This is a genomic window from Streptomyces sp. NBC_00876, assembly GCF_045207435.1.
Classification (GTDB): domain Bacteria; phylum Actinomycetota; class Actinomycetes; order Streptomycetales; family Streptomycetaceae; genus Streptomyces.
The window spans coordinates 6,825,857-6,883,047 of the sequence record NZ_CP108800.1 but is presented as its reverse complement, the minus strand read 5'-3'; the positions used below and the strand labels follow the sequence as shown (position 1 = coordinate 6,883,047).

Below are 57,191 nucleotides of genomic sequence, written 5' to 3'. Positions count from 1 at the left end.
CCGCCGGCCCGAGCGGACGGGACCGGCGGAGCGCACCGCCGGTCGAGCATTTGTCCGTTCCCGGGTGACACAGAAGGTCCGGATCTGGGTACGAACGCCTCCATGACGCCTTCCGCCACGTACCGGCTCCAGCTCCAGCCGGAGTTCCCGTTCTCGGCCGCCGAGGACGCCGTGCCGTATATCGCCTCGCTCGGCGTCTCCCATCTGCATCTGTCCCCGGTCCTGGAGGCCGTGCCCGGGTCCCGGCACGGCTACGACGTCGTCGACCACGGCCGGGTCCGCGCCGAGCTCGGCGGCGAGGAGGGGCTGCGCCGGCTGGCACGCACCGCCCGCGCGCACGGGCTCGGGCTGGTCCTCGACATCGTGCCGAACCACATGGCTGCCGATCCCGTGCACAACCACGCGCTGCGGGAGGTCCTGCGCGAGGGACCCGCCTCGCCGTACGCCCGCTGGTTCGACATCGACTGGGCGGCGGGCGACGGGCGGATCCTGCTGCCGGTCCTCGCCGGGCGGATCGGTGACGAGACCGGGAACCTCCGGGTCGACGGGGACGTGCTGCGCTACGGCGAACAGGAGTTCCCGCTCCGCACCGGCACCGCCCACCTCGGTCTGCCCGAACTGCTGGACGCCCAGCACTACCGGCTCGGCTGGTGGCGGCTGGCCCGCACCGAGCTGAACTACCGGCGGTTCTTCACGGTCTCGGAGCTGATCGGGGTCCGGGTGGAGGACCCCGGGGTCTTCGCCGCCTCCCACGCGAAGATCGTCGAGCTGGTGCGCGACGGGGTCGTGGACGGCCTGCGGATCGACCACCCGGACGGGCTGGCCGACCCGGACGGCTACCTGGAACAGCTCTCCGCGGCGACCGGCGGGGCGTGGACCGTGGTGGAGAAGATCCTCACCGGATCCGAACCGCTGCAGGCCGGCTGGGCCGTGGCCGGAACGACCGGGTACGACGCGCTGCACCGGATCGACGGGCTCTTCGTCGACCCGGTGGGCACCGCCGAGCTGCTCGGCCACTACCGGGAGTCCGCCGCCCCGGCCGGCGACCGGGGCGGGTACTGGGCGGCGACCGTGCGCCGGGCCGCGTACCGTGTCGTCACCCATGAACTGGCGGCGGAGACCGAGCTGCTGACCCGGCTCGCTTCACGCATCTGCGCCGGGGACCCCGCGCTGCGCGACCACGCCCCGTGGGCCCTGCGCACCGCGGTGCGTGAACTGCTGGTCCGGGTCCCGGTCTACCGTCCGTACGTGAGGGCGGGCGGGCCGTGCCCGGAGACTGCGGCGGCGACGCTCGGGGCGACGGCGGTGAGCGATGCCAAGGCGGCCTTCTCGGTGCGGGAGGAGGCGTCGGCCGTCGACGTCGTACGGGAGCTGGCCCTGGGGCGGCTCGGCGGGGGCGGCGACCGGGAGGCGTTCTGCGCCCGGTTCGCCCAGACCGCCTCCGCGCTGCGGGCCAAGTCGGTCGAGGACACGGCGTACTACCGCTACCTTCCGCTGATCTCGGCGAACGAGGTGGGCGGTGATCCGGGGCAGCCGGCGGTGGCTCCCCAGGAGTTCCACTCCTTCTGTGCGCGGCTCGCCCGCGACTGGCCGGCCACCGGCACGGCGCTGACCACACACGACACCAAGCGCAGCGCCGACGTACGGGCGGGCATCGCGGTGCTCTCGCAGTGTCCCGGGCCGTGGGCGCGGCTCGTGGCGGAGCTGACGCGGACGGCCCCCGCCGCCCCCGATCCGCAGCTGGCCTGGCAGGCGTGGCAGACCGCGTTCGGCTGCGTGGGGTTTGCGGCCGGGGAGCGGGCGGGGCGGCTGGAGCCGGCGCTGCTGAAGGCGGCGCGCGAGTCGGGGCTGTTCACCAGCTGGACCGAACCCGATCCGGTGTACGAGCGGGTGGCGTCGGACTTCGTGGCCGCCGGTCCGGCCGCCGGCACCGGGCCGGTGCGGGCGCTCCTCGAAGGGTTCGCCGGGCCGCTCGCCCCGCATGTGCGGGCCAATGTGCTGGGCGCGGCGCTGGTGCACCTGACGATGCCGGGGGTGCCGGATCTCTACCAGGGCACGGAGCGGGAGTATCTGGCGCTGGTCGACCCGGACAACCGGCGGCCGTTCACCCGGCCCGAGGCAGACGCGCCCGCCGACGAGAAGAGCGCCCTCACGGTGGCGGCGCTGCGGCTGCGGCGGGAGCGGCCCGAGGTGTTCGGCGAGTCGGGCACGTACGCCCCGCTGAGCGCTGCCGGTCCGGCGGCGGCGCACTGTGTGGCCTTCTGCCGTTCCGGCGAGGTCGTCACCGCGGTGACCCGGCTGTCGCTGCGGCTCGCGGAGTCGGGCGGCTGGCGCGATACGGAGCTGGCGCTGCCGGACGAGGGGGTGTGGCGGGATCTGCTGGCGCCCGGCCGGGAGTTCTCGGGCGGCGCGGTGCCGTTGGCCGAGCTGTTCGCGGAGCGCCCGGTGGCGCTGCTCGGCAAGGTCCCGCGGCCTTGACCCCCTCCGCTACCGGAGGTCCTGGGGCCGGACGAGGAGGGACTTCGGTCCGCGGGTGAGGAGGCCGGTGGCGGCCGGGCGGAAGCCGTCCGCCCAGCGGATTGCGGGCATCGCGTCGAGGAGTGCCCGCAGGCCCTGTTCGGCCTCCAGCCGGCCGAGCACCACGGCGGGGCAGCCCGCCGGGCCGGGTGTGCCGCGGTCCTGGTCGCGGCGGAAGGGGTCGAAGACGTCCGGTGCGGCGAACCGCTCCGGATCGCGGCCCGCCGCGCCGGTCAGACAGGCGACGGGCGCGCCTGCGGGGAGGGTGCCGCCGCTGAGGGTGACCTCGGTGACCGTGCGGCGCAGGACGACCTGGACGGGCGGGTCCCGGCGCAGCGTCTCCGTCCAGGCGCGGTTGGTCAGCGCGGGTTCGATGCGCAGGGCGTCCAGCAGGTCGGGGTCGTCCAGGAGGTTGGCCAGGAGCGAGGCGAGCGCGGTCTCGCGCAGCGCGGTGTGCCGGGTGCAGGGCCCGTCACCGGCTGCCGGGCCGGTCCCGGTGTCCGCGCCGGTCGGTGCGCCCCGGCCGGACGGGCGGCGCGGTGACCGGGCAGGCTCCGGTCCGGCCGGCAGCCAGCGGCAGAACTCGTCGACGAGGTCCGCCTGCTGACGTGCGGCGATGCGCCGGGCCAGCACATACGCGGTGCGCTCCACGCGGTCGGCCAGATGCTGGGGCACGGTGGCGGTGACCATGGTGTACCGGTCGCTGGGCAGGCACCGGGCGCTGCCGTGACAGAGGCCGAGGGGCGCGGGTCCGCCACGGGGCGCCTCGTCGTGCGGGAAGCCGGTGAACCTCGGGTCGGTGAGGGCGGTGGCCACGTCGTCGTACCGGCTGATCAGCCAGGCACCCAGCGCGGCGTCGTAGCTGAGCGGGTACTCCTCGCGCAGCACGCGGTAGAGGCGGTACGGGTCGTGGGCGGCGCCGGGAGCGAGGAGGCTGGGGCCGGTGCCCGCCCGCGTCGCCCGGCGGGGCCGCGCGGCCGGGGAGCGGACGGTGCGGCGTTCGGGCGAGGGCGTCGGGGCCGGTATGTCTCCGGGCGCGTCTGCCTGCATGGCGTACCCCCCGGGGCATTCGGTGCGCCGGTGTGCGGCGCGGTCCCCTTCAGGGGATCACCTGAACGGGCCCTTCGCAGTCGGTGTGCGGCCGTCCGGGTGACACGGCGGTCACTGTCCGCCTCCGTCCCCGCCGCCCCCGGGTGGCCAGGACGCGCGCAGCAGGCCGGTGAACGCGGCGGCGGCTCCGGTCAGCTCCACGCGGGAGAAGACCGCGAGCTCCCGGCGCCACGGCGGGTCCACGGTGAGCACCGCGCAGTCCTCGCCGACCGCTCCCCGTACGACGTGCGCGGGGGCCGTCGCGACACCCACGCCGGCCGCGGCCATCCGTACCGCGGTCGAGGTGTGTTCGGTGCGCACCGCCGTACGGGGTTCGAATCCGGCCCGCGCGCAGGCCCAGTCCAGGAAGGCGCGCCCCTCGACGACCGCCTCCATCGCGCAGCGCACCCAGGGGCGGCCGGCGAGTTCGTGGAGGCGCACGGAGGCCCGTCCGGCCAGCGGGTCGTCGAAGGGGACGACCAGGACGATGTCCTCGGCGCCGATCGGGACGACGGGTCCCGGCCAGTGCCGGGGCGGCGGCCCGACGGCGAGGTCGGCGGTTCCGCGCTCGATCTGCTCCTCCAGGGCCTCGGTGGTGGCGTACTCGTGCAGGACGAGGCCGACGCCGGGGTGTGTGGCGCGCCAGCGGGCGAAGACGTCGGGGAGGATGCCGACGGCGATCGCGTGGACAGTGGCGATGTGCAGTTCGCCGCCTTCCGCGCCGGCCGCCGCACGCGCGGCGCGGCGGGCCAGGGCGGCGCTGCGCACGGACCGTTCGGCGTGCGGCAGGAAGGCGCGGCCCATCGGGGTCAGCCGCACGCCCCGGGGCAGCCGTTCGAGCAGGGCGCCGCCGACGTCCTTCTCCAGGGCCTTGATCTGGTGGGAGAGCGCCGGCTGGGTGACATGGAGCAGCTCGGCGGCGCGGGTGAAGGAGGACTCCTCGACGACCGTGACGAAGTACTCCATCTGACGCAGACTCATCGCGCCTCTCCCCCGGCCTCAGTGATGCCTTCTGCCATGACCTCTGTGCATCGGACCCACACAAACATTGCCTTGGACTCATGGCAAGTGCCGGGCGGAGGGTGGGGACATGGCACAGACGGAGCATGTGAACGAGGCCGATGTCGTGGTCATCGGCGGAGGTACGGGCGGCTACTCGACCGCGCTGCGGGCCGCGGCGCTCGGCCTGGAGGTGGTTCTCGCCGAGCGCGACAAGGTGGGCGGGACCTGCCTGCACCGGGGCTGCATCCCCAGCAAGGCGATGCTGCACGCCGCCGAGCTCGTCGACGGCATCGTGGAGGCCCGGGAGCGGTGGGGGGTGAAGGCGACCCTGGAGGCGGTGGACTGGCCGGCGCTCGTCGCCACCCGCGACGACATCGTGGCCCGCAACCACCGGGGCGTTCAGGGGCACCTGGCGCATGCGTCGGTCGAAGTGGTGCACGGCAGCGCGGAGCTGACCGGCCCGCGCAGTGTTCGCATCGATGGGTACGGGGAGGTGACCGCCCGGCGCGGCATCGTGCTCGCGACGGGGTCCCGGCCGCGGATGCTGCCCGGACTGACGGCCGACGGGAGGCGCGTGGTCACCAGTGACGACGCGTTGTTCGCGCCGGGGCTGCCGGAGTCGGTCCTGGTGCTGGGCGGCGGAGCGATCGGGGTGGAGTACGCCTCGCTGCACCGGTCGATGGGGGCGCAGGTCACGCTGGTGGAGGCAGCCGGCCGGCTCGTGCCGCTGGAGGACGCCGAGGTGTCGCGCCATCTGGCCCGCGGTCTGAGGAAGCGCGGCATCGACGTACAGGTGGGGGCGCGGCTGCTGGAGGCGACGCCGCTGGACGAAGGGGTGCGGGCCACCGTCCGCACCGCGCGCGGTGAGACCCGCACGGTGGAGGCGGAGCGGCTGCTCGTCGCGGTGGGCCGGGTCCCGGTGACGGACGGTCTGGGGCTCGCGGCAGCGGGTCTGGTCACCGATGAACGCGGGCATGTGGCGCCCGCGGACTGGTCGCGGCTGGAGACCGCCGTGCCGGGCGTCCACGTGGTGGGGGATCTGCTGCCGCCGCCGTCCTTGGGGCTGGCCCACGCGTCCTTCGCGGAAGGGCTGTTGGTGGCCGAGACACTGGCCGGTCTGTGTCCGCCGCCGGTGGACTACGCGGCGGTGCCCCGGGTCACGTACTCCGCCCCGCAGACCGCTTCGGTCGGTCTGTCCGAGGCGCAGGCACGCGATGCGGGGCACGACGTGGTCGCCAGCACGTTGCCGCTGACGGCCGTCGCCAAGGGCATGGTGCACGGGCAGGGTGGCATGGTGAAGGTGGTGGCCGAGCGGGGCGGCCGGGTCCTCGGTGTCCATCTGGTGGGCCCGCACGTCTCGGAGATGATCGCGGAGAGCCAGCTGATCGTCGGCTGGGACGCCGAACCCGCCGATGTCGCCCACCACGTCCACCCCCATCCGACGCTGTCGGAGGCGGTCGGCGAGGCCTTCCTGACGCTGGCGGGCCGCGCACTGCACCAGCAGGCGTGAGGACGGGCGGCGCGGGGACGTTACACGGGCGGCCTGAGCGCCGGGGCGGAGAGCCGGAAGATCATCCGGCCGAAGCTCACCTGGTCCCCCTCGCGCACCGGGACCGCTCCGGTGACGCGCTGGCCGTTGACGCAGGTGCCGTTGGTCGAGCCGAGGTCGCGCAGCACCCACCGGCCGCCGTGCGCGGTGAGCTCGGCGTGCATCCGGGACACGGTCTCGTGGCTGAGGCGCAGCCCGTTGCCCGGGTCGCGGCCGATGAGCAGGGGGTGCGGACTCGGTACCGGCAGCAGCAGCTTGGGCAGCCGCTCGGCCCGCCATGCCCTGCGGATCCGCTCGGGAAAGCCGGAGACACCGCTCACGGCCCGCAGCAGCGGCCGCGACCAGCGTCCCTCGCTCCGCAAGTCGGCGGTGAGCGCCACGAGTTCCTCGGGGCGGCTCGTGGTCAGGGCCACTTCCATGCGCCGCATGAAGGTGTCCTGGGAGAGCTTGCCCTGCGCCGCGCCTTCTCTGAGCACACCGAGAACACGGTCGCGCTGGGCGTCGGACAGCCGCGCGGGATACGTGTGGAACTCGAAGGAGGACGTCACAGAGCCAATTGTCGGGCCGACCGCCCCGGAGTGTCCAGAAGAACCGCTCTTTCCGCCCTTCTGACCTGCACGGCACCGGGATATCCGGGGGCACCGCACATGGGACATTGCTAATGTCTGCGGCCGTGCCGTCCCGGCCACCGCCGGGACGCGCCCGTACATCTGGGGGATTCTGTGCTCGACGCACCACTCGACCTGACCATCCGACCGATCAGCGGCCCGGAGGAGCTCGCTCTCTTCCTCTCCCTGCCCTACGTCCTCGACCACGAACTGGCGGACGACCTGGAAAGCGGCCGCCGCCGCCCGGAGTGGATGTGGGTCGCCCTGCTCGGCGAGCGGGTGGTGGCGCGCATCGCCTGGTGGAGCCAGGACGGCAAGGAGCCGCTCGTCCTGGACTTCTTCGACCTGGACGACACGCTGCCGGAGCCCGCGCGCGGTGAGGCGGGCCTGCGGCTGCTGGAGGCGGCGACCGCGGCGGTCGTCCCGGCCGGCGCCCCGCGTCCCGAGTACGGGCGCTACGTACCGCCGGACTGGCGCGAGGACCCGGCGGTCCGTGACGCCGTCGAGGCACGCATCCGGGTCATGGAACGCACCGGCGCCCGGATGCTGGTGGAGCGGCTGCGCCTGGAGTGGCGTCCGGGGACGCCCGTGCCCGCCGACAGCGGCCGGCTGCGGTTCCGGCCGGTCAGCGGGCGGGAGGATCTGCTCGCCCTGATGACACCGGTGATGGAGGGCACCCTGGACGCCCACGGCCGGCAGGACCTGGCGTCCGGTCTCTCGGCCCGCGCGGCGGCGGAGAAGCAGTACGACGAGGAGCTGGCCAACTACTCGACCCCGCAGGAGTGGTGGCGCATCGCCGAGCTCCCGGACGGCGAACCGGTCGGCTTCGTGATCCCGGCCCGCAACAACTACAACCCGATCATCGCGTACATCGGCGTCCTGCCCTCACAGCGCGGTCACGGCTATATCGACGAAATCCTCGCCGAGGGCACCCGGGTGCTGGCGGCGCAGGACGGAGTGGAGCGGATCAGGGCCGCGACGGACCTGGGCAATGTGCCGATGGCGAAGTCCTTCGAGCGGCTGGGCTACGTCAGCTTCGAGCGCGCCTTCGACATGGTGTGGGACGGCTGACGGAGCGTCGCCTGTCGCACAGGGCCGTCCAAATCCCTTGGACGGTCCGCCGGGAGGGGGGTTAGGGTGTCCGCGAGGGCATCCGGCCCCGGTCGAGGAAGGAGGCGAGACGCATGGGTACGAGCAACGGCACCATCCCGCGTTCCACTTCGTTCCCGCGCTCCCGTCCCGTCCGCCGGGCGGTGTCCGACTCGGTCTGACCGGGAGCGCACAGCTTGCTTCCGGAGGACTTCTTCCATGACCGATCTGGTCATTCGCGCGCTCTCACAGAGCGACGCCTCTCTCTTCGACTCCCTGCAGGACGCCTCACTCGTCGGCCGTGCCGCTTTCGGGCACCGCTACACCACGGTGGGCGACGGCGGGGAGTACCGCCCCGAGTGGACCTGGATCGCCCTGCGCGACGACACCGTCGTCGCGAGGGCCGCCTGGTGGGCCGGTCCCGATGACACCGAGCCCGTGCTGCTCAACTGGTTCGACTTCGCCGACGGCGAGGACGAGGCGGGCGCGGAGCTGCTGCGCCGCTCCCCGCTGCACACCGAGTACGAACTGGGCCTGCCCGCGAACTGGCGCGAGGTCCCCGAGGTCCGGGCCGCCGCCGAGGCCCGGCTCGCCGCCGCCACGGCGGCCGGTATGAAGCCGCTCGTCGAGCGGTACCAGTACAGGTGGACGCCGGACTGCGGCCTGCCCGAACGGCCCGGCCGGCTGGCTTTCCGTCCGGAGCCCGACGACGCGGTGATCCTCGGCCTGCTCCGCCGGATCCACTCCGTCACGCTCGACGCGCACGCCCGGCGGGCGATCGAGGGGCCCGGCGGACTGGAGGCCGCGGCCCAGGAGGAGCTCGACTTCTTCCACTGGTGCCCCTCGCCGAGGGAGTGGTGGCAGGTGGCCTGCACACCGGACGGTGAGCCGGCCGGTCTCCACATACCCGCGCACAACCCGTCGGGGCCGTGCATCGGCTTCATCGGGGTCGTGCCGGAGGCCCGCGGTCACGGGTTCGGCTACGACCTGCTCGTGGAGTGCACGCACTTCCTGGCGGCCCGGGGAGCCGAGTTCATCGCGGGCGCGACCGACCGGGGGAACGTACCGATGGCGGCCGCGTTCGCGAGGGCCGGGCATCCGGTGACACAGGAACGGATCCATCTGGTCTAAGGGCTGTCCCGTAATCCCTGGCGGATCAGCGCGCGGCGTCAGATGCGGTGCATCGCAAGGCGGAGGGACGTCCGCATACTGGACGTATTCGGGCGTTCCGACAACGCGGCGAGGCGCCGTAGCTGTCGTCGTGCGCCCGTCAGGGATTACGGGACAGCACTTAGACCGTGTCCTATGTGGGCTCGGCTCGTTGGGTCGTTCATGGGGCGGGGTACGTGGAGTTGGATTGTTCCGGATGGGCTGTGGGAGATCGCGGAGCCGCTGATCCCGCCGTCGAAGGTGCGACCGCAGGGCGGCGGGACCCAGGACACGCCTGATGAGACGCTGTTCGCCGCGATCATCTATGTCCTGGTCAGCGGCTGTGCCTGGCGGGCCTTGCCGCCCTGCTTTGGGATATCGAAGTCGACGGCCCACCGCAGGTTCCTGATCTGGTCGAGAGCCGGTGTCTGGGGCCGGCTGCACGAGGAGATCCTGCACCGCCTGGACGACGCCGGGCTGCTCGACCTGTCCCGGGCAGTGCTCGACTCCGCGCACGTGAGGGCTAAAAAAGGGGCGAACTCACAGGTCCGAGCCCCGTGGACCGGGGCAAGCCGGGTTCCAAGATGCACGTCCTGTCGGACGCGAACGGACTGCCCCTCCTCGTCGGCGTCTCCGCGGCGAACACTCACGACAGCCTCGCGCTGAAGCCCATGATCGCGGGTCACCAAACGAGACACGACCCTCACCGAGGCCGCTACTTCAAGCCCCAGCGTCTCCACGCGGACAAGGCGTACGACGTCCCTCACCTGCGTAAATGGCTATGGGGCAAGCACATCGGCGTCCGCATCGCCCGCAAGGGAGTCGAGTCCAGCGAACGGTTAGGGCGCCGACGTTGGGTCATCGAACGCACCATGTCGTGGCTGACCGGCTACCGCCGCCTCAACCACCGATACGAACGCCACCCCCGTAACTACCTGGCCTTCCTCGGACTCGCCGCCACACTCTGCTGCTACAAACGACTCGCCCGTCTCACCACATAGGACACGGTCTTAGGGTCTTTCGTCCGGACGAGAGGCTCAAGAAGTACGGGGCGGGGGCCGGTGCGGGGTTGCGCATCGGCCCCCCGTTCGCGCGCTGTTCCTGATGACGTCGCGGCACCGGGCGATCCTCCACATCCGTAAGAGGAAGTGCGTAGGGCGGAACCGGTCAGGGCAATGATCAGAACCAGACCCTCATCGCCAGTAACGGGCTCGATCCAGCGTCATGGGTCGAAGATCGCGCTTCTGCCGACCATGGGCCCGTACACGGAGACCAGGGAGCGTTGCATGCTGTTCGACGTTTGGGCACCGGATGCGCATTCGGCCGTTCTGCGGCTGTCGGGTGAGCCTCGGACCATGGAGCGTGATCCGGTCCGGGCCGGCTGGTGGACCGCCGAGGCGGCGGCCTCGGACGGCGACCGCTACGGGTTCGTCCTCGACGACGGCCCGGTGCGCCCCGACCCCCGCTCGCGCCGCCAGCCGGACGGGCCGGACGGCGAGAGCGCCGTCGTCGACCACGCCGCGTACGCCTGGCGCACCGACTGGGCGGGGCGCGGGCTGCCGGGCGCCGTCCTGTACGAGCTGCACATCGGTACGTACACCGACGGGGGCACCTTCGACGCGGCGGCCGCACGGCTCGGACATCTCGTCGAGCTGGGCATCACCCATGTGTCGCTGATGCCGGTCTGCCCGTTCCCCGGCGTCCACGGCTGGGGGTACGAGGGGGTGTCGCTGTGGGCCGTGCACGAGCCGTACGGGGGCCCGGAGGGACTGAAGCGCTTTGTCGACACGGCGCACGGGCTCGGGCTCGCCGTCGTCCTGGACGTGGTCCACAACCACCTGGGCCCGTCCGGCAACCACCTCTCCGCCTTCGGTCCGTACTTCACCGAGACGCACCACACCCCGTGGGGCGCGGCGGTCAATCTGGACGCGCCCGGCTCGGACGAGGTGCGGGCCTTCCTGCTGGGCAGCGCGCTGGCCTGGCTGCGCGACTACCGGCTGGACGGGCTGCGGCTCGACGCCGTCCACGCGCTGGCCGACACCCGGGCGCTGACGTTCCTGGAGGAGCTGTCCGCCGCCACCGACGCCCTCTCGGCGGAACTGGGCCGCCCGCTCTCCCTCATCGCCGAGTCCGACCTCTGCGACCCGCGCACGACAACCCCGCGCGAGTCGGGCGGCATCGGTCTGCACGCCCAGTGGAACGACGACTTCCACCACTGTCTGCACACCGCGCTGACCGGCGAGGCCCAGGGCTACTACGCGGACTTCGCGGCCGCCCCGCTGGCCGGGCTCGCCAAGACCGTGACGAGCGCCTTCTTCCACGACGGTACGTACTCCAGTTTCCGCGGCCGTACGCACGGCCGCCCCGTCGACGTCACCCGCAGCGCCGCCCACCGCTTCGTCGGCTACGCCCAGACCCATGACCAGATCGGCAACCGGGCCCTCGGCGACCGGCTCGCCGCCTCCCTCTCCCCCGGGCTGCTGGCCTGCGCGGCGGCGCTCGTGCTGACCGGGCCGTTCACCCCGATGCTCTTCATGGGCGAGGAGTGGGGCGCCCGTACGCCGTGGCAGTTCTTCACCGACCACACGGATCCGGAGCTCGCCGAGGCCGTACGCACCGGCCGGCGCCGGGAGTTCGGGGCGCACGGATGGGCCGAGGAGGACATCCCGGACCCGCAGGACCCGGCCACCCGTGACCGTTCCTGTCTGGACTGGAGCGAACCGCGACGCGAACCGCACGCCCGCCTGCACGCCTGGTACCGCGAACTCATCGCGCTGCGCCGCACCCTGCCCGACCTCTGCGACCCGGATCTGGCCACCGTGCGGACCGCGTACGACGACGAGGCGCGCTGGCTGGCCCTGCGCCGGGGCGATCTGCGGATCGCGGTCAACCTCGACGAGAAGCCGGCCACGATCGCGATGGGCGGCGGCCGGCACCGCGGCGGCGGGGGCCGGGTACTGGCCGCCTGGCTGCCCGTCGACCCGCCCGGCGCGGACGGGACACTGCATCTGCCGCCGGAGTCCTGCGTGGTGCTGGCCGACGGCTGACGCTCCGGCGGAGCAGCAGGGCAGCAGTGAACAATTCGCTTGCGTTGAAGCGCACTTCAACTCGTAGCCTCAAGCCGGGAACGAGCGAAAGGACCCCATGAAGCAGCGATTTCTCGGCCGGTCGGGGCTGCGCGTCAGCGAACTCTGCCTGGGCGCCATGACGTTCGGCCAGGACACCGACGAGGCGGAGGCGCACCGTGTCCTCGACGCCTTCGCCGGGGCCGGCGGCACCTTCATCGACACGGCGGACGTCTACAACCAGGGCGTGTCCGAGGAGATTCTGGGCCGGTGGCTGAAGGGCCGCAGGCGTGACGACCTGGTCATCGCGACCAAGGTGTTCGGGACGACCGGTGACGCGCCCAACGCCGGCGGGCTGAGCCGTAAGCACATCACCTCCGCCGTGGAGGCGAGCCTGCGGCGGCTCGGGACGGACCACATCGACCTCTACCAGACCCATGTGTGGGACGCGACGACACCGCTCGAGGAGACCCTGTCCACGCTCGACACCCTGGTGAAGGCGGGGAAGGTGCGCTACCTCGGCGCGAGCAACGTCTCCGCCTCGCAGCTCCAGCGTGCGCAGGACCTGGCCGGGCGCAACGGCTGGGAGCGGTATGTGAGCCTCCAGCCGCTCTACAACCTCCTCGCCCGCGAGGTGGAGTGGGAGCTCGGCCCGGTGAGCGTGGCCGAGGGCGTCGGCATCATCCCGTGGAGCCCGCTCCAGGGCGGCTGGCTGACCGGCAAGTACCGGCGCGGGATGACCGCGGCCGCGCCCGGCACCCGTGAGGCCCGCTACCAGCAGGAGCTGGGGCGCGAGGCCTGGCGGGAGCGGGACAACGAGGAGACCTGGCGGGTCGTCGAGGCGGTCGTCGCCGTCGCCGAGGAGAGCGGGCACACCCCGGCGCAGGTCGCCCTGCGCTGGCTGCTCGGCCGGCCCGCCGTGGCCGCGCCGGTCATCGGGGTGCGGACGGCCGCACAGCTGGAGGACAACCTGGGCGCGGTGGGCTGGGAGCTGACCGCGGAGCAGTCGGCGCGGCTGGACGAGGCGAGCGCGCGTCCGCTGCCGTACCCGTACGACGTGCTGCACCGCTTCCGGGACCGGGAGCCGCAGGACTGATCCCGCGGCGCCCGGTCCCCGGCCGGCGCTACTCGACGATCGCCAGCTCGCGCGCGGTGGCGTTGAGGCGCCGGCCGCCGTCCTCGGTGACGGTCACGATGTCCTCGATCCGGACGCCGAACCGGCCCGGCAGATAGACACCGGGCTCCACGGAGAAGCACATGCCGGGGACGAGCGGCTGCTCCTCGCCCTCGATCATGTACGGGGGTTCATGGGTGGTGACGCCGATGCCGTGGCCGGTGCGGTGGATGAAGCGTTCGCCGTAGCCGAATTCGGTGATGACGGCGCGGGCGGCCCGGTCGATCTCCTGGCAGGCGACACCGGGCCGCACCGCGTTGCAGCCGGCCTCCTGCGCCTCCCGCACGATGTCGTGGACCCGCTGCTCCTCCGGGGTGGGTTCACCGACGTGGACCGTACGGGAGGTGTCGGAGCCGTAACCGTGCTTGAGGCCTCCGAAGTCGAGCACCACCATGTCGCCGCGCTCGATGGTCCGCTCCCCCGCCTCGTGGTGCGGATTGGCCCCGTTCGGTCCGGAGCCGACCACGGTGAAGTCGACCTGGGAGTGCCCGTGCTCCGTGAGCAGCCGGGCCAGGTCGGCGGCCACGTCGGTCTCCTTGCGGCCGGAGAAACGGACCTTGAGGATCTCCTCGTACGTGGCGTCGGCGGCGGCGCCCGCCGCGGCGAGCCGCTCCAGTTCGGGGCCGTCCTTCACGGCGCGCAGCATCGGCAGCGCCTCGGTGAGGGAGGCGTACGAGGTCCCGGGCAGCATCTGCTGGAGGCCGAGCAGATGCATCGCCCAGGCGTTGTCGCTGATCCCGAAGCGGCCCTCGGCGTCGAGCAGAGGTGCGGTGACGGCGTACGGGTCCTTGCCGTCGGTCCAGTCGCGCAGGGTCAGGGCCGGTGCGCCGACGGCCTTCTCCGCGTCCGGGGCCTCCAGGGTCGGGACGACCAGGACGGGGTCCTGGCCCGCGGTGAGGACGAGGAAGGTGAGGCGCTCGGTGATGGCGGTGGGCTGATATCCCGTCAGGTAGACCAGGTCGGGGCCGGGCGCGACCAGCACGCCCGCGAGTCCGGCGGCGGCGGCGCTCTCGGCGGCCCGCGTCATCCGGGCCCGGTAGTCCTCGGCGGTGAACGGCACGGGCTGGTTCGGGCTGGACATGCGGGACCTCCTGGCGGCACGGAACGGCTCCCTGCATCCTGCCCGCACGGACGCCGGTCCGCGAGCCGTCAGGACGGCGCGCCGGACGCCGGACGTACGACGAGATCGGCCCGGTCGCGGCCCGGGGCGACGAGCCGGGCGTTGGCCTCGTCGGACCGGGCCACCCAGCGCTCGGCGTGGCGCCGCGCCTTGCCGAACCGCACATGCCGCTCGACGAGCCTGCGGACGCGTACATCCTGGTCGAGGTCCAGGAACCACGCCTCGTCGAGCAGCCCGCGCACCGGCGCCCAGGCGCCGTCCCCGTACAGGAGATAGTTCCCCTCGGTGACGACGAGCGGCACGTCCGCAGGTACGGGGACGGATCCGGCGACCGGCTCCTCCAGTTCCCGGTCGAAGGCGGGGGCGTACACGACGGTCCCTGGTTCCGGCGCGCGCAGCCGGCGGAGCAGCGCGGTGTACCCGGCGGCGTCGAAGGTGTCGGGCGCGCCCTTGCGGTCCGCCCGGCCAAGCCGTTCCAGTTCCGCCTGGGCGAGGTGGAAGCCGTCCATCGGCACGAGGACGGCGAGCGGTCCGAGCGCGTCGACGAGCCGGCCGGCCAGGGTCGACTTCCCGGCGCCGGGCGGCCCGGCGATCCCGAGGATGCGTCGCTCACCGGCCAGGGCGAGGCCGCGGGCGCGGGCCGTGAGCCCGGAGAGGTCGCTGGTGTCCATGCCGGATAGTGTCCCGTCACGGGCCTTCGGCCCTTCACCCCCCTCTCTTTCGCCTCGCGAGGAATCCCATGCCCCACATCGCCCTGGTCACCCTGGTCGTCCGCGACTACGACGAGGCCCGCGACTTCTACACCGACGCCCTCGGCTTCGAGCTGGTGGAGGACACCGACCGGGGCGACGGCTCGCGCTGGGTGGTGGTGCGGCCTCGTGGCACGGAGGGCACGGGGCTGCTGCTGGCCCGGGCCAAGGACGAGGCGCAGACGGCGAGTGTGGGTGCGCAGACCGGCGGACGGGTCGGCTTCTTCCTGCACACCGAGGACTTCGCGGGCGACCACGCGCGGATGCTCGCGGCGGGCGTGCGCTTCCTGGAGGAGCCTCGGCACGAGGCCTACGGTTCGGTCGCGGTCTTCGAGGACCTGTACGGCAACCGCTGGGACCTGCTCCAGCCCGCGTAGGGCGCTCCGAGCCCCTTCGCCGAGCCCCTTCGCCGGGCGCACAGCCGGGTGTCCGAGCGGTGTCGTAGGGTTCGTCGACGGGACGACCCTGATCGCCTCGACCTGCGACAGCGACGAGGAATGGGGCGGGGGCCGGCACTGGCTGGTCGACACCACGGGGACGCACGGGCTCGCACTGGTCACCTACCCCGTCCCGGTGTCCGGTCCGCCGACCGCGCCGGGGGACGGCACCTGGTCGACCCGGGCGGGGGCCCGTGACGCCCTGCACGTCTGGACGCGGGAGATTCCCGAGGCCTGACCCCGGCCGCCCGCTACTGCGGTGCGACGGCCTTGAGCCAGTCCTCGACCGTGATGACGTCGCCCCAGCGCGGGAACAGTGTCCCGGTGAGGGCCCGGTGCAACTCGATCTCGGTGTCGTGGCAGGCATCCACCAGGACGGTGAGGCCGAGGTCCAGGTCGACGGCGTGGCACAGGGTGGACAGCACCACACCGCTCGTGGCGATGCCGGTGACGACGAGGCTGTCGATGTCGCGGGCCCGGAGCACCAGGTCGAAGTCGCTGCCCGAGAACGCGCTCCCCCGCCTCTTGGTGACCACGGCGTCACCGGGCCGGGGCGCGACGGCTGGATGGATTCCGGTGCCGGGCTCGCCCTCCGTGAACCAGCCGGCCCGCACGGCGTTCGTGATCACCCTGTTGCGCGGGCTGACTTCGGGATCACCCGGCGGCAACGCGATGGCCACGTAGATCACGGGGATGTCCGCCGCGCGGGCACCCTCGATCGCGCTGCTGAGACGAGCCAGGTATCCGGGTCCGGCATCGGTGATGTCCACGATGTCCCGCTGGACGTCCATCACCAGGAGCGCGCTCTTCGCCATGCCTGCTGTCCTCTCGTCACCGGGAAGCGGGAAGCAGGTGCAAGTCTGGCCGGTCGGCGGGGATCGCGGTGGGGATTTCCGGTGATCCGCGGCGGCCCCGGGACCTCAGCCCGCCCCGAGGACGTCGTCCCCCGCCGCCCCCGCCAGCGCCTCCAGCACCGGGGCGATCAGCGGATGGGCCTCGGCGCCCCGGCGTACCGCCGCGAAGACCCGGCGTGTGGGCGCGCTGCCCTGCACCGGGCGGACCACCACACCGGTCAGGGCCATCCCGCGCAGCGCGGATCGTGGCACGAGCGCCACCCCGGCGCCCGCTCCCGCCAGGGCGACCACCGCGTGGAAGTCGTCCGAGGAGTGTTCGAGGTCCGGTTCGAAGCCGGCGTACTCGCAGGCCAGGACCACCACGTCATGGCAGGGGTTGCCGGGGTAGGGGCCGATCCAGGTGTCCTTCGCCAGGTCGGCGACCGCCACCTGTTCCTGGCCGGCCAGCCGGTGGCCCACCGGGAGCACCGCGTCGAACGGCTCCGAGTACAGCGGCACCCGGGTCAGCCGCCGGTCGTCCTCCCCCGGCGCGCCCCGGTACTCGACGGCCACGGCCACATCGGCCTGCCGGTCGAGCACCATCGGGACGCTGGCGTCGCCCTCCGCGTCCTGGACCCGGACCCGGATGCCGGGCGCGCTCGTGGAGAGGGCGGCGATCGCGGGGGCGAGGACCAGGCCGATGCCGGTCGCGAACGCGGCGACGGTCACCGTGCCGGCCTCACCCGCGCTGTAGGCGGCGAGTTCGGCCTCCGCCCGTTCCAGCTGGGCCAGGACCGCGTTGGCGTGGGTCAGCAGGATCTCCCCGGCGGGGGTGAGCCTGGCGCCGCGGGCGCCCCGCTCGACCAGCCGGTGCCCGGTCTCCTGCTCCAGTGCGGCGAGCTGCTGGGAGACGGCGGAGGGGGTCAGGTACAGCGCGGCGGCCGCGGCGGTCACCGTGCGGTGGTCCGCCACCGCCCGCAGGATACGCAGCCGCCGTGCATCGATCATGTGACCTATTGTCCCAGGTCGCGGGGGCGTCCGGGACGCCCCCGCGACCTGCCGGGAACTACTCCCCCAGTGCGGCCCGTGCGTCGACGAAGGCGTCCACGGCGCGGTTCACGTCCGCCGTGGAGTGGGCGGCGGAGAGCTGGACGCGGATGCGGGCCGCGCCCTGCGGGACGACCGGGTACGAGAACCCGATCACGTACACACCGCGCTCGAGGAGCAGCTCCGCCATCCGGCCTGCCTTCGCCGCGTCCCCGATCATCACGGGGGCGATGGCGTGGTCGCCGGGCAGGACGTCGAAGCCTTCCTCGGTCATCCGGCTGCGGAAGAGCGCGGTGTTGGCGTTGAGCTGCTCGCGCAGGTCGCCGGCGGACTCCAGCAGGTCGATGACCTTCAGTGAGGCCGCCGCGATGACCGGGGCGAGCGAGTTGGAGAAGAGGTACGGGCGCGAGCGCTGGCGCAGCAGGGCGACGATCTCGGCGCGGGCGGCCACATAGCCGCCGGACGCGCCGCCGAGCGCCTTGCCGAGGGTGCCGGTGATGATGTCGACGCGGTCCATCACGTCGTGCAGCTCGGGCGTACCGCGGCCGCCGGGGCCGACGAAGCCGACGGCGTGCGAGTCGTCGACCATGACCATGGCGTCGTAGCGCTCGGCGAGGTCGCAGATCTCGCGCAGCGGGGCGACGTACCCGTCCATGGAGAAGACGCCGTCGGTGACGATCAGGCGGCGACGGGCCCCCGACGCCTCCTTGAGCTGCTGCTCCAGGTCGGCCATGTCGCGGTTGGCGTAGCGGAAGCGCTTGGCCTTGCACAGGCGGATGCCGTCGATGATCGAGGCGTGGTTGAGGGCGTCGGAGATGACCGCGTCCTCCGGGCCGAGGACGGTCTCGAAGACTCCGCCGTTGGCGTCGAAGCAGGAGGAGTAGAGGATCGTGTCCTCCTGGCCCAGGAAGGAGGAGAGCCGCTGCTCCAGCTCCTTGTGGACCTCCTGGGTGCCGCAGATGAAGCGGACGGACGCCATGCCGTAGCCCCAGCGGTCCAGCGCCTGGTGGGCGGCGGCGATCACGTCGGGGTGGTCGGCGAGGCCCAGGTAGTTGTTGGCGCAGAAGTTCAGCACCTCACCGGGACGGCCTCCCGCGGTGACGGCCACGGTCGCGGACTGCGGGGTGCCGATGACGCGCTCGGGCTTGTGCAGCCCTGCGGCCTCGATCTCTTCGAGGGTGGTGCGCATGTCGTCGCGTACGGAGTCGAACATGAAGGGTGTCTCCTGGTGTGTACGGGCCGGTACGAGGTCGGTCAGACGGTCCAGTCGAGGATGACCTTGCCGCCGAGTCCGCTCGCCGCGTCGTCGAAGGCCGCCTCGAAGTCGCGGTAGCCGTACCGGCCGGTGATCACGGGGGCGAGGTCGAGGCCGCCCTCCAGCAGGACGGACATGGCGTACCAGGTCTCGTACATCTCACGGCCGTAGATGCCCTTGACCGTGATCATGGAGGTGACGATCCGGGACCAGTCGACGGCGAACTCCTCGGACGGCAGTCCGAGCATCGCGATCCGGCCGCCGTGCGTCATGTTCGCGATCATGTCGCGCATCGCCTCGGGGCGGCCGGACATCTCCAGGCCGATGTCGAAGCCCTCGCGCAGTCCGAGCTCGCGCTGTCCGTCGGCGATGGTCTGCTCGCCGACGTTGAGGGCGAGGCTGACGCCGATCTTGCGGGCCAGCTCCAGGCGGGCCTCGCTGACGTCGGTGATCATGATCTTGCGGGCGCCGGCGTGCTTGGCGACGGCGGCGGCCATGATGCCGATCGGGCCGGCGCCGGTGATCAGTACGTCCTCGCCGACCAGCGGGAAGGACAGCGCGGTGTGCACGGCGTTGCCGAACGGGTCGAAGATCGCGGCGACGTCCAGGTCGACGGGGACCCGGTGCACCCACACATTGGACGCGGGCAGCGCGACGTACTCGGCGAAGGCCCCGTCGCGGCCGACGCCGAGCCCCACCGTGGAGCGGCAGAGGTGGCGGCGTCCGGCCAGGCAGTTGCGGCACTTTCCACAGACCAGGTGGCCCTCACCGCTGACCAGGTCGCCGACGGCGATGTCGGCGACGTCGGAGCCGATCGCGGCGACCTCCCCGACGAACTCGTGGCCGAGGACGAGCGGGGTCCTGATGGCGTTCTGCGCCCAGCCGTCGTAGTTACGGATGTGCAGGTCGGTGCCGCAGATGCCGGTACGGAGCACCTTGATCAGCACGTCCGAGGGGCCGGTCTCCGGCTCGGGCACGTCCATCAGCCAGAGTCCCGGCTCGGCCTTCTGCTTCACGAGTGCCTTCACGGCTACGGCTCCCTGTACCTGGTGCGGCGTTGATGTCCCCGGGCCGGGGGCATGCCAGAGGAAGCCTGCGGCCCGGGGAAGTATGAGAGGGGACGGCGTGGCAGCGCGTTGCGACCGGCCGCCGCGCACCATCCTCCGCCGTCACGGAGAAATCTGCCGTACCCCGCGCCCCAGGTCCATCGAGGTTTTCTTAAACGCGCCCGCAGCTTGGCTTCACGCCCGGCCGTACGGGCGGGAGGGCGCCTGCTCCATCCGGTGGACGCCCACCGGGTCAGGTGTACCGCCGCGGGGCGGGCGCCGGGCGGAAGGCGGCCCCCGCGAGGCCCGGCGCCTGCCCGATACCCTGACCGGATGACCCAGCACCCCACAGCGGACGAGCGGAGGCCCGCGAACCGGGGACCGAAGGCCGCCGCCGGCAACCGGGCCGCGCTGATCTCCGCAGCCCGGGAGATCTACGCGGCTCAGGGTCTGGACGCCCCGCTCTCCGGGATCGCCCGCAGGGCCGGGGTCGGGCAGGCCGTTCTGTACCGGCACTTCCCCGACCGGAACGCCATCGCGGCCGCGGTCCTGGAGGAGAACGTGCGCCAGATCGAGCAGGCGGCCGGCGAGGGCACGAGCCTCGCCGGGGTCCTGGGCGTGCTGACCTGGCATCTGACACAGTCGGCGGCCTTCATCAGCCTCCTGCACGCCGACGAGGCGAGTGGGCACCCGCAGCACACCCGCACGATCGCCCGGGACATGCACGACCGGGTCGAGCGCACCCTGCGGGGATGCCTGCCGGACGGTCACCGGCTCGGTGCGCCGGACGTCCTCATGCTCACCGTCTCCATGGTCTCCGGAGCCGTCACCGGACCGACCCGCGAGAGGCGTGAGGACCGGGCGCTGGCAGCCTGGCGCCTGCTCGGCATCGAGGTGGGGCCGGTGCGGCCCTTCGAGGAGCGCGAAACCCCTTAAGGGGTGTGCGGTCAGCCGCCGTTGGACTGGCGGATGCCCTTCGCGAGCGCCTCGAAGGTGTACAGGTAGCCGCCGGCGGGTCCGCTGACGGTCATGTACGCCGTGGTCCCGCCGGGCTCGATCGCCACATTGGTCGCCGACTCCAGTCCTTCGGCGCGGGCCGGGACCTCCACCGTCGCGAGGCGCTCGCCGTACTTGCTGTACACGGCCATCGCGGCCCGGCCGTGCAGTGCCTGGTACAGGTTGCCGTCCGCGTCCACGGCGATCGAGTCGGTCTGGGCCACGCCGCCGTCGACGCGGACGGCCGTGTGCCGGCCCGCCATTCCGGGGCGCTGCACGACGGGAAGGTAGGAGATCCGGTTCTCCGTCAGCTCGCTGATCCACAGCCCGCGGTAGTCCACGTCGAACGAGATGCCGTTCGTCGCGGAGAGGCCGTCGGCCAGAACGGCGGCGTTCCCGCCGTCCCGGCCGATGCGCACCACACGTCCGCGTGCCTCGCCCTCGGACATGCCGAGGGCGTCGCTGACGTACAGATCGCCGTCCCGGTCGAAGGCGATGTCGTCGGGCTGCATCCGGGCGCCGTCGACTTCGCCGGTGAAGAAGGTGCGCCGGCCGGTGCCGTCCGGGGCCAGGGAGACGATCTCGCCGTGGGAGATGTCGGTCAGATAGAGCCGCCCGTCGTACGGGCTGAACTGGGCCGAGGTGTAGGCCCCCCGGCTGTCGGTGAACACCTTGCCCACCGTCTTCTTCCGGACATCCACGCGCAGCACCTTCGGTTTCCCGGCGGGCGCGGTGACGTCGACGACGTTCAGTCTGCCGTCCGCGCCGAAGACCGGGCCCTCCAGCAGGGTCATCCCGGTCTCCTCGTGCGCCGTGGTCAGCCGCATGAGCTCACGGGCGTTGACGGTCCTGCCCGAAGCCGCGGAGCCGGCCTCCTGTCCGGGGCTGTACAGCTCGGTGCCGCACCCGGTCAGGGCCAGCGTGGCAAGCGTGGCAAGCACGGCCAGTGAGCGGTTCCGGAGTCGTCGCATGACGTGTCCCTCTTCCTGTCCGAAGATCGACGTGCCCCGGCACTCTAACCGGACAGGCTTGTCCGGTTGTTGCTACGGTGCCGAAGGCCGCCCGGATCCAAGGCGGTTCGGGCACCCATGGACGGTTCGGCCCGCAACGGACAGATGGACAACCCACAAAGAGAAGACGAGGCCCCCCACATGACGTCGCCTCAGACCCCGGCCCCCGATCAGCTCGCCGCGCTGCGCGGGCGCTACCGCCGCGAGCGCGAGCGGCGGATACGGCCCGACGGTCCCCGCCAGTACCGGGCCGCCGACGCCGAGTTCGGCTTCTACGCCGCCGACCCGTACGTGGCGGAGCAGGACGGGCGCGAGCCGCTGCGCGACACCGTCGACGTCGCCGTCATCGGCGGCGGGTTCGGCGGCATCCTCGCCGGGGCGCGGCTGCGACAGCGGGGTGTCGAACGCGTCCGACTCGTCGACAAGGGCGGCGACTTCGGCGGCACCTGGTACTGGAACCGGTACCCCGGCATCCACTGCGACATCGAGTCCCACGTATACCTGCCGATGCTCGACGAGACCGGATACGTACCGCGGTGGAAGTACTCCCCGGGAGAGGAGATCCGGCGTCACGCGGTACGGATCGCGCAGAAGTACGAGCTCTACCCGGACGCCCTGTTCTCGACCACCGTCACCGCCCTGAACTGGGAGGAGAGCTCCCGTACTTGGATCGTGACGACTGATCGCGGCGACACGTTCCGGGCGACGTACGTCGTCACCGCCACCGGCACCCTGTCCGATCCGAAGCTGCCGGGGATACCCGGGATCGAGAACTTCGCGGGGCACACGTTCCACACCTCCCGGTGGGACTACGCCTACACCGGCGGCTCCCCCGAGGGCGGCCTGACGGGGCTGGCGGACAAGCGGGTGGGTGTCGTCGGCACCGGCGCCACCGGCGTGCAGGTCATTCCGATGCTGGCGCAGGACGCCCGGCACGTCCATGTCTTCCAGCGCACCCCCTCCACGGTGGACGTGCGCGCCAACCGCCGCACCACGGCCGCCGACGTCGGTGCGGACCGCGAGGGCTGGGCCGGCGCACGGCGCGAGAACTTTCTGCGCATCGTCTCGGGCGAGACGTTCGACGACGATCTCGTGGCGGACGGCTGGACGTCGTCGGCCGGTCTGCTGGAGAAGCTGTTGCCCAGCTTCCGACGCCCCGGTGACCGAAAGGACTTCGAAGCCGCCTACGAGGCCGCCGACGCCGCCAAGATGAACGAGGTACGGACCCGTGTCGAGCGGACCGTCACGGACCCGGCGACGGCCGAGGCGCTCAAACCGTGGTACCGGTACGCCTGCAAGCGCCCCACCTTCTCCGACCTGTACTACCCGGCGTTCAACCGGAGCAACGTGACCCTGGTCGACACCGCGGACACCCACGGCATCGAACGTGTCACCGAGGACGGCGTCGTGGTGGGCGGCACCGCGTACGCACTCGACTGCCTGATCTTCGCCACCGGGTTCTCCGTAGGCGTCTCCGGCGTACTCTCCGGCAGGCTGCCCGTCCACGGCCGTGGAGGCACCCAGCTGCTCGATGCCTGGGGACAGCACGGCATCCGCAGCCTCCACGGCTTCACCTGCAACGGCTTCCCGAACCTGATCCAGATGGGTTCCCTGCAGAACGCCAGCAGCGTCAACTACACGCACATCCTCGACGAACAGGCCGTGCACGCCGCCGCCCTCGTCACCGCCGCCGAGGACGGGGGCGCGCTCCTCGAACCCTCCCGCGAGGCCGAGGACGCCTGGCTCGCCACGATCACACAGGGTGCCCCGGATCACGAGTGGTTCCACGCCGAGTGCACTCCCGGCTACTACAACCGTGAGGGGCGCGGTCGCCCCAATGGCCCGCACGCCTATCCACACGGCGCCGCCGCCTTCCATGAACTCCTGCGCCATTGGCGGGAGAAGTCCATGGACGAGGTGCTCGCCCGGTAGGGCGCAGCGTCACCTCATCCGGAGGAACTCCCGCACGAGCCTGGCGAGTTCCTCCGGCCGGTCCTCCGGGATCAGGGTGTAGCTGTCCGCGATCCACGCCAGTTCCCCCTTGGGCAGCAGTCCGGCCAGCCGGCGTCCGTGATCCGGTGGCATGACCTTGTCCTCCGAGGCCCAGGCGATGAGTGCCGGCCGGTCGAAGGTGCGCAGGGCCTCGGCCCAGCGCAGGAGTTCGGCCTTCGGCGGCACGCCCAGGACGTACTTGCGCAGGTCGCGGCGGATCTCCGGGGAAGTCCACAGTGGCCGGAACCAGGCATCCATCACCGCGTCGGGTACCGGCCGCTTGCTCATCCGGCCCCACGTCATCGGCAGCCGCCGCATCGGCTTGAACTTCAGCAGGGTGAAGGCCACGTTCAGGCCGCCGGGCATCCTGGCGGAGGCGTACAGGTTGTTACCGGGCAGGCCGGGTGGGAAGTTGTCGAACGCCTCGCAGGAGGTGATGACCAGCTTGCCGATCCGCTCGTCCCGGCCGTCCGCGACCAGGGCCTGGGCGCCGCCCCAGTCGTTCATGACCAGGGTGACATCGGTGAGGTCGAGCGCTTCGACGAACTCCGCGACCAGCCGTGCGACGCCGAGGACCGAAAGGTCCGCGTCGGGCCGCATCGGCCTCCGGTGACCGCCGAGCGGCAGGGTCGGCACGATGCACCGGTGACCGTCCCGCAGATCCGCGACGACGTGCCGCCACAGCGAGCCGTCCATCGCCACACCGTGGAGCAGGACCACGACCGGTCCTTCGCCGCGGGTGTCCTCGTACTCGACGACACCCGCGGAGAGCTCCAACTCGGCCATGCGGTACTCCTCTTGGCCGGCATTCTCGCACGTGTCGCCTCACCGTACCCGGCGTCGGGCAGGAACCTGCGGCTCACACCGATGCGGACGGCCCGAGGAATCGGGCCCGTCCCCCGTCGACCCGGTAGAGGAAGATGCCCTCGTTGTACCGCACCTGGTGGAAGTCGTAGAAGGACAGGCGCCGTGTGATGCCCCGGTAGTCGCTGCGGAAGATCCGCACGGTCAACCCGTCGCGCCGGGCGTCGGTGGCGCTGGTGGCACGGCTCGCCTGCGCGATCAGTCCCACCGCGTCGTACGCCTCCGCCGCCCACGTGGCGGGTGACGACCCGAACCGTTCGCGGTGCGCGGCGGTGAACGCCTCGGCGGAGGAAAGCGCCGACGGGTCGGTGTACGCCTCGGCGAAGACCCAGCCCTCGGCAGCTTTGCCCGCGTCCCGGAGAAAGGCCGGCGTGAGGACGGGACCGGTGGACAGTCCGGTGCCGGTGAAGCCGGCGGCGGCCAGGTCGGTGGCGCAGCGGGCGCCCCGGGTGGCGGATGATCCGGCGTAGACGACCGCCCCCGCTCCGGCGGCGACCGCGGCCCGGGCGGCCGGGGCGAAGGTGCGGGCGGTCGCCGCGACGGTGTGCACGGTGTACGTGGTCCCGTCGGCCGGGGCGTCCGGCAGTCGGTTCATGATCTCCCAGCTGCTCTGCGGGTCCGCGCGGTCCTCGATGACGACGACCTGTCTGCCCGGCCGGACGCGGGAGAGGTAGTGGGTCAGCCCGACGGCCAGCGAGGCGTCGAACGGCCGCAGTAAGCACAGGGACTTGTCGTCCGACCACTCAGAGGTGGTGGAGCCGGCCGCGACGACGACCTGGGCGAGGCCGGCCTTCTCGTACCGGCTGACGACCTTCCGGTCCGCGACCACCCCTGTGGGGCCGATGACAGCAAGCACCCGGGGGTCGGCGGTGATTCGGTCGGCGACCTGGAGGGCGCGGGTGGCGTCCCCCGCGTCGTCCTCGGTGCGCAGAGCGATCGTGAAGTCTTTGTCCGTACGGGAGTTGTGGTCGTCGACGGCGAGGCGGACCCCTCGCTCATGGGCGAGCCCGACGGCCTTCCCCGGGCCGGTCAGGTCCGCGTGCAGGGCGATCCGGTACGCGGGAAGCGTGCGAGGGGCCGCACCCGTGCCGCCGCGCCGGGTGGCGGCCACCCAGGCGGCTGCTCCTCCCCCGGCGAGGAGTGCGGCACCGGCGGCTCCCGCGGTCAGCACGCGCCGCCGGGTGGGGCGCGGGGCGGCGGGGTCCGGGACGGCGGTGGGCGGTTCGGGGTCGGGGAGGGCGAGTGCGGCGGCGGAGCGGGCTGCGACCACGCCGGACAGGCCCGGCACCTCCCAGTCCGTGCCGCCTCCCGCAAGGCTCCGCGCGACCTCCTGAGCGCTCGGCCGGTCCGCCGGGTCCTTGGCCAGGCAGGCCTCGACGAGGGGCAGCAGCCCGGCCGGCACCCCGTCCAGGTCCGGCTCCTCGTGCACCGTACGGAAGAGCACCCCGGCCGGTGTGCCCTGCCCGAAAGGCCGCCGCCCGGTCGCCGCGTACACGAGCACGCAGCCCAGGGAGAACACGTCGCAGCCCGGCCCGAGCCGCCCCGCCGACGCCTGTTCGGGGGCCAGGTAGCCAGGCGTGCCGATCACCGAGTCGGTCGCGGTGAGCGCGGTGGCGCCCTCGTGGCGGGCGATACCGAAGTCGATGAGGCGGGGTCCGTCGAGCGCGAGGAGGACGTTGCCGGGCTTGACGTCGCGGTGCAGGAGGCCCGCTGCGTGTACGGCGACGAGCGCTTCGGCCAGGCGCGAGCCGAGCGCCCGGACCGTGGCCGTGGGCAGCGGACCCTGCCCCTCCACGACTTCGCCCAGCGAGGGCCCAGGCACGAACGCGGTGGCGAGCCAGGGCTCCGGGGCCTCGGTGTCCGCCCCGGTCACCGGGACCACCCACGGACCGGTGATCCGGCCTGCGGCCTCGGCCTCGCGCCGGAACCGGGCCCGGAATGCGGGGTCCACGGCGTGCTCGGAGCGAATCACCTTCACTGCGGCGAGCGTGCCACCCGGGGAGCGTGCCAGGTAGACCACGCCCATGCCGCCGGCGCCGAGCCGGACGAGGGTGCGGTGGTCGCCGATGGTGCGCGGGTCGTCCGAGGTGAGCGGTCGCATGCCGGATCAGGCCGTGGCCTTCGGCGCGGCGCCGAGGTGGACGAAGCGCCCGTCCCGCACTGCGTAGAGGTAGGCATCGGAACTCTTCAGCTGGTGGTCCTCGCCGAAGGCGTACGTGCGGGAGACGCCCTTGTACGAGGACGCGGCGATCTTCGCGACGAGGGCGGCCCGCGCCGGGCGTTTCGGGGTGCCCCTCCCTCCGGCGAGTGCGGTCACGGCCGCCATCACGAGCCCCGCCGCGTCGTACGCCTCGGCGGCCCAGTGCGCGGGGGCCTGTCCGTACTCGGCACGGTGCGCGGCGGTGAACTCCTCGGCGGCGGGGGCGGTCGCATCGATGTAGGGCGCGGTGAACTCCCAGCCTTCGGCGCTCTCCCCCGCCTCCTCGATGAAGCGTGCGGTCATCACCGTGTGAATGGCCATGCGCGGTCCCTTGAAGGGGGTGGCCGCCAGCGCACGTGCGGTGCGGGCGGCCCCGGCCACGTCACCGGCGTAGAAGAACGCGTCGCTGGCGTGCGCGAGCATGTCGTCGACGACGGGCGCGAGGTCCTGCGTCCCTGCCGGGATCACGCGCGGGTAGGTGGTGCCGGTGGTGAGCAGACCCGTCTGCATGTTGGTCAGGTACCCGACCTGGTACCCGACCTGCCCGCCGGCCCGGTCGAGCAGGACTCCGAGCCGTTCGACGTCGGGCCGCAGCACCAGCCGGTTGATGATCGGCCGGCACAGTGCGGCCTCGACGGGGCCGGCCTGGAAGAACGACCTCTGGGACCGGGCGGCGTACTTGAGCTGGAGCGAGGACACGGTGAGGACGGGCAGCATCACCTCGTCGTACGCGCCGAGGACGGCCTCAGTGGTGCGGTCCCCGGTCGGCCCGACGACCGCGAGCACATCGCGGTCACGGGTGAACTGTGCGGCCACCCGCTGCGCGCGCCCGGCGTCGCCCCGGTCGTCGAGCACCTTGACGGTGAGCGTGAAGGGCTTGCCCTTACGGGAGTTGAACCGCTGCGCCGCGAGCCGCACCCCTCGCTCCTGGGCCCGCCCGGCGGCGCTCTGCGGGCCGGACAGGTCGGCCTGTACGCCTATGACCCAGCCCCTTTCGCCGGACTTGGCTCCGCCGGGGCCGCCCGCGTCGTCGCGCGGCCACTCCCGTACGGCGAAGCCGCCACCGGCCGCGACGACGAGACCTGCACCGGCGAGCAGCAGAGCCCTGCGCCGCCCGGGTCCGGGCTGCGGCGTGTTCTCGGCGACCGTCGGGGCGATGTCGGGCAGGTCGAGCATGGCGGCGGAACGGTCGGCTATCAGCGCTGCCACGTCCGCGGGCAGCCAGTCGATGGAGCCGTTCGGCGCGTCCTCGGCGATCCGGGCGTCGAGTTCGGCCGCGGTGGGGCGCGCGCCGGGCTCCTTGGCCAGCAAGTCGCCAAGAAGGATGCGCAGTTCGGGATCGCCCACCGTGTCCAGGTCGGGTGCGCCGTGGACGGTCCGGTAGAGCAGCGCGTCGACGGCCCCGCTGCCGAAGGGGGGCCGTCCGGTCGCGGCGTACGCCAGGAGGCAGCCGAGGGAGAAGACATCGCTCGCGGGACCGGCCTCCGTACCGCCCCCGGTGGCCTGTTCCGGCGAGAGGAAGCCGGGGGTGCCGACCACGAGGTCGGTGCCGGTGAGCGCCGTGGCGTCGGCGGCCCGCGCGATGCCGAAGTCGATCAGGCGCGGCCCGTCGACCGTGAGCAGGACGTTGCCGGGCTTGACGTCGCGGTGGACAAGTCCCGCCGTGTGTACGGCGGTCAGGGCACGGGAGAGCAGCCGGCCGAGCACCCGGACGCTGCGTGCGGGCAGTGGTCCGCATCGGGCGACGGCCTCGGACAGTGCGGGTCCGGGAACGAACGCGGTTGCCAGCCACGGTCGTTCCCCCTCCGTGTCCGCGCCGGTGACCGGCACGACCCAGGGGCTGTCCACCCGCCGGGCGGCCTCGACCTCGCGCCGGAAGCGGGTGCGGAAGTCGTCGGCGGCGGCGTACTCGGGCAGGATCACCTTGATCGCGGCAAGGGCTCCGGCGTCCGTACGGCCGAGGTAGACGACTCCCATCCCGCCGGCGCCGAGCCGCCCGAGCAGCCGGTGGTCGCCGATGCGTGCGGGGTCGGAGGGACGCAGGAATTCCATCATGCTCTCCGCTCTCTCAGCTCTGCTTCTCGACCGCGGACTTGAGCCGCAGCAGCATGGCGGACTGGGCCTGGACCGTCAGCGCGCCGATCTCGGCGTCCGTCCAGCCCTTCGCTCCCTTACCGGTGACGGCGACGGTGAACTGGAGGCTCTGGGCCTGAAGCCACGAGTAGGGGTAGGGGTCACCACCGGACGCGGCGTTCCGGTACTGCCCGTACTCGATCAGCGAGTCCTCGGAACTGTTCTGCGTGCTCTCCCCCTGCGCCAAGGAGCCCGAGACGAGCGAGCCGATCAGTTCCCCCTGCTTCAACTGCTGCGTGGGGCACCGCATCGTCTCCTCCAACGACTCCGCCATCTCCCACCTGGCGTCCTCGCGGGTGCGGTGCACGGTGACGACGGCGGAGAGCCGCAGAGGGCCCCTGCCGCCCGCCGCGGGCACCTCGAAGGAGCGGCTGCGGGTCGCGAGGACGCTGCTCGCCGGCTTCTTCCGCTGCCAGGCACAGTCGGCCCCGAGCACGGGCCAGGTGGCCGGATCACTCTCGTACGGGCTGCGCCTGACGACACCCGGACCGAAGCTGTCGGGGTCCGCGATGACCTTGCCGATGAAGGCGAGGGCGTCGGCGCGTGAGGCGGGCAGCCTCGCCGGGTCCGCGTCGATGAGGCCGGTGTCCTCCGGCCCTGACGCGGGGGCCGTGCTCGCTCCGCGGGACGCGGAGGCCCTGCCGCCCTCCCCGCCCGGACTTCCGCCGCCGCCGGAACAGGCCACCAGAACCAGTGGAGCCACCACCAGTACTCCGTATCCGCGCATCGCCCTTGCGCACGCCACGACCGACCACCCCGTCTCCCCCGAAGGCCGCCCCGATCCTATGAGCGCGCGCCGTCCTGGGGCGGGGGACGCCAGAACTGTTGCGCCATCAAGACGTTGGACCGGCGGCCGCAGGCCCATCGGTTGACATGAACAGGTCTTGACCACTGAGGCCGCGGCTCCCTAATGTGAGCGGGCATCAGACGTCTGCTGTCCGTTTTCAGAAAATGGAGTTCTTTCCATGCCCGGAAGACGAACCCTGCTCCTCTCTGCGCTTGCACTCCCGCTGGCAACCCTTCTGGCCACGACCCCCACCACAGCAGCACGGGCCGCCACGACGGCCGCCCAGTCCTTCTACGTCGACTGCGGTGCCACCGCCGCGGGCAACGGAACCCAGGCCGCGCCCTGGAACTCGCCGGCGCCGGTGAACGCCCACACGTTCCAGCCGGGCGACTCGGTCCTCCTCAAGCGGGGCTCGACCTGTACCGGCCAGACGCTCTCCCCCAAGGGGTCGGGCGCAGCCGGGGCGCCGATCGTGGTCGACGCGTACGGCACGGGTGCCAAGCCGGCGCTGGCCGGCGCGGGGCAGGTCACCGATGTCGTACAGCTCGCGGACCAGCAGTACTGGGAGATCCGCAACCTGGACATCTCCAACAAGGGTGCGGCCGCGGCGACCCGGCGCGGTGTCCACATCACCAGGACCGACTCGGGCACCGGAACCTACTACCGGCTCACGGGTCTCGACATCCACGACGTCAACGGGAACCAGACCAGGAAGGACGACGACGCCAGCGCCGGAATCTTCTTCGAGGTCCTGGGGAACACGACGCCCACGAAGTTCGACGACGTCATCCTGACGGGCAACACGGTGCGGGCCGTGGACCGTTACGGCATCCACTTCTGGACCCGGTGGATGCAGCGCCCCGAGCTCAACAACGCCAACTGCGGTGCGACCTGCGGGGCATGGACGCCGCAGACGCGGGTCGTCATCCGCGGTAACACCGTGACCGACATCGGCGGCGACGCGATCGTGCCCCACCACACCGAGGGCGCGCTCGTCGAGTACAACAAGGTCGACGGCTTCCGCGAGCGCGAGCCCGCGCACTGCGCGGCAGGCATCTGGGCCTGGAACACCCAGGACGCGCTGTACCAGTTCAACGAGGTGAGCGGCGGCAGGAGCACCTGCGACGGGCAGGGGCTCGACCTCGACGAGGCCAATATCCACACCGTCTACCAGTACAACTACAGCCACGACAACGAGGGCGGCTTCATCCTCCTGTGCAACGGCTCCGGGTCGACGACCGCCGACAACATCGTCCGGTACAACATCAGCCAGAACGACGGCGGCCAGCTCTTCGACATGGTCTGCGCCAGAACGACCAACACGCAGATCTACAACAACACCTTCTACCTCACCAAGCCGGTCGAGATCATCAGCAACTCGAACAGCTCGGCCGCGGCGAACGCCACGTTCACCAACAACATCTTCCACGTGGCGACGGACGGGGCGAGCTACGTGAACGCCGCGGGCCTCGGCTACGACTCGAACGTCTTCTACGGCGCCCACCCGGCCGGTGAGCCGGCCGACGCCCACAAGGTGACGACCGACCCGAAGCTGACGGCCCCCGGCACGGCGACCTCGCGCACGGACGCCGACGGCTACCGCCTCCAGGCGGGTTCCTCCGCCCTCGCCAACGGTGCGGTGGTGGCGAACGCGGGCGTACGTGATTACTTCGGCGGCCCGGTCGCGGCCGGCTGCGTACCCGACCGTGGCGCGCACCAGTGGTCCACCACCTGCATCAAGCCGACGGGGCCGACGGCCGGGATCAACCGGATCTCCACAGGCACCCAGGCGATCGACGTACCGGCACACTCCACGGCCCAGGGCACCCAGCTGGTCGGCTGGCTCTGGAACGGCGGCGAGAACCAGAAGTGGAACGTCACGGCCAACGGCGACGGCACGTACACGCTGAAGAACGTGCAGAGCGGCCTGTGCGCCGAGGTCTACCAGAACTCCAAGACGGCGGGGGCCGCCATCGACCAGTGGGCGTGCAGCGGTGACGCGAACCAGCGCTGGACCGCCACTCCCGCGACCGGCGGCTACACGCTGACGAGCAAGTCCAGCGGACTGCTGCTCACCGCGGGCGGCACCACGAACGGGGCGCCGCTCACCCAGCAGGAGGCCTCCACCGGCGCGGTCCAGACGTGGGCCTTCACCAAGCTGTCCTGACCGGACCGCGGCAGACGGGGCGGGGCCGGGCGCCGAAGGCGGCATCCGGCCCCGTCCGCGCACCCGTCACAGGGCTCAGTCGCGCGGCCAGGGCCGTCCGTCGAGGCGCTCGATGTCGCGGTTGAGGCGGGCGAGGTCGTCCGCGAACCGGGCCGCGTCCTGCGGGGTCCAGTCGGCCAGCACGCGCCGCAGGCCCTCCAGGTTCTCGGTCCGGTCCTTGTCCAGCCGGCGCTCGCCCTCGTCCGTGATGACGAACTTCCGGGCGATCCCGCCGTCCGGGTCGGCGATGCGCTCGACGACACCGGCACGCAGCATCGCGGCGGTCTGCCGGTTCAAGGTGGAGGTGTCCAGGCCGAAGGCGTCGCGCAACTGGCCGATGGACATGGGGCCCTGGGCCCGGATACGGCTGAGGATGATGTAGGCGCTCCGGTCGAGCCGGCCGCCGCCGCGCGAGGTGAGCAGACTCATGTGCCGGCCGAGCAGCATCGTCTCGAACTCGATCCGGTCCACAGGCATGTCCACGCGCGGCTCCCTTCGACGGCGGCGCCCATCCCCTCGGGACGGCGACCTCTCTGTGTAGATATATCACAGATTGCGTGCACGATGCATATGGCATGCATGATGCACTACTCATGTACGGTGCATACTGCCGTGTGGCGCATCCTGCCACGGTCCGGCAGCCTCTCTCCCGCCCCCGTACCCGCACCGGCGAAGGTGGGGGACGGTCGGAGCACAGCCGAGGCCATCGAGACCAAGGCCCGGCATGGCCGAAAAGGTTTGAGCGGCGCTCGCCACCCGAACAGGTTGTCCTGTCCCTCCGAGAGGCAGGACAACGCGCTTTCCCCTCGAACCGCCCGCCGCCCCGGCCGTAGACTCGCCGGATGGCGAAGTATTTCGATGTACATCCCGAAAATCCCCAGCGGCGCACCATCACCAGCGTGGCCGAAAGCATCCGCTCCGGCTCTCTCGTCGCGTATCCGACGGACTCCTGTTACGCACTGGGGTGTCAGCTCGGCAGCCGTGACGGCATCTCCCGCATCCGCACGATCCGCAACCTCGACGACCGCCACCACTTCACGCTGATGTGCCAGAACTTCGCCCAGCTGGGCCAGTTCGTACAGATCGACAACGACGTGTTCCGCGCCATCAAGGCGGCGACGCCCGGCCAGTACACCTTCATCCTTCCGGCGACGAAGGAGGTGCCGCGCCAGCTGCTGCACCCGAAGAAGAAGACCGTCGGCGTCCGCATCCCCGACCACGCCGTGGTCCAGGCGCTGCTGGCCGAACTCGGCGAGCCGCTGCTCTCCAGCACCCTGCTCCTGCCCGACGAGGAGGAGCCGATGACGCAGGGCTGGGAGATCAAGGAGCGCCTCGAGCACGAGGTGGACGTCGTCGTCGACTCCGGCGACTGCGGCACGGAGCCCACCACCGTCATCGACTTCTCCGGCGGCGAGCAGGAGATCGTACGACGCGGTGCCGGCGACCCCTCCCGCTTCGAGTAGCCGGGCGCGTGGCCAGGGCGGTACAGCAGGTCCGGCTCCGCCCACCGTCTCCGCGCCTCCAAGGTCCACGAGGGGCCCAACTCGCCCCCCATCCGTACCATTTGGACGCCCTCCGTCGTCCTTGAAAGGCTGAGCATCCATGCCCCGCGCTGTCACCCTGATCCGCGCCGCCGCCCTGTCCGACGTCGCCGAGTACGCCTACGCGGCCACCGCCCCCGCCGAGGCTCGGCTGATCTTCCTCGCGGGGGCGTGCCCCCTGAACGAGGACGGTTCGACGGCGGCCGTCGGGGACTACGCGGGCCAGGCGGCGAAGGCCCTGGAGAACATGCGGACCGCGCTGAAAGCCGCAGGCGCCTCCCAGGAGGATGTCATCAGCACGCGCGTGCTCGTCGCGTCCACCCGGCAGGAGGACTTGGGGACCGCGTGGGCCGTGGTCCGGGCCTCGTTCGGCGACCATGACGTGCCCAGCACGCTGCTGGGCGTCACCGTGCTGGGCTACAACGACCAGCTCGTGGAGATCGAGGCGGTCGCCGCAGTGCTCGACTCCTGATCCCCGCCGCCGGACCGGGGGTCAGCTCTTGAGGCAGGGCTGAAGCGGCGTGCTCCACGCGTCGTTCATCTGCTGGAACTCCGCGGGGCACTTGGCCGCACGGGCCTCGGGCAGCACGCCGCCGGGTTCCCGGGCGTCCGCACAATGCCCTGGAGTTGATACTGGTCCGGCTGCTGCACGCCGGATTCAAGGACCGGGCCATCGCCCGGCAGTCGGGAGTCGGCGTGCGTACGGCTACGCGCCGGGTGGCGGCGTTGATGCGGAGGCTGGATGCGGGGACACGTTTCAGGCCGGGGTGAAGGCGCGGGAGCGTGGCTGGGTGTGAGTGGGCTTCCCCGACTTCCGCGGCTACGAGCGCCGAGTCACCCCGCCCTGGGCCCAGGGCCCCGGCGAGCGTTGCGTGCGGCCCCGCACGCGGGCGCCGCCGCCGACGAGACTTCGTCGGCGGCGGCGCGAGGTCGGCGCGGTGCGTGTGTCAGCGGAAGCTCAGCGAGGCGGAGCCGGGTTCGGCGGAGAACGAGCCCGGGCACAGGAAGCTGCCGGAGCTCTTGGACGCGGTGAACGCCTGGTTCCGATAGGTGCGGGCGGAGCCGTCACGGGTCCACCCGACGTTCGTCGCCTTGTAGCTGCAGGTGATGATGGACTGCTTCACCGTGATGTCGATGAGGTCGGACGTCGCCGTGCCCGCCGCGTCGTCGAAGGTGACCGCCGGATTGTTGTTGAGGGTGGCGCTCGTGCCGCCGCTGCAGCTCAGGCTGCTGTTGACGGTGGAGCGGTCGATGGTCAGGGCGGCGGGCGGGTCCGCGCTGGCGGTCGCGTCGGTCCAGGTACAGGTGCTGCCCGCGGCCGCGATGCTGCCGTCGACCCGCTGCAAGGCCGCCGGGCCCAGCGCGCTTGCCGCGGCGGACGTGCCGGCGGTGACCGCGAAGGCCAGGGCGGTGACGCACAAGAGTTTCGGTGTGAGCCTCATGTCACTCCTTCTTGCCACGCACTTGTGGGGGTGTTGAGAGCAGACCCGTCCGCGTCCGTGGTGAGGGGAACGACACGGCTCCGGGCCCGCCATGGAAGGTCCCACAGAAACCCACAACTTGCCATGCACGCGTCAAGTACTGACTGGATGGCGCCCCTGCCGGCAGGGGCGGGCAAGGGCGTGGCAAGCGCACCCCCGCGAGGAAGACCTCTTCCCGGAACCGGGCCGGAGGATCTTTCCCACACTCTGGCGAGGGTGCACCGTCGGCTGCAAGGGCGATATCAGGTCGCGCCGGGCGGTAGTCGTGGACCACGACGCCGTAGCGAACGCCGGGTCCCGGCGCCGGGCCTTTCCAGTCCGGCCTGCATGCCGGCAGCCGGCGACGCGTTCACCGTGAGCGGCGGCGTCGAGGTACCCGTTCCCGCCCTGGAACGGTCCGAGCACTCCGCCCACGACTGGTTCACCCTGGGCGGCCCTGACCGCCGCAGGGAGAACCACGCGCACGGCGAGCTCCTGATCCACGACCTGATCGCACGGGCGCTTCGGGACCACCGGGCGGGAAGGTGACGCCCCCTCACCGCCCCGCTCCGCCTTCCCGCCGCAAGGGCGGGCGGGTCCTTGATAGCGTCGCCCCAGCGACTGCGGAACACTCCCCGCCGGGGTCGTCGCTCTGCCGGGACGGCGCTGCCACCACGGGACGGCGAGCGCGGGTGGCAGGGGACCTTCACGGCAGGGACGAAGAGAGCCGACGCATGAGCCTCGCGCAGTTGCACTACACCTCCGCAACGGACGGGGACGGTCCAGAAACCGGCGAGGCGGAACCGGTACGGGGCCGTTTCAGCGCAGTTGACGCCGCGATACCCGCGTCCGTGCTCACCGAGGCGGGACCGCTCCTGGCGTACGAGCCGCCGGCCGGCACACCGCCCCGGCTCACGGACACCGCGTTGCGCGCCCTGCCCGAGGCGTTCAGTTTCAGTGTGCTCTCCGACGGCAGCCATCTGCTGGCCCGGACGGTGGCGGTCCGCACCGGACCGCATTCCGCCCTGGGCTTCCACGCGCACGCGGTCCACCTCCCCTCCGGCACCGGCCTGCCGGGCGGCACGCTCCCGATCAGCGCCTGCCGGTCCGCCCGCTGGGCCGTCACGACGCCGGACCGTACGCTGCCCGGCCCGCTCGCCGCGCCGTCCGCCGCCACCGGCCACGCCCGCGACCGGGAGGGGCTCAACGACTTCGCCGTCTCCCGCGGTCCGTGGCTCGCGGGCGTCCTGGCCGATCTGCGCCGGCTGAACGAGCGGGAGTCCTCGCACCGGGTCGTGCTCGTCGAGCGGCAGAGCGCGGATGTGGCCCGCTGGATCGCGCTGGCCGGGGTCGCACTGCCCGCCGGGCTCGCCGAACGCCTGACGTTCACGACCTACACCCGCCGTCCGCTCCACGCCCCGCAGCAGATCGTCGGTGTGCTGCCGCAGGACGCGCACGAGCTGACCGGCCCCGGACTGCGCGTCCACACCTGCACCGGGCCCCGCCCGGAAGGCACCGTGGACGACCCCTGGGCCGAGACGGCGGCCCGGATCTGGCGGAGCCGTACGCCGGAGCTGTTCCGGGAGGCGGCCGAGCTGCCCGGGGAGCCGTTCGCCGCCGGTCCGCTGGCGGTGACCGCGCTGTGCGCCGGCATAGCGCTGGGGCCGGACGAGCGGGCCGCCGCGGCCGACTGGGCCGCCGAGCGGCCCTACGCGCTCGACGCGAAGCGCACCGGTCAGCTGGTCGACGCGTTGACCGCACCCGGGGTCGACGACCGCACCGGGCCCGAATTCGACGCTGCGGGACGGCTGTTCGCCGCGCTCGACGGCCGCTCCCCCGCGACCACCACGGCACCGCTGGCCGCGATGCTGGTCACGGAGGCGGTACGCGGCGGCAACGGCTCCGTGGAGCTGCCCGGCCGCACGGCGTTCAGCGGCGCGGAGGGCGCGGCCGTCGCCTCGGTGCTCGGGCCGGAGATACTGACCGAGCTGAGCGGCGCGGGCGTCGGCCTCGACGTGGCCAGGACGGTGCAGCTGCTGCGGGTGGCCCGGCTCCTCGGGGTGGACTGCGCCGAGCTGCTGCCCTCGGTCGTCCGCCGGCTGGCGCCCGCCCTGCTGGAGGCCGGCGACGGTGAGCCCCGCTGGGCGCCCGCGCTGCTGGAGCTGATGGACGAGCAGTTCGACGTCCGTACGGCGCTGCTCGGCGCACTGGACCGGATCGCTCCGCAGGACCCGGCGGGGGTGGAGCGGCTGCTGGGGCGGGTGCCGTTGCCGTTCACCGGGACCCAGCTGCTGCCGCATCTGCGGATGTGCGCGGCGGCGCCGGAGGCCAAGGCGGGCTGCGGCACCGACCGGATGGGGGCGGTGCACCGGGTACTGCGGGCCGCCGGAATGTCGCCGTTCGCCGAACCGCTGGTGCTGCGGACGGCCGTCGGCCTGGTGTGGGAGGAGGGCGCTCCGACGGCGGGCGAGGCCCGGCTGCTGCTGGAGGCCGCGACGTCGGACGCCCACCGGACGGCCGGCACCTGGTCACACCTGGTGGCCGCGGCGCTCGGCGCCGGTGCCGGTGACGAGGATGCGGCCGAGCTCGCCCATGACCTGCTGCGCGGATTCCCGCAGGAGATCGGGGGCCGGGCGCGCGGGTCGCTGCTGCTCCTGGAGTTCGCCCGCGAGGTGCGGTCGGGGGCGGCGGCGCCGGACTGGGCGGACCGGGCCCGCGCCCTGCGCAAGGACGCCGAGCCCGTGGAACCGGGGGTGCTCCAGCACGCGTACGGCGCCCTCGCCGGGCAGCTGCTGGCACCGGACCGGCCGGAGGCCGAGCTGTACGCCCTCGTGCACAGCGGCGACGCCGATCTCATCGCCGCCTACGACCGGGCCGCGCGCGGCAGCGACGTCCGGGCCCGGATCGGGGCCGAACCCGCCTACGCAGCCGGCTGCTTCAGCGTCTGGACCGCCCACCCGCACGCGGGGGCGGAGTGGAGCAGGGTCGCCGCCGCCCTGCTGGAGGAGGTGCTGCGCCCTGCTCTGCGCAGGCTCCCCGCCGACGGGGTCGCGGAGGTGGAGGAGGCCGTGGGGCGTTCGGGGAGCAGCGGACGCGCGGAGGCCTTCCACGACTGGAACCGCCGGGGCCAGGGAACGCTCGGGCGGCTGGGCCGGCGGATCGCGGGCCGGGTGCGCCGGATCTGACGGGCGCGGGTCACCACGGGCGGCCGTGTGTCGTGGCGGCCTCCCCGCGCCCGGTACCGTGGGGGCAGACGATCTCGTGGGCCCAGGGCCTGTCGTCACACTGCCGTCTGCCGCGCGGCGTCTGGCACGCACGCTCGCGGCGTTGCCGAAATGCCCCAGTAGCTCCGCTACGTGAGCATTCCGGTGCCTTGCGATCGCACGCACCAGATGCCGCGCGGCCGCCCTCCGGGCGACGACGGCAGTGTGACGACAGGCCCTGGCGGGCTGCGTGAACCCCAGGAGGAACAGATGACGACGAACCGTGGACGCAAGGACGTGATCCGCGACCGGATGGCCGCGACCGGTGAGTCGTACAACGTGGCCGCCCGCAACCTCAAGGCGATGAAGGACATGGGCGCCACGCGCGACGCCGTCCTGACCCAGCGGTGGCGCCCGGCCGAGTCCCTCGACGTGCCGTGCCCGTGCGGCGGCACCTGTGAGCCCGGCGAGACGTGCGAACTCTGCCACGCGCGCCACCGGCACGTGGCGCGCTACCCCGGCAGCGCCACTGAGGTGGAGACCTGGGTGGACCGCTACGAGTGCACCGGCTGCCCGGCCTCGTACACGCTGATCGTCGAGCTGCCGGGCCGGCCCTGGGGCGTCGCGGAGACCGTGATCCAGGGCGGTTCGGCCGAGTCGGTCGTGCGGGCCCGGGTCTTCCCCGGTGTGGTGCACCCGCTGCTGAAGCCCGAAACGCCGGAAGAGGACTGACGCGCGCGTCAGTCCTCTTCCGGATGGACCGGTCCTCGTCACGCGTCAGGCGTCGGGGGTCAGCCGCAGTGAGATCGAATTGATGCAGTACCGCTGGTCCGTCGGAGTGGGGTAGCCCTCGCCCTCGAAGACATGGCCCAGGTGAGAGCCGCAGCGGGCGCAGCGCACCTCGGTGCGGACCATGCCGTGGGTGCGGTCCTGGATCAGTTCGACCGCGTCGCTGTCCTTCGGGTCGTAGAAGGACGGCCAGCCGCAGTGCGACTCGAATTTCGTGTCGGAGCGGAACAGCTCCGCGTCACAGGCGCGGCAGGAGTAGACACCCGTGGTCTTCGTGTCGGTGTACTCGCCGACGAAGGCCGGCTCGGTGCCGGCCTTGCGCAGCACGGCGTACTCGGCGGGGGACAGCTCCTCCCGCCACTGCTCGTCCGGCTTCTCGATGTCGTACGGCACGGTGGCTCCCTCAGCTCGACAGGTGGTCCAGGATCTGCGGGCCGAGGTCAGTGACGTCGCCCGCCCCCATGGTGAGAACGAGGTCGCCGGGCTTCGCCATTCCCGCGATGACCTCGGGGACCGTCGTCTTGTCGTGCACGGCGGTGACGTCGGCGCCGGCGGCCTTCGCGGCGTCGACGATCAGGGTGCTGGTGATGCCGGGGATCGGGTCCTCGCGGGCCGGGTAGATGTCCAGGACCACGGAGGCGTCGGCCAGCGCGAGGGCCTGTCCCATCTCGGTGCCGAGCTCCTGGGTGCGGGAGAAGAGGTGGGGCTGGAAGACGACCAGGAGGCGGGCCTCGGAGGCGGCGCCGCGCATCGCTTCGAGGTCGGCGGTCATCTCGGTGGGGTGATGGGCGTAGCTGTCGATGACCTGGACGCCGGCGGCCTCGCCCTTGAGCTGGAGGCGGCGCTTGACCCCGGTGTACTTGCCGAGGGCCGAGGCCAGGTTGTGGGCGGGGATGCCGAGGGCGACGCCCGCGGCGAGGGCGGCCACCGCGTTCAGCGCGTAGTGGCGGCCGGGGACCGAGACGGTGAAGGTGAGGTACTTCCCGTTCAGGACGAGGGTGACCTCGCTGGTCAGGCCGCGCGGGGTGATCTTGTGGACGCGTACGTCGGCGGTCTCGGACTCGCCGTAGGTGACGACCTTGAGCGCGGACAGGTCGCGCACCCGGCGGGTCAGCTCGACGGCGCCGGACTGGTCGGCGGAGATCACCAGGGTGCCGTCGGGGACGATCTTGCCGGTGAAGGTCTCGAAGGAGTCGTAGATCTCGTCCATCGAGGCGTAGTTCGCGTGGTGGTCCAGCTCGACGTTGAGGACGATCGCGACCTCGGGGTCGTACTTCTGGAAGCTCCGGTCGCTCTCGTCGGCCTCGGCGACGAAGATGGCGCCCTCGCCGTGCGTGGCGTTGGTGCCGGGGCCCGCCAGGTCGCCGCCGATCGCGTACGAGGGGTCGAGGCCCAGCTCGGTCAGGGCGACGGCCAGCATCGATGTGGTGGTCGTCTTGCCGTGGGTGCCCGCGACGGCGATGGACCGCAGCCCCTGCATCAGGGAGGCGAGGGCGTCGGAGCGGTGCACGACGGGGATCGAGAGCTCCCCGGCGCGCACCAGCTCCGGGTTGTCGGCGCGGATGGCGCTGGAGACGACCACGCACGTGGCGTCGTCCGCCAGGTGTCCGGCGGCGTGTCCGATGTGGACGGTCGCCCCCAGCGCGCGCAGCGCCTCGGCCGTGGGGGACTCCTTGGAGTCACTGCCCGCGACCTTCGCACCGCGCCGGGTGAGGATCTTCGCGATGCCCGACATCCCGGCGCCGCCGATGCCGATGAAGTGCGGCCGTTCCATGGCGGCAGGAATACCGGGTGCCATGCGTGTGTCTCCCAGGGTGGGTACGGGTAGGGCCTCCCAGCCTATTCGCTGTGCGCGAAGAGCTTGAGCACCGGTACGCCGACCTTGTGCCGGGCGCGGGACGCCCAGTCGCGGTGGAAGAACTCCTCCACGTAGTGCGGCGCGGTCAGGACGATGACCTCGTCGGCCTCCGCCTCGTCGACGACGGACTTGAGCTTGTCCAGGGGGTGGTCCTCGATCACCTGTCCGACGGCTTCGGAGCCCGCCTGGCGCAGGGCTTCCAGGGACACCTCGAGCGCGAGTTCGGCCGACTGTCTGGCGTTCTTGCCCTCCGGCTCCTCGCTCTCGCGGGCCGCTTCCTTCAGTTCGCCCATCGCCAGGTCGTCGATGGCCCGCAACAGCACATCCGCCTGGTCGCCACGCGGCTGCATGAGTACGACGAAGGAGATCTGCTCCTCCCCGTGCAGGGTGGTGACGAACTCGACGTCCTCGGAAGTGAGGGGCTTCTCGATCATCAAAACGCTGGTGAACACCACAGGCGCCCTTCTGCTTCAGTGACCGTCGCCGGTCGCTGCTGAAACCATCCTTCCCCGTGCTCGCACGGGGTCTGCGAGATCCATTCTGCCCACCGAACGCTAACCGGAACGGGATATTCCGCCGATTGTCAGATCCGACGGTATCGAGAGAACAGAAACCCGGCCTCTTCCAGCAGCGATGCCAGGGCGAATCGTTCCGGCACGGCCACCGACGGACCGCCCGCGATCCGCTGCGCGTCGCCCGCCGTGAGCATCGGTGCCAGGGTCAGGCACATCTCGTCCAGCACCCCCGCCGCCACGAACTGACCGAGCAGCCGGGGCCCGCCCTCCGTCAGCAGCCGCCGGTGCCCGCGGTCCGCCAGTTCCCGCACCGCCCGGGCGGGGTCCACCCGGGAGCCCTCCCCCGCGATCACCACCTCGGCGCCCGCCCTCCGGGCCGCCGCGATCCGGTCGGGCGGCGCGCCCGCACCGGTCAGCACGAGCGTCGGGACCAGCGGCGAGACGAAGAGCGGCAGCGAGAAGTCCAGGTCCAGGCTGCCGCTGACCACGGCGACCGCCGGTGCGGGTCCCTGCCCCGCCGCCGCCCGCCGCGCGGCGAAGGCCTCCCGGGCCCGGGCGGGGCGGTAGCCCTCCAGGCGTACCGTCTCAGCGCCCGCGATCACCACGTCGGCCAGACCGCGCAGGGTGCCGAAGATCCGCATGTCGCTCTCGCAGGAGATCGGCTGCGAGCGGCCCTCGTGCTGGGCGGCGCCGTCGAGGGTCGACACCATGTTGGCGCGCAGCCACGGGCCGTCGGTCCCGGGGTAGGCGTAGGCGTCGGCAAGGGCGTCCAGACTCCACTCACCTCGGTCGTCGGCCACTGTCTGGTCGGTCACAGGGAACAGGCGTCGCATGTTCCGCAGTCTGGCACGCTCTAAGCTGGGGAGTTGTGTCGTCCTCCTCCACCGCCGTGCCGGGGTCCAGCCCCATAGCCGAAACGGCCCCGCTGTCCCTGTGCGCCCTCGAGCCGCGCGTCCCTGCCGACCGTCTGGTCGCCGAGATGGTGCCGCCGCCGCGCTTCGACTCGGTGCGCTTCGACACCTACGTGCCCGACCCCAGCCAGCCGAGCCAGATCGAGGCCGTCAAGGTCCTCTCCGGTTTCGCCGCCGGGCTGGGCGGGGCGCACGCCACCGGTTCGGGGAAGCGCAAGTGGTTCGGGAAGAAGGCCGTGGCGCCCAGCGGCCCGCGCGGGGTCTATCTCGACGGCGGCTACGGCGTCGGCAAGACCCACCTCCTCGCCTCCCTCTGGCACGCCACGCCCGCCGCCCCCTCGCTCAAGGCCTTCGGCACCTTCGTCGAGCTGACGAACCTGGTGGGCGCGCTCGGCTTCCAGCAGACCGTGCAGACGCTGAGCGGGCACCGGCTGCTGTGCATCGACGAGTTCGAGCTCGACGACCCGGGCGACACGGTGCTCGTCTCCTCGCTGCTCAGCCGGCTGGTCGAGGCGGGGGTGGCGCTGGCCGCGACCTCCAACACGCTGCCGGGCAAGCTCGGCGAGGGCCGGTTCGCCTCGGCCGACTTCCTGCGGGAGATCCAGGGGCTGTCCTCGCACTTCCGCCCGCTGCGCATCGACGGCGAGGACTACCGCCACCGCGGCCTGCCCGACGCCCCGCCGCCGTACTCCGAGGAGCAGGTCACCAAGGCCGCGTACGCGACCGAGGGCGCGAGCCTGGACGACTTCCCCGCGCTGCTGGACCATCTGGCCCGCGTCCATCCGAGCCGGTACGGCGCGCTGACGGACGGGGTGCGGGCGGTGTGCCTCACCGAGGTGCAGCCGGTCCCGGACCAGTCGACCGCACTGCGGCTCGTGGTGCTCGCGGACCGGCTGTACGACCGGGAGGTGCCGGTGCTCGCCTCCGGACTTCCGTTCGACCGGCTGTTCAGCGAGGAAATGCTGAACGGCGGGTACCGGAAGAAGTACTTCCGGGCAATCTCCCGGCTGACGGCCCTGGCGCGTGACGCAAAGGGACTGGTGGCGCAGTAGGTTCGGGACGTAACACCGGTGTGGCACGACGGAGTGCCCCACGACTCCCGTACAACCGCGCATTCCGTTTGAAGGGAACCAGCATGGCTACCACGCGTCAGGCTCACACGGTCTGGGAAGGCAACCTGATCGAGGGCAAGGGCGTCGTCACCCTCGACTCCTCCGGAATCGGGGAGTACCCGGTCTCCTGGCCGTCCCGCGCGGAGAAGGCGAACGGGAAGACCAGCCCGGAGGAGCTCATCGCCGCGGCCCACTCCAGCTGCTTCTCCATGGCGCTCTCCAACGGTCTCGCCACGGCCGGCACCCCGCCGACCCGGCTGAACACCCAGGCCGAGGTCACTTTCCAGCCGGGTACCGGCATCACGGGGATCCACCTCACCGTCCAGGGCGAGGTGCCGGGTCTCGACGAGGCCGGCTTCGTCAAGGCGGCCGAGGACGCGAAGGCGAACTGCCCGGTCAGCCAGGCTCTGACGGGCACGACGATCACGCTCAGCGCCTCGCTCGCCTGAGTTCCGCCGGGCCCCCGACGGGGCCCGGGCCGGGTCCCCTGCGGCCCATGACACGACTGAGGCCGGTGGCCCGCATGGTTCCCGCGCGATGAATCGCGTGCTACACACATGCGGGTCACTTCTCCTGTCCGCCAACAGGAAGTTGCCTCATGTCTTCCGTACCTTCCGTACCTTCCGCATCGGCACAGCCGTCAGCGACACGACGTCAGGTCCTGGCCGGTACCGGCGCGGCCGTGGCCTCGGTCGCCTTCGCCGGCGCGTTCACCGAACTCTTCGCAGGCACCGCGGCCGCCCGCGGACACGCGGGCTACGGCCCCCTGGTGCCCGACCCGGACGGACTGCTCGATCTGCCGAAGGGGTTCCGCTACCGGGTCCTCTCCCGGGAGGGCGACCCGCTCCGCTCCGGCGAGGGCCCCGTCCCCAGCCACTGCGACGGCATGGCCGCGTTCGCCGGCCGGCGCGGACACGTCCGTCTGGTGCGCAACCACGAGAACCGGGTCACCGCGAAGATCGCCGTCCCGGCCGTCGAGGGGCTCACCTACGACCCGATGGGCAAGGGCGGCTGCACCGCCCTGGAGCTCGACGGCGACAACAACGTCCTCGGCGAACGCGTCGCCATCGCCGGTACGGCGGTGAACTGCGCCGGTGGGCGCACCCCTTGGGACACCTGGCTCACCTGCGAGGAGACCGAGGACAAGGCCGGGACCAACGGCTACACCAAGGACCACGGCTTCATCTTCGAGGTGGACGGCGCGAATCCGCACCGTACCGGCGCCGTACCGCTGACCGCGATGGGCCGCTTCCAGCACGAGGCGATCGCGATCGACCCGCGCAATGGCGTCGTGTACGAGACCGAGGACGCGTTCGACAAGCCGTTCGGGCTCTTCTACCGCTTCCTGCCCGAGAAGCCGCTCGGCGGCACGGGCTCACTCCGGGCCGGCGGGCAGTTGCAGGCCATGCGGGTGCCGGGGGTGCCCGACCTCTCCGCCGTCCAGGAGACCGGGACGAGCTTCGAGGGGATCGAGTGGGTTCCCGTACCGGACCCACTGGCCACCGAAACCCCCATCCGTTTCCAGGACTTCGGACCGAAGGGCATCACCCACGGCCAGAAACTGGAGGGGTGTTACTGGGGCGGCTCCTCGGTCTACTTCGTCTCCAGCTTCGCGCACAGCGCCGAGGGGTCGGCCGCCGACCACTTCGGGCAGGTCTGGCGGTACGAGCCGCAGCGGCGCCGGCTGACGCTGGTCATCGTCTTCGGCCCGGACACGGACATCCAGCTGCCGGGCGAATCGCCCGACAACATCACCCTGGCCTCCGACGGCGGGCTGATGGTGTGCGAGGACGGCAGCGGCGCCCAGCACGTGTTCGGCCTGACGCGGCGCGGCGAGGTGTACGCGATGGCGCGCGGCCGGCAGAACATCGGGACGCCCGAGGAGCCGGAGTGGGGCGAGTTCGCCGGGGTCACGTTCGCACCGGACTCCGGGACGATGTACGTCAACTGCTACACCCCGGGTACGACGTTCGCGGTCACGGGGCCGTGGCGCTGACCGGCTGAGCGATCGGGCGGGGGACGGGCCGGCCCGTCCCCCGCCCGATCGCGGTGTCCCCTACCAGTTGGTGAACGCCCCGTCCGCCGTCCGCAGATGGGGGCGCTCCGCCGCGGTGGCCTGGTACTTGCGCGCCTCGTCACGGTCGATGTCGACCCCGATCCCGGGCAGTTCGCTGAACTCGACCCGTCCCGGCACGACCACCGGGCGATGGGTGAAGAGCGCGGCGATGGCCGGCTCGGGGTCGGTCTGGTGCTCCTGGATCGCCACGTTCGGGCAGGCCAGGTTGAGCTGGAGCGAGGAGGCCGCGGTGACCGGGCCGAGCGGGTTGTGGGTGGCGAGCTTGATGTGGTGGGCCTCCGCCATGGCCGCGATCTTCTTCGCCTCGGTCAGGCCGGCGGCGACGCCCACGTCGACCCGGACGTAGTCGATGAGCTCGTCCTCGATCAGGGACCTGAACTCCCATTTGGAACCGTACTGTTCCCCCGCGGCCAGCGGTACGCCGGTGCGCGCCCGGAGCATCCGGTAGCTGTCCGGGTTCTCGCAGCGCAGCGGGTCCTCCACGAAGTACGGGCGGGCCGCCTCGATCTCCCGGCACAGGGTCAGCGCCTCGGGCGGATCGAGCCGGGTGTGCACATCCAGGATGAGCTCCACCTCGTCGCCCACCGTCTCCCGTACCTGGTGGAAGAGTTCGACGGTGTCGCGCAGGCAGCGGCGGGCGTCCAGCACGTCGTCGGCGTCGTGCGGCGCGGCGAAGCGCAGATGGCGCCAGCCGGACCGGACGAGGTCGCGGCAGCGGTCGAGGAACCACTCGCGGTCGTGGTACCCGTCGCCGACGTGCACATAGGCGGGTACGTGGTCGCGCACCCGGCCGCCGAGGAGTTCGTGCACCGGAACGCCCAGCGCCTTGCCCCGGATGTCCCACAGGGCCACGTCCACGGCGGCGATGGCGGCACCGAGTATCCGGTCGGCCGGGAAGAAGCCGCGGCGGAACATCACCTGCCACAAGTGCTCGATGCGGCGCGGGTCCTCACCGATGATCAGCTCGGCCAGATGGGCGAGCCCGCCCGCGACCGCCTTCTGCCGGGATCTGATCCCGACCTCGCCCAGACCGTGGATGCCCTCGTCGGTGTCGACCACCACGAGCATCATGCTGTCGCCGTGGTCGGGCAGAGTCAGCACTTCCAGGCCGGTGATCTTCATGCCACTCCTCGATGAAAACGTTCCCGCAATTTCAGAACAGTTAATGAGAACGCATCATCGACATCAGCACCGCCCTTGCGCAAGCCCCTTGCGCACAGCAGATTTTCCTGATGGAAACACTCTTGACACACCCGGGAACGTTCGCAAGGATCCACCGCATCCAGCAGGGATCAGGCGAGGAGGCCGACTGTGGCAGTCACAATCCGGGAGGTGGCGAGCGCCGCGGGCGTCTCGGTGTCGACGGTGTCCCGTGCGTTCACCGCACCCGACCAGGTCCAGCCGAGGACCCGGCAGCGCATCCTGGACGCCGCATCCAAGCTGGGCTACTCCCCGAATCCGGCGGCGCGCAGCCTGCGGGGCGGCGGAACGGGGACGCTCGGGCTGATCGTCCCGGACATCACCAACCCGTTCTTCCCGCCGATCATCAAGGCGATGCAGGCCCGCGCCCGGCGCCTGGGGTACACGGTCCTGGTCGCCGACAGCGACGAGCGGGAGGCCGATGAACTCGAGGCCATCGCCGCGGTGTCCAAGCGGGTCGACGGCCTGGTGCTGTGGGCCTCCACGCTCACCGAGGAGCGGTTGCGGGAGCTGTCCGACCGGATGCCGGTGGTGGTCGTGAACCGCCACGTACCGGGCATTCCCGAGGTACGGATCTCCCTGTCGGCCGGAATCACGCAGACCGTCGAGCATCTGCGCGCCTACGGCCACCGCCGCTGCGTGTTCATCAACGCCTCGCGCGCCGAACTCAGCCGCGGCAAGTCCATCCAGGAGTCCTTCGAGGCCCTGGACCTCTCACTGGTGGAACTCGGCCCGTACGAACCGCGGTTCGAGACGGGGGTGCACGCGGCCACGCTCGTCGGCGCACACAACGCCACGGCGGTGATCGCCCACAACGACCTGGTCGCCCTCGGCGTGCTGCACCAGTTGTCGAACCTGGGCATCAGCGTCCCGGGGGACGTCAGCGTCGTCGGCATCGACGACACCCTGCTGGCCTCCGTCTCCACCCCCGGCCTGACCACCATCAGGATCGACCCCGAGGAGATCGCCACCCGGGCCGGTGATCTGCTCATCGAGACGATCGCCGGCCGCACGAGCGGCGACGACGCACCCTGCGTGGAGATCGGCTCCCGGCTGGTCCCCCGCGCCTCCACGGGCCCCGCGCCCGCCCACTGAGCCTCCCTCCCCGCCGAGCCTCCGAGCTCTCCCGAGCCCTCTCCCTACCCTCCCCTGCCCTTCTTGGAGAAGAAATGTCCAGAACCTCCCGCCGTGTGGCCGTACTCGGCTGCATAGCCGTGGCCGTGACCCTCACCGGCTGTTCCTCCGTCACCCCGGGCAAGGCGGGCTCGGGCGGCGACGTCGTCCTGCGGGTCCAGGGCATGCCCCCGGCCACCGACAAGCCGGGCCTGGCCCTGTTCAAGCAGCAGGTCGCCGACTTCGAGAAGGCCAACCCGGGGATCAAGGTCAAGGGGTCCACCACCGTCTTCGACCCGCTGACGTTCTCCGCCAAGCTCTCCGGCGGCAGCGTCGAGGACGTCATCAAGGTGCCGCTGACCGAGCCCCAGCGGCTCATCCAGCAGAAGCAGGTGCAGCCGATCACCGGGCAGCTCCAGGAGTGGGACCACTTCAAGGAGTTCAACCCGCAGGTCCTCAAGCCCCTCAGCGACAGCGCCGGCGACGTCTTCGGCGTACCGCAGAATCCGTACGCCCAGGGCCTGGTCTACAACCGGGACCTGTTCGAGAAGGCCGGTCTCGATCCCGACAAGCCGCCGGTGACCTGGGAAGAGGTCCGGACGGCCGCCAAGAGGATCAGTGAGAAGACCGGCAAGGCGGGCTTCGTCCACGAGTCGAAGGACAACCAGGGCGGCTGGCAGCTGACCATGCTGTCGTACGCGTTCGGCGGGGAGCTGGAGACGCAGCAGGGCGGCACGTACACCGCCACCCTCACCGGCCCGGAGACCAGGAAGGCGCTCGGCCTGCTCAAGGACATGCGCTGGAAGGACGACTCGCTGGGCCGGAACCTGCTCAACAACCAGAACGACGTCGTCAAGCAGTTCGCGGCCGGGCAGGTCGGGATGTTCATGGGCAGCCCGGGCACCTACCGCCTCGCCAAGATGCAGTTCGGCATGGAGAACATCGACGCCTTCGGTGTCGGCGCCATGCCCCAGTCCGGCGGCAACGCCACGCTGACCGGCGGCGACATCTACATGGTCCCCAAGTCGGCCGACAAGAAGCACGCGGCCGCCGCGGTCAAGTGGCTGACCTTCGCGTACGCCCAGCCGCAGTACAGCACCGAGATCGCCGCCCACCAGGCCAAGGCGCTGTCCGCCGACCCCAAGTCCGCGGTGGGCGTGCCGACCCTGCCGGTCTTCGACGCCGAGCGGCAGAAGCGGATCAACGCGGCCATCAAGCCGTACAGCAACGTGAAGGCGGAGAACTTCCTCCCCTACACCGAGGGCCTGCCCAAGCTCGAGCTCAAGGCCGAGCCGCCCTACCAGGCGCAGCAGCTCTACACGGCGCTCGACTCGGTCGTCCAGTCGGTGCTCACCAAGCGGGACGCCGATGTCGACGCCCTGCTGGCCGCGGCCGAGAAGGACGTCAACACCAAGCTCTCCGCCGGCCAGAAGTAGTCCGCCATGAGCCTGCTCACCCCTTCCCGGCGCTCCGCCGCCGTGCTCAAGGAGCCGCTGCCGGCGCCCGCGGACCGGCCGGCCGGTCCGCGGGCCGGGGCCCTGCGCAAGCAGTTCACCGCATGGCTGTTCCTGGTCCCGACGCTGCTGATCTTCGGGCTCTTCGCCTGGTGGCCGATCGTCCGCAGCCTGCTGATCAGCTTCCAGCGGACCAATCTCGTCGATCCCGCCGTCTGGGTGGGCCTCGACAACTTCCGGGCGGTCTTCGACGATCCGCTGCTGGGGACCGCCGTCGGCAACACCCTGCTCTTCGTCGGCCTCGGCCTTCTGATCGGCTTCCCCGCGCCTCTCTTCCTGGCCGCCGTCATGTCCACGGTGCGGCGTGGCGCCGGAGTGTTCCGCTTCCTCGTCTATCTGCCCGTGGTCATTCCGCCGGTGGTGGCGATCCTGCTGTGGAAGTGGTTCTACGACCCGGGCAGCGGGCTCTTCAACAGCGCCCTGGGGGCCATCGGTCTCGGCCCGTACTCCTGGCTGGAGTCCTCCGACAGCGCGATGCTGTCGCTGGTACTGGAGTCGACGTGGGCGGGCATGGGCGGCGCCGTGCTGATCTATCTCGCGGCCATGGTCGGCATCCCGGGTGAGCTGTACGAGGCCGCCGAGATGGACGGGGCCGGGATCTGGCGCCGGCTCTGGCACATCATGCTTCCGCAGCTGCGTTCGGTCATCGGTCTGTTGCTGCTCGTGCAGCTGATCAACACGGTGCAGGTCTTCACCGAGCCGTACGTCTTCACCGGCGGCGGCCCGGAGAACTCCACCCTCACCGTGCTGCTGCTGATCTTCCGGTACGCCTTCCAGGACGGCGCGTACGGCCAGGCGGCCGCGCTCTCCTTCCTGATGGTGCTCGCCCTCGCCCTGCTCTCCGCGGTCTATCTGCGGGCCACCCGCAGCTGGAGCAAGTCATGACCTCCCTCACCACCTTCGTCTCCGTCAACGACCGGCAGCGGCCCGGCGTCCGCGCGGCCGTGCGCTCCGTCCAGGTCCTCACCCTGCTCCTGCTGCTGCTCATCGGCATCGGGCCGCTCTACTGGATGGTCAAGGGCGCGGTGTCGCCGCCGACCGAGCTGACGACGCATCCCCTCGCCCTGTGGCCGGACAAGCCGCTGACGGATAACTTCACCATCGCGTACCGGGACCTGGGCGTCGGCCACTACCTGATGAACAGCCTCCTGGTGGTGGGTGGGTCATGGCTGGTCCAGCTCTTCGTCTCGGCCACCGCCGGCTTCGCGCTGTCGGTGCTCAAACCCCGGTTCGGCAAGGTCGTCTACGGGGCGATCCTCGCGACGATGTTCGTGCCGTACACCGTGAACATGGTCAGTCTCTTCATGACCGTGATCGATGTGCCGTTCATCCACCTCAATCTCGGTGACACCTACTGGGCGATCTGGCTGCCCGCCGGCACGAACGCCTTCACGGTGCTGCTGGCCAAGCAGTTCTTCGACGCACTGCCCAGGGAGCTCTTCGACGCGGCCCGGGTCGACGGTGTCAGCACCCGCCAGCTGCTGACCAAGATCGTGCTGCCGATGAGCCGGCCGGTGCTCGCAGTGATCAGCCTGCTGGCGGTCATGCACAGCTGGAAGGACTTCATCTGGCCGCTGGTCGCGATCACGGACCCCGAGAAGCAGCCGATCAGCGTCGCGCTCGCCCAGCTCGCCACCCAGGCCCCGCAGGACCAGCTCATCGCCGCGATGGTGCTGGCCGTCGCGCCGCCGGTGCTCGTCTTCGCCGTCTGCCAGAAGTACATCGTCGCCGGACTCGGCTTCACCGGCGTCAAGGGCTGACGCCCAAACCCCTTATTGCAGCTTCCTCTTCGGGACAAGAGAAAGGCACTGCCATGTCAGTCGCACGCCGCAGGTTCCTCCAGGGCACAGCCGTCGCCACGGGCGCGGCCCTCATCCCGGCGGGCATCGCGCACGCCGCGGACCCCGTCACCCTCACCGCCGAGGGCATCACGCTCGTCGGCCGGAGCGACGGGAGTGTGCTGCTCCAGGATGCCGCCGGCACCGACCGTCTGCTGCTCACCCACTTCATGATCAAGGACAGTGTGCTGGGCCAGCAGCGCACCTTCGGCGGCACCCCGGCACGGATCACGCTGCCCGACGGGCGCCCCGCCCTGCGGATCACGTACATCCTGGGCGGCGGAGCCCCCGGCATCACGGTGACCGGCACCTTCGACCTCAGCGCGCACAAGGCGCACCTGAAGTGGGAGGTCGCCGGCTCCACCACGCTGACGCCGACCGGCTTCCTGTTCGCCCGCGCCACGCAGGGCACCGGCGCGAGCGAGTCGTACGAGGCGCTGACCGTCTGGGAGAAGGACGCCCGTGGCGGCATCCCGTACGAGGTCAACGCGGGCGCCGTCTACACCGACACCTGGCCGGACGCCACCGCCTTCACCTGCCTGTCCGCCACCACCCCCTCCTACACCAACGCCACCTGGGTCCACGCCCCCGGCAAGCCGACCGGCACGACCACCGCCGTCACCGAGGCCGACATCGTGCTCGGCACCATGCGGCCGCGCGGTGCGGGCGCCCTCGCCGCGGGCCGGCCGCTGGGCGTGGAGGTCTGGACCGACCAGCCCTTCAATCTGTACAAGGCCGCCGGGCAGACCATGACGCTCAAGACCCAGGTGGTCAACGGAGCGGCCGCCGACCGGGCGGTGACCCTGAACTGGTGGGCGCGCGACTTCGCCGGCACGCAGATCGCCGGCGGCACGGTCTCCCGCACGGTGGCGGCCGGGACGGCGTGGGACGCCGCCTTCACGGTCACCTCCCCGTCCCAGGGCATCGTCTTCACGGAGGTGGAGGCCGTCGCGGGGAGCGACAAGGCGCTGGCCCGCACCAACCTCACGGTCCTGCCGGACTTCGCGTACCAGGCGGGCGACGAGTCGATGTTCGGCATCGCCAACTACCCCTGGCTGCTGAAGCCGAGCCAGGACGCGGTGCTCGGGCTGATGAAGACGCTGGGCATCAAGCGGGTCCGCAACGCCTACGCCGGTGCGCCCGGCATCGACATCGCGACCCTCGACGCCCACGGCATCGGGCACAATGTCGAACTCAGCTCCATCCCCCTCGGCGGCAGCGCCGAGCAGATCGCGGCCTGGGCCGACACCAATGTCGCCAAGGCGATCGACTCGAAGGCCCCGTACTTCGAGGTGGCCAACGAGGTCAACACGCCCTGGATGTCGGGCCGGGGCGCCGATGTGTACGTCAGGGACGGTCTGCGCCAGGTCACCGACCGGCTGACCGCCGCCGGTTCGACGATGAAGGTCATGAACGCCGGCCTCGGCGGCATGGACCACGTCTGGACCACGAACTTCCACGCCGCCGGCGGCTGGGACCTCATCGACGCCTTCGCCATCCACCCGGGCCGCGGCAACTTCACCGCCGACTACGCCCCGCCGGTGGAGGAGTGGACGCTCGGGTCGACCGGTTCGTACTGGAACTTCCTCGGGGCGGTGCGCAAGGCCAGGGAGCTCGTCGACACGTACGGCGGGAACAAGGAGCTGTGGCTCAGCGAGGCGTACGCGCCCACGAAGCCCAACTCCTGGTGGCACGACACCTACCGGCACGCCGCCGAGAACGTCCTGCTCTCGCTCGCGCTGGCCAAGTCCGAGGGGGTGCGCGGCGTCAACTGGTACCAGCTGCACGACTCCGTCATCAGCCACCCGCAGTCCGCGGACCCGGCCAACGTCGAGTACCACACCGGTCTGATGAACCGTGACACCAGCGCCAAGCCCTCGCTCCTCGCGTACGCGACCGCCGCGCGCGTCCTGGACCGGGCCACCTTCGTCCGCCCGCTCGTCTTCGCGGACCCCGACGTCAAGGGCCTCCTGTTCACCACGCCGGACCGCGGCCCGGTGTCCTTCCTGTGGAGCCGCAAGGACGGCTACGTCCTCAACGCCGACCACGGGGACGACGCCTGGTACGCGTCCCCCGAGCCCTGGACCGAGACCTGGACGACGAAGACCGAGGTCGTCGCCCACTCCGGCGCGGTCGCGGGCACGGTGACCGTACTGAACTGCATCGGCCAGGAGAGCACGCTCACCGCCGCCGGCGGCAAGGTCACGCTCACCCTCGACGGCGGCCCGCGCATCTTCTACGGCCTCGCCGCCAACCCCGACTGGAAGTAGGAACCGCCAAGTCATGAGGAACGAAACCGCACGGCACGACATCACTGTCGTCGGCGGCGGCCTGGCCGGGGTCAGTGCGGCCATCGCCGCCGCCCGGCTGGGCCGCACCGTCGCCCTGGTCAACAACCGGCCCGTCCTCGGCGGCAACGCGAGCAGCGAGGTCCGCGTCTGGGTGTGCGGCGCGACCGGACACGGAAAGAACCACTACGCCCGCGAGGGCGGCATCATGGGCGAGCTGTTCGTCGAGAACCAGTTCCGCAACCCGGACGGCAACCCGTACTACTGGGACTCCGTGGTGCTGGACGCGGTCCGCGCCGAGCCGAACATCACGCTCTACCTCAACACCGATGTGCGCGAGGTGGACGCCGAGGGCCCCGAGGACGCCCGGCGCATCACCGCCGTCACCGGCTGGATGATGGGGTCCGAGCGGCGGATCCGCTTCGAGAGCGAGATGTTCCTGGACTGTTCGGGAGACGGGCTCATCGGATATCTCGCCGGTGCCCGGCACCGCATCGGGCGGGAGTCCCGGGCCGAGTACGACGAGGCGTGGGCCCCGGAGACGGCCGACTCCCTCACGCTCGGCTCGACGCTGCTCTTCTACACCAAGGACGCCGGACGCCCCGTCAAGTACGTCGCGCCCGACTTCGCCAGGAACATCGCCGAGACCTCCATCCCGCAGCGCCGCATCATCAGGTCCGGTGACAACGGCTGCGCCTACTGGTGGATCGAGTTCGGCGGCGAACTCGACACGGTGCACGACAACGAGCGCATCCGCGACGAACTGTGGGCGGTCATCCACGGCATCTGGGACCACATCAAGAACTCCGGCGAGTTCGACTCCGAGAACATGACGCTGGAGTGGGTGGGCTCGGTGCCGGGCAAGCGCGAGTACCGGCGCTTCCTCGGTGACTACGTCATGCACCAGGGCGACATCCTCGGCCAGACCGAGTTCGAGGACCGGGTGGCCTTCGGCGGCTGGTCCATCGATCTGCATCCGCCGAAGGGGGTGTACGCCACGGAGGACGGGGCCAAGCAGCGGTACGCGGACGGCATTTACCACATTCCGTACCGCAGCCTGTATTCGGTGAACACGACCAATCTCCTCTTCGCCGGACGCAACATCTCCGCCAGTCATGTCGCCTTCGGCTCGACCCGGGTCATGGCGACCTGCGCCACGATCGGCCAGGCCGCCGGCACGGCCGCCGCGCTCTGCGCCGGCAGCGGCGCGGCGCCGCGCGCGCTGGAGGTCGCCGAGCTCCAGCGGACGCTGCTGCGCGAGGACGCCTCGGTGATCGGTCTGGCCTCGGCGGACCCGGACGATCTGGCCCTGGGCGCCGTCGCCACCGCCTCGTCGACACTGGCGGGCCCGGATGCGCAGACGCCCGGTGAGCGGTGGCCGCTGACCGCGGACGCGGGTCTTCTGCTGCCCGTCGACCCGGAGCTGACCGGCCTGGACCTGCTCGTCGACGCCGGCCGCGACACGGAGCTCGTGGTCGAGCTGTACGACCCCGAGCTCGGCCAGAACTACGTACCGCGCCGCCTCATCGCCTCCGTCACCGTCCCGGTCCCCGCCGGGGACAAGCAGTGGGTCTCCACCGGGCTCCACTGGTCACCGCGGACCGCCCGCAACGCGTTCGTCGTCGTACGCGCCAACGAGGACCTCGCGCTGTACAGCGCCGGCGGACCGGCCCCCGGGGTCCTGTGCCTCACCCGGGTGCCGCTGCGCCCGCAGGACGAGTCGCCGCAGCCGCTGCGGGAGTGGACCGACGCGGGTCTTCGGCGCAGCACGTTCTGCCTGCGCACGGGAGAGACGTCGGCGTACGCGCCCGCCAAGGCCGTCGACGGGTACGCCCGCCCGTACGCCGGACCGCACATGTGGGTCTCCGGGCCGCTGCGGGAGGGCACGGAGGAATGGCTGGAGCTGTCGTGGCCCCGGCCGGTCACCCTGTCCAGGATCGACGTACTCGCCGACGACGACGTCAACGAGGACCTGATCAATCTGCATCATCACCGGACACCGTTCGACACGCTTCCCACCCTCCTGCGCGACTACCGCGTCGAGGCGCGCGGGCCGGACGGTGGCTGGCAGGTCGTGTCACGTACGTCGGACAACCGGCGCCGCCGCCAGGTGCACACCCTGGACGGACCGGTCACCACGGCAGCGGTGAGAATCGTCGTCGAGGCGACCAACGGAGCCGCGTCGGCGCATGTCGTCGCCGTACGCGCCTACGCATAGGAGCAGCAGGTGGTCACACGAGTCCTGGTCACCGGGGCGGCCGGGCGGATCGGCCGGGCGGTCCTCGCGCTGCTCGCCGAGCGCTCCGTCGAGGCGAACGCCCTCGTCCTGGAGGACCCGGGCGATCTGCCCGCGCGGCTGGTCGTCGCCGGGGACGCCGCCGACGCCCGGACCGTGCGGGCGGCGTTGGACGGCGCCGACGGGGTGATCCATCTGGCGGCCATCCCCACGCCCGAGCACACCGCAGCGCAGGAGCTCTTCGCCACCAACACGCTCGCCACGTTCACCGTCCTGGAGGAGGCGGGGGCGGCCGGGGTGCGGCACGCGGCGGTCGCCAGTTCCTGGGGGGTCACGGGCCTGCCGTGGACGGCGGATCCGTCGCCGCACCCCGCCTACGTCCCGGTCGACGAGGCGATGGAGCCCCAGGTGGCGGACGCCTACGGGCTGTCCAAGCAGGTCGACGAACTGACGGCCGCGACGATGGCGCGACGGCACGGGATGAGCGTGGTGTGTCTGCGCTATCCGTTCATCGGCGGGTTCGACGAACGGCTGCGCGCGCACGCGGCGCGGCTCACCGCGCAGCCGGCCCTGGGGGCACGGGACCTGTGGACGTATCTGGAGGTGCGGGACGCCGCGCGGGCCGCGCTGATGGCCCTCGGTGTACCGGGCCCGGGTGCGCACGCCGTCCATGTCTGTGCGCCCCGGACCCTTGTCCCGTTCCCGACGGAGGAGCTCCTGCGCCGCTACCACCCGACGACGCCGCTGCGGCGTCCCCTGCCCGGACGCACCGCACCGGTGGACACCGCGGCGGCCGCGCGGCTGTTCGGCTTCTCGGCGCAGTACCTGCTCGACGACTGAGTGAATCCGGGGGCCGCTTCGGGGCGCGGGGGCGCCACGGGCGAGCCCCCGCTCCTTGATCGGTTACTTTCCGGGAGTGACCAACTCTGTACGGAAACTGACGGCAATGACCGTTCTGGGCGCTGTGCTCGGAGGTGGCCTCGTCGGCTGCGGGAGTACGGGGGACTCCCGCGGCGGCAGCCCCGCGACCGCGCACCGCACGCCCTCCGCTGCCCGTGCCCCGGCTGCCCGTGCCCCGTCCGCGGCCGCCGCGAGCGCGCCCCCGGCCACCCGGAAGCCGCCGGTCCTGGCCCCCGGCCCCGACGGCCTGACCCCCGTCCTCACACGCGGGCCCAGCCGTACGGACAAGGTCGTGGCACTGACCTTCGACGCCGACATGACGGCGGACGAGGGGCCGCGCGCGGCCGCCGGTGAGCGCTTCGACAATCCGGAGCTGATCGCGCTGCTGCGGAGGCTGAAGGTACCGGCGACGGTCTTCATGACCGGCCGGTGGGCCGAGGAGTACCCGTCCCAGGCCCGCTCCATCGGCACGGACCCCCTCTTCGAGATCGGCAACCACTCCTACAGCCACTACGCCTTCACCTCCCCGTGCTACGGGCTGCCGGCCGTGGAGGAGGACGCGGTGCGCGGCGAGGTGGAGCGGGCCTTCGGCGCGATCCGCAAGGCCGGCGCCCGCAATGTGGTCCCGTACTTCCGCTTCCCCGGCGGCTGCTACGACGACGCCTCGCTGCGCGCGCTCGCGCCGGAGAAGGTGACCGCCGTCCAGTGGGACGTCGTCA

General features: G+C 71.8%; 48 protein-coding genes (1 of these 48 cut by a window edge). 27 read left to right on the top strand and 21 right to left on the bottom strand.

The annotated features are described in order from the left end of the window. Positions 1-102 precede the first annotated feature (102 nt). Positions 103-2,478, top strand: coding sequence for a malto-oligosyltrehalose synthase (gene treY / locus OG782_RS30135; RefSeq protein ID WP_406456305.1), 2,376 nt, complete (start codon positions 103-105; stop codon positions 2,476-2,478). A gap of 9 nt (positions 2,479-2,487) precedes the next feature. Here the strand turns inward: treY and OG782_RS30130 are convergent, their stop codons facing one another. Together OG782_RS30130 and OG782_RS30125 are read right to left on the bottom strand one after the other, a co-directional pair. Then, a complete protein-coding gene (locus OG782_RS30130) occupies positions 2,488-3,567 on the bottom strand; it encodes a cytochrome P450 (protein ID WP_406456303.1) in 1,080 nt (359 codons plus the stop codon). 111 nt (positions 3,568-3,678) lie between these two features. Then, on the bottom strand, positions 3,679-4,587 hold the full coding sequence (locus OG782_RS30125; protein ID WP_406456301.1) for a LysR substrate-binding domain-containing protein: 909 nt from the start codon (positions 4,585-4,587) through the stop codon (positions 3,679-3,681). A 109-nt stretch (positions 4,588-4,696) separates the two neighbouring features. On the opposite strand from OG782_RS30125, the gene lpdA reads away from it, so the two are divergent. After that, complete coding sequence (gene lpdA, locus OG782_RS30120; RefSeq protein ID WP_406456299.1) at positions 4,697-6,118, top strand: dihydrolipoyl dehydrogenase; 1,422 nt, start codon at positions 4,697-4,699, stop codon at positions 6,116-6,118. Positions 6,119-6,138: 20 nt separating this feature from the next. On the opposite strand, the gene OG782_RS30115 is transcribed toward lpdA, so the two are convergent. Beyond that, positions 6,139-6,705 carry an FHA domain-containing protein gene (locus OG782_RS30115; RefSeq protein ID WP_406456297.1) on the bottom strand — a complete coding sequence of 189 codons (567 nt, stop codon included), beginning with the start codon at positions 6,703-6,705 and terminating at the stop codon, positions 6,139-6,141. A 174-nt stretch (positions 6,706-6,879) separates the two neighbouring features. On the opposite strand from OG782_RS30115, the gene OG782_RS30110 reads away from it, so the two are divergent. The 5 genes from OG782_RS30110 to OG782_RS30090 all read left to right on the top strand — a co-directional run bounded on the left by OG782_RS30110 (position 6,880) and on the right by OG782_RS30090 (position 13,164). Continuing rightward, positions 6,880-7,836, top strand: a complete 957-nt coding sequence (locus OG782_RS30110) for a GNAT family N-acetyltransferase (RefSeq protein ID WP_406456294.1) — start codon at positions 6,880-6,882, stop codon at positions 7,834-7,836. Positions 7,837-8,073: 237 nt separating this feature from the next. Continuing rightward, positions 8,074-8,985 carry a GNAT family N-acetyltransferase gene (locus OG782_RS30105; protein ID WP_406456292.1) on the top strand — a complete coding sequence of 304 codons (912 nt, stop codon included), beginning with the start codon at positions 8,074-8,076 and terminating at the stop codon, positions 8,983-8,985. A gap of 201 nt (positions 8,986-9,186) precedes the next feature. Beyond that, positions 9,187-10,004, top strand: a protein-coding gene (locus OG782_RS30100; protein ID WP_123471980.1) for an IS5 family transposase whose coding sequence is annotated in 2 segments (ribosomal slippage) — positions 9,187-9,535 and positions 9,535-10,004 — 819 coding nt in all. Because the reading frame shifts where the segments join, the coding sequence is not laid out codon by codon here. Between the two features lie 285 nt (positions 10,005-10,289). Then, entirely contained in the window at positions 10,290-12,050 is a 1,761-nt protein-coding gene (gene treZ / locus OG782_RS30095) for a malto-oligosyltrehalose trehalohydrolase (RefSeq protein WP_406456290.1), read from the top strand. A 97-nt stretch (positions 12,051-12,147) separates the two neighbouring features. Continuing rightward, entirely contained in the window at positions 12,148-13,164 is a 1,017-nt protein-coding gene (locus tag OG782_RS30090) for an aldo/keto reductase (RefSeq protein ID WP_406456288.1), read from the top strand. A 28-nt stretch (positions 13,165-13,192) separates the two neighbouring features. Here OG782_RS30090 and OG782_RS30085 read toward each other — a convergent pair whose 3' ends face one another. Then, positions 13,193-14,323, bottom strand: a complete 1,131-nt coding sequence (locus tag OG782_RS30085; protein WP_406456286.1) for a M24 family metallopeptidase — start codon at positions 14,321-14,323, stop codon at positions 13,193-13,195. 68 nt (positions 14,324-14,391) lie between these two features. Further along, on the bottom strand, positions 14,392-15,033 hold the full coding sequence (locus OG782_RS30080) for a nucleoside/nucleotide kinase family protein (protein ID WP_406456284.1): 642 nt from the start codon (positions 15,031-15,033) through the stop codon (positions 14,392-14,394). 68 nt (positions 15,034-15,101) lie between these two features. On the opposite strand from OG782_RS30080, the gene OG782_RS30075 reads away from it, so the two are divergent. Then, entirely contained in the window at positions 15,102-15,488 is a 387-nt protein-coding gene (locus OG782_RS30075) for a VOC family protein (RefSeq protein WP_406456282.1), read from the top strand. A 311-nt stretch (positions 15,489-15,799) separates the two neighbouring features. Here the strand turns inward: OG782_RS30075 and OG782_RS30070 are convergent, their stop codons facing one another. The 4 genes from OG782_RS30070 to tdh all read right to left on the bottom strand — a co-directional run bounded on the left by OG782_RS30070 (position 15,800) and on the right by tdh (position 19,711). Continuing rightward, entirely contained in the window at positions 15,800-16,363 is a 564-nt protein-coding gene (locus OG782_RS30070; protein WP_406456280.1) for a cysteine hydrolase family protein, read from the bottom strand. Between the two features lie 105 nt (positions 16,364-16,468). Beyond that, complete coding sequence (locus OG782_RS30065; protein ID WP_406456278.1) at positions 16,469-17,389, bottom strand: LysR family transcriptional regulator; 921 nt, start codon at positions 17,387-17,389, stop codon at positions 16,469-16,471. Between the two features lie 58 nt (positions 17,390-17,447). Then, positions 17,448-18,641, bottom strand: coding sequence for a glycine C-acetyltransferase (locus OG782_RS30060; RefSeq protein WP_406456276.1), 1,194 nt, complete (start codon positions 18,639-18,641; stop codon positions 17,448-17,450). 41 nt (positions 18,642-18,682) lie between these two features. Continuing rightward, entirely contained in the window at positions 18,683-19,711 is a 1,029-nt protein-coding gene (gene tdh, locus OG782_RS30055; protein WP_406456274.1) for an L-threonine 3-dehydrogenase, read from the bottom strand. Positions 19,712-20,062: 351 nt separating this feature from the next. Here tdh and OG782_RS30050 point away from each other — a divergent pair, with 351 nt between their 5' ends. Further along, complete coding sequence (locus OG782_RS30050) at positions 20,063-20,665, top strand: TetR/AcrR family transcriptional regulator (RefSeq protein ID WP_406456272.1); 603 nt, start codon at positions 20,063-20,065, stop codon at positions 20,663-20,665. Between the two features lie 11 nt (positions 20,666-20,676). Here the strand turns inward: OG782_RS30050 and OG782_RS30045 are convergent, their stop codons facing one another. Continuing rightward, positions 20,677-21,696, bottom strand: coding sequence for an SMP-30/gluconolactonase/LRE family protein (locus OG782_RS30045; RefSeq protein ID WP_406456270.1), 1,020 nt, complete (start codon positions 21,694-21,696; stop codon positions 20,677-20,679). A gap of 180 nt (positions 21,697-21,876) precedes the next feature. On the opposite strand from OG782_RS30045, the gene OG782_RS30040 reads away from it, so the two are divergent. After that, on the top strand, positions 21,877-23,667 hold the full coding sequence (locus tag OG782_RS30040) for a flavin-containing monooxygenase (protein ID WP_406456268.1): 1,791 nt from the start codon (positions 21,877-21,879) through the stop codon (positions 23,665-23,667). A 9-nt stretch (positions 23,668-23,676) separates the two neighbouring features. On the opposite strand, the gene OG782_RS30035 is transcribed toward OG782_RS30040, so the two are convergent. The 4 genes from OG782_RS30035 to OG782_RS30020 form a co-directional block, all read right to left on the bottom strand. Further along, the gene (locus tag OG782_RS30035; protein ID WP_406456266.1) at positions 23,677-24,513 is read right to left on the bottom strand and encodes an alpha/beta fold hydrolase; all 837 of its coding nucleotides are present in this window, start codon (positions 24,511-24,513) and stop codon (positions 23,677-23,679) included. 73 nt (positions 24,514-24,586) lie between these two features. Next, on the bottom strand, positions 24,587-26,692 hold the full coding sequence (locus tag OG782_RS30030) for a bifunctional serine/threonine-protein kinase/ABC transporter substrate-binding protein (protein WP_406456264.1): 2,106 nt from the start codon (positions 26,690-26,692) through the stop codon (positions 24,587-24,589). Positions 26,693-26,698: 6 nt separating this feature from the next. Then, complete coding sequence (locus tag OG782_RS30025) at positions 26,699-28,843, bottom strand: bifunctional serine/threonine-protein kinase/ABC transporter substrate-binding protein (RefSeq protein WP_406459346.1); 2,145 nt, start codon at positions 28,841-28,843, stop codon at positions 26,699-26,701. 16 nt (positions 28,844-28,859) lie between these two features. After that, positions 28,860-29,651: a hypothetical protein gene (locus OG782_RS30020; protein ID WP_406459344.1), complete on the bottom strand. Its 792-nt coding sequence runs from the start codon at positions 29,649-29,651 to the stop codon at positions 28,860-28,862. Positions 29,652-29,889: 238 nt separating this feature from the next. Here OG782_RS30020 and OG782_RS30015 point away from each other — a divergent pair, with 238 nt between their 5' ends. After that, entirely contained in the window at positions 29,890-31,878 is a 1,989-nt protein-coding gene (locus tag OG782_RS30015; RefSeq protein WP_406456262.1) for an RICIN domain-containing protein, read from the top strand. A 75-nt stretch (positions 31,879-31,953) separates the two neighbouring features. On the opposite strand, the gene OG782_RS30010 is transcribed toward OG782_RS30015, so the two are convergent. After that, positions 31,954-32,400 (bottom strand): MarR family winged helix-turn-helix transcriptional regulator, encoded by a 447-nt coding sequence (locus OG782_RS30010; RefSeq protein ID WP_406456260.1) that lies wholly within the window; start codon positions 32,398-32,400, stop codon positions 31,954-31,956. Between the two features lie 359 nt (positions 32,401-32,759). Between OG782_RS30010 and OG782_RS30005 the strand changes: the two genes are divergently transcribed. Then, entirely contained in the window at positions 32,760-33,380 is a 621-nt protein-coding gene (locus OG782_RS30005; protein ID WP_406456258.1) for an L-threonylcarbamoyladenylate synthase, read from the top strand. Positions 33,381-33,519: 139 nt separating this feature from the next. Next, the gene (locus OG782_RS30000) at positions 33,520-33,930 is read left to right on the top strand and encodes a RidA family protein (RefSeq protein ID WP_406456256.1); all 411 of its coding nucleotides are present in this window, start codon (positions 33,520-33,522) and stop codon (positions 33,928-33,930) included. Positions 33,931-34,405: 475 nt separating this feature from the next. Here OG782_RS30000 and OG782_RS29995 read toward each other — a convergent pair whose 3' ends face one another. Continuing rightward, the gene (locus OG782_RS29995) at positions 34,406-34,900 is read right to left on the bottom strand and encodes a hypothetical protein (RefSeq protein ID WP_406456254.1); all 495 of its coding nucleotides are present in this window, start codon (positions 34,898-34,900) and stop codon (positions 34,406-34,408) included. A gap of 366 nt (positions 34,901-35,266) precedes the next feature. On the opposite strand from OG782_RS29995, the gene OG782_RS29990 reads away from it, so the two are divergent. The 3 genes from OG782_RS29990 (at position 35,267) to OG782_RS29980 (ending at position 38,853) form a co-directional block, all read left to right on the top strand. After that, positions 35,267-35,467, top strand: coding sequence for a hypothetical protein (locus tag OG782_RS29990; RefSeq protein ID WP_406456252.1), 201 nt, complete (start codon positions 35,267-35,269; stop codon positions 35,465-35,467). A gap of 185 nt (positions 35,468-35,652) precedes the next feature. Next, the gene (locus OG782_RS29985; protein ID WP_406456250.1) at positions 35,653-38,103 is read left to right on the top strand and encodes a GTPase-associated protein 1-related protein; all 2,451 of its coding nucleotides are present in this window, start codon (positions 35,653-35,655) and stop codon (positions 38,101-38,103) included. Between the two features lie 288 nt (positions 38,104-38,391). After that, positions 38,392-38,853 (top strand): hypothetical protein, encoded by a 462-nt coding sequence (locus OG782_RS29980; protein ID WP_406456248.1) that lies wholly within the window; start codon positions 38,392-38,394, stop codon positions 38,851-38,853. 45 nt (positions 38,854-38,898) lie between these two features. On the opposite strand, the gene msrB is transcribed toward OG782_RS29980, so the two are convergent. The 4 genes from msrB to OG782_RS29960 form a co-directional block, all read right to left on the bottom strand. Then, positions 38,899-39,303, bottom strand: coding sequence for a peptide-methionine (R)-S-oxide reductase MsrB (gene msrB, locus OG782_RS29975; protein WP_406456246.1), 405 nt, complete (start codon positions 39,301-39,303; stop codon positions 38,899-38,901). A 10-nt stretch (positions 39,304-39,313) separates the two neighbouring features. After that, positions 39,314-40,708 (bottom strand): UDP-N-acetylmuramate--L-alanine ligase, encoded by a 1,395-nt coding sequence (gene murC / locus OG782_RS29970; RefSeq protein ID WP_406456244.1) that lies wholly within the window; start codon positions 40,706-40,708, stop codon positions 39,314-39,316. Between the two features lie 41 nt (positions 40,709-40,749). Further along, entirely contained in the window at positions 40,750-41,202 is a 453-nt protein-coding gene (locus OG782_RS29965; RefSeq protein WP_328896961.1) for an indole-3-glycerol phosphate synthase, read from the bottom strand. 149 nt (positions 41,203-41,351) lie between these two features. Next, positions 41,352-42,116: a pyrimidine reductase family protein gene (locus OG782_RS29960; RefSeq protein WP_406456242.1), complete on the bottom strand. Its 765-nt coding sequence runs from the start codon at positions 42,114-42,116 to the stop codon at positions 41,352-41,354. Positions 42,117-42,151: 35 nt separating this feature from the next. On the opposite strand from OG782_RS29960, the gene zapE reads away from it, so the two are divergent. From zapE to OG782_RS29945, 3 genes are all read left to right on the top strand, one after another. Beyond that, the gene (gene zapE, locus OG782_RS29955; RefSeq protein ID WP_406456240.1) at positions 42,152-43,246 is read left to right on the top strand and encodes a cell division protein ZapE; all 1,095 of its coding nucleotides are present in this window, start codon (positions 42,152-42,154) and stop codon (positions 43,244-43,246) included. 83 nt (positions 43,247-43,329) lie between these two features. After that, entirely contained in the window at positions 43,330-43,755 is a 426-nt protein-coding gene (locus OG782_RS29950; RefSeq protein WP_148021515.1) for an OsmC family protein, read from the top strand. 149 nt (positions 43,756-43,904) lie between these two features. Continuing rightward, a complete protein-coding gene (locus tag OG782_RS29945) occupies positions 43,905-45,302 on the top strand; it encodes an alkaline phosphatase PhoX (RefSeq protein ID WP_406456237.1) in 1,398 nt (465 codons plus the stop codon). A gap of 60 nt (positions 45,303-45,362) precedes the next feature. On the opposite strand, the gene OG782_RS29940 is transcribed toward OG782_RS29945, so the two are convergent. After that, entirely contained in the window at positions 45,363-46,505 is a 1,143-nt protein-coding gene (locus tag OG782_RS29940; RefSeq protein ID WP_406456235.1) for a mandelate racemase/muconate lactonizing enzyme family protein, read from the bottom strand. Between the two features lie 189 nt (positions 46,506-46,694). Here OG782_RS29940 and OG782_RS29935 point away from each other — a divergent pair, with 189 nt between their 5' ends. The 8 genes from OG782_RS29935 to OG782_RS29900 all read left to right on the top strand — a co-directional run. Continuing rightward, on the top strand, positions 46,695-47,678 hold the full coding sequence (locus OG782_RS29935) for a LacI family DNA-binding transcriptional regulator (RefSeq protein ID WP_406456233.1): 984 nt from the start codon (positions 46,695-46,697) through the stop codon (positions 47,676-47,678). Positions 47,679-47,752: 74 nt separating this feature from the next. Continuing rightward, on the top strand, positions 47,753-49,132 hold the full coding sequence (locus OG782_RS29930; protein WP_406456231.1) for an ABC transporter substrate-binding protein: 1,380 nt from the start codon (positions 47,753-47,755) through the stop codon (positions 49,130-49,132). A 6-nt stretch (positions 49,133-49,138) separates the two neighbouring features. Continuing rightward, positions 49,139-50,095: a carbohydrate ABC transporter permease gene (locus OG782_RS29925; RefSeq protein ID WP_406456229.1), complete on the top strand. Its 957-nt coding sequence runs from the start codon at positions 49,139-49,141 to the stop codon at positions 50,093-50,095. Further along, entirely contained in the window at positions 50,092-50,970 is an 879-nt protein-coding gene (locus OG782_RS29920) for a carbohydrate ABC transporter permease (protein ID WP_406456227.1), read from the top strand. The genes OG782_RS29925 and OG782_RS29920 overlap by 4 nt, the downstream gene beginning before the upstream one ends. A 53-nt stretch (positions 50,971-51,023) precedes the next feature. Continuing rightward, positions 51,024-53,318 carry a hypothetical protein gene (locus OG782_RS29915; protein ID WP_406456225.1) on the top strand — a complete coding sequence of 765 codons (2,295 nt, stop codon included), beginning with the start codon at positions 51,024-51,026 and terminating at the stop codon, positions 53,316-53,318. Between the two features lie 13 nt (positions 53,319-53,331). Next, positions 53,332-55,554, top strand: a complete 2,223-nt coding sequence (locus OG782_RS29910) for an FAD-dependent oxidoreductase (protein WP_406456223.1) — start codon at positions 53,332-53,334, stop codon at positions 55,552-55,554. A gap of 9 nt (positions 55,555-55,563) precedes the next feature. After that, positions 55,564-56,412: an NAD-dependent epimerase/dehydratase family protein gene (locus OG782_RS29905; RefSeq protein WP_406456221.1), complete on the top strand. Its 849-nt coding sequence runs from the start codon at positions 55,564-55,566 to the stop codon at positions 56,410-56,412. A 106-nt stretch (positions 56,413-56,518) separates the two neighbouring features. Then, a protein-coding gene (locus OG782_RS29900) for a polysaccharide deacetylase family protein (RefSeq protein ID WP_406456219.1) crosses the window boundary here: on the top strand, positions 56,519-57,191 show its 5' portion. 197 nt of this gene lie beyond the right edge of the window; only the first 673 of its 870 coding nucleotides appear in the window; the start codon lies at positions 56,519-56,521; the stop codon falls past the right edge of the window.

Excerpts from the sequence above, each read along its gene's own strand:
- OG782_RS30065 (WP_406456278.1), bottom strand. The coding sequence starts at position 17,389 with ATGATCGATGCACGGCGGCTGCGTATCCTGCGGGCGGTGGCGGACCAC.
- OG782_RS30025 (WP_406459346.1), bottom strand. The coding sequence starts at position 28,843 with ATGGAATTCCTGCGTCCCTCCGACCCCGCACGCATCGGCGACCACCGG.
- treY (WP_406456305.1), top strand. The coding sequence starts at position 103 with ATGACGCCTTCCGCCACGTACCGGCTCCAGCTCCAGCCGGAGTTCCCG.
- OG782_RS29995 (WP_406456254.1), bottom strand. The coding sequence starts at position 34,900 with ATGAGGCTCACACCGAAACTCTTGTGCGTCACCGCCCTGGCCTTCGCG.
- OG782_RS30015 (WP_406456262.1), top strand. The coding sequence starts at position 29,890 with ATGCCCGGAAGACGAACCCTGCTCCTCTCTGCGCTTGCACTCCCGCTG.
- OG782_RS29960 (WP_406456242.1), bottom strand. The coding sequence starts at position 42,116 with ATGCGACGCCTGTTCCCTGTGACCGACCAGACAGTGGCCGACGACCGA.
- OG782_RS29950 (WP_148021515.1), top strand. The coding sequence starts at position 43,330 with ATGGCTACCACGCGTCAGGCTCACACGGTCTGGGAAGGCAACCTGATC.
- treZ (WP_406456290.1), top strand. The coding sequence starts at position 10,290 with ATGCTGTTCGACGTTTGGGCACCGGATGCGCATTCGGCCGTTCTGCGG.
- OG782_RS30090 (WP_406456288.1), top strand. The coding sequence starts at position 12,148 with ATGAAGCAGCGATTTCTCGGCCGGTCGGGGCTGCGCGTCAGCGAACTC.
- OG782_RS29910 (WP_406456223.1), top strand. The coding sequence starts at position 53,332 with ATGAGGAACGAAACCGCACGGCACGACATCACTGTCGTCGGCGGCGGC.
- OG782_RS29920 (WP_406456227.1), top strand. The coding sequence starts at position 50,092 with ATGACCTCCCTCACCACCTTCGTCTCCGTCAACGACCGGCAGCGGCCC.
- OG782_RS30040 (WP_406456268.1), top strand. The coding sequence starts at position 21,877 with ATGACGTCGCCTCAGACCCCGGCCCCCGATCAGCTCGCCGCGCTGCGC.
- OG782_RS30030 (WP_406456264.1), bottom strand. The coding sequence starts at position 26,692 with ATGCGACCGCTCACCTCGGACGACCCGCGCACCATCGGCGACCACCGC.
- OG782_RS30130 (WP_406456303.1), bottom strand. The coding sequence starts at position 3,567 with ATGCAGGCAGACGCGCCCGGAGACATACCGGCCCCGACGCCCTCGCCC.
- OG782_RS30020 (WP_406459344.1), bottom strand. The coding sequence starts at position 29,651 with ATGCGCGGATACGGAGTACTGGTGGTGGCTCCACTGGTTCTGGTGGCC.
- OG782_RS29915 (WP_406456225.1), top strand. The coding sequence starts at position 51,024 with ATGTCAGTCGCACGCCGCAGGTTCCTCCAGGGCACAGCCGTCGCCACG.
- OG782_RS30050 (WP_406456272.1), top strand. The coding sequence starts at position 20,063 with ATGACCCAGCACCCCACAGCGGACGAGCGGAGGCCCGCGAACCGGGGA.
- OG782_RS30005 (WP_406456258.1), top strand. The coding sequence starts at position 32,760 with ATGGCGAAGTATTTCGATGTACATCCCGAAAATCCCCAGCGGCGCACC.
- OG782_RS30045 (WP_406456270.1), bottom strand. The coding sequence starts at position 21,696 with ATGCGACGACTCCGGAACCGCTCACTGGCCGTGCTTGCCACGCTTGCC.
- OG782_RS30060 (WP_406456276.1), bottom strand. The coding sequence starts at position 18,641 with ATGTTCGACTCCGTACGCGACGACATGCGCACCACCCTCGAAGAGATC.
- lpdA (WP_406456299.1), top strand. The coding sequence starts at position 4,697 with ATGGCACAGACGGAGCATGTGAACGAGGCCGATGTCGTGGTCATCGGC.
- OG782_RS29940 (WP_406456235.1), bottom strand. The coding sequence starts at position 46,505 with ATGAAGATCACCGGCCTGGAAGTGCTGACTCTGCCCGACCACGGCGAC.
- OG782_RS29965 (WP_328896961.1), bottom strand. The coding sequence starts at position 41,202 with ATGATCGAGAAGCCCCTCACTTCCGAGGACGTCGAGTTCGTCACCACC.
- OG782_RS30125 (WP_406456301.1), bottom strand. The coding sequence starts at position 4,587 with ATGAGTCTGCGTCAGATGGAGTACTTCGTCACGGTCGTCGAGGAGTCC.
- OG782_RS29930 (WP_406456231.1), top strand. The coding sequence starts at position 47,753 with ATGTCCAGAACCTCCCGCCGTGTGGCCGTACTCGGCTGCATAGCCGTG.
- OG782_RS29985 (WP_406456250.1), top strand. The coding sequence starts at position 35,653 with ATGAGCCTCGCGCAGTTGCACTACACCTCCGCAACGGACGGGGACGGT.
- OG782_RS30035 (WP_406456266.1), bottom strand. The coding sequence starts at position 24,513 with ATGGCCGAGTTGGAGCTCTCCGCGGGTGTCGTCGAGTACGAGGACACC.
- OG782_RS29990 (WP_406456252.1), top strand. The coding sequence starts at position 35,267 with ATGCCGGCAGCCGGCGACGCGTTCACCGTGAGCGGCGGCGTCGAGGTA.
- OG782_RS30070 (WP_406456280.1), bottom strand. The coding sequence starts at position 16,363 with ATGGCGAAGAGCGCGCTCCTGGTGATGGACGTCCAGCGGGACATCGTG.
- murC (WP_406456244.1), bottom strand. The coding sequence starts at position 40,708 with ATGGCACCCGGTATTCCTGCCGCCATGGAACGGCCGCACTTCATCGGC.
- OG782_RS30080 (WP_406456284.1), bottom strand. The coding sequence starts at position 15,033 with ATGGACACCAGCGACCTCTCCGGGCTCACGGCCCGCGCCCGCGGCCTC.
- OG782_RS30000 (WP_406456256.1), top strand. The coding sequence starts at position 33,520 with ATGCCCCGCGCTGTCACCCTGATCCGCGCCGCCGCCCTGTCCGACGTC.
- OG782_RS29980 (WP_406456248.1), top strand. The coding sequence starts at position 38,392 with ATGACGACGAACCGTGGACGCAAGGACGTGATCCGCGACCGGATGGCC.
- OG782_RS29945 (WP_406456237.1), top strand. The coding sequence starts at position 43,905 with ATGTCTTCCGTACCTTCCGTACCTTCCGCATCGGCACAGCCGTCAGCG.
- OG782_RS29925 (WP_406456229.1), top strand. The coding sequence starts at position 49,139 with ATGAGCCTGCTCACCCCTTCCCGGCGCTCCGCCGCCGTGCTCAAGGAG.
- OG782_RS30075 (WP_406456282.1), top strand. The coding sequence starts at position 15,102 with ATGCCCCACATCGCCCTGGTCACCCTGGTCGTCCGCGACTACGACGAG.
- OG782_RS30105 (WP_406456292.1), top strand. The coding sequence starts at position 8,074 with ATGACCGATCTGGTCATTCGCGCGCTCTCACAGAGCGACGCCTCTCTC.
- OG782_RS30085 (WP_406456286.1), bottom strand. The coding sequence starts at position 14,323 with ATGTCCAGCCCGAACCAGCCCGTGCCGTTCACCGCCGAGGACTACCGG.